This window comes from Streptomyces sp. NPDC051578, from assembly GCF_044454045.1.
Lineage (GTDB): Bacteria > Actinomycetota > Actinomycetes > Streptomycetales > Streptomycetaceae > Streptomyces.
Genome location: NZ_JBITDH010000001.1, coordinates 79783 through 130482, shown reverse-complemented (window position 1 = coordinate 130482; position 50700 = coordinate 79783). Strand labels below are relative to the sequence as shown.

Here is a 50700-nt window from a genome sequence, read left to right as displayed (position 1 = left end):
GCTGAGCGGCTCAGTCCCAGTCCCAGGCGATGCCCAGGATGCCGCGCCGGACCGACTCCTCCACGAGGTGCACCGCCCGGTGGCGTCCGCTCGGGGTCAGGTCCGTCAGTGCGGTGCGCGGCGCGCCCGGGCCGCTGCGGGTGAAGCGCCGGCAGCGCACCGGCAGGGCCGCCTCGTCGAAGCGGACCTGGAGCACGTACTGCCCGCCGGTGTAGGCGAACCCGCGTACGTACTCGGTGCACCGGCCGCCCGTGCCGTCTTCGAAGCCGTAGCCGAAGAGGTACGTGTCGCCGCTGCGCAGCCGGGCGTCGAAGAGCAGCTCCGCGACCACCACCCCGGCCTCGCGGTGCCACCGCACCCGCCCGGTCCGGCAGTTCTCGCCCGCGCGGACGCGGATCCGCTCCGGGTCGCAGCCCGGGTCGCCGTGGTGGACGGCGAGGTAGCGGTCGACACCGTCGCGGTGGGCCCGTACGACGTGCTGCGAGGTGCGGTCCAGCAGTTCACCGCGCGCGCCGACGCGCACCCGCTCGTGGTGGCCTACCGTGTGGAGGCCGCCGTCGGCGGGCAGTTCCAGGCCGGCCAGCAGCTCGTCCACCGCCGCGCCCGCACTGACCAGGGCCCGGTAGGAGCGGGCGGGCGGACGGCTGGGTGCGGACCGGGCGGCCTGGGGTGCGGGCAGCAGCCGCAGTAACGTTCCCTCGGGCAGTTCCAGGATCTGCTCCAGGGCCCGTACGGCCCTCAGCGACTCGGGGCGCTGAGGGCGCCGGGCGCCCTGCTGCCAGTAGCTGAGGCTGGTCACGCCGACCTTGATGCCCTGGGCCGCGAGCCGGTGCTGCACCCGGTGCAGGGGCAGGCCGCGGGCGGTCAGCGCGGCGCGCAGCGCGAGGTGGAAGGGGCCGCCGCGCAGCAGTCGCGGCAGGTCCGGGTTGCTGTCGGCGCTCGGCCGCACGGCGTGCTCCCTCCTGTGAACGTTCACGTGCGGCGGGGCGGCGGACCGCGCCGGTGACTTCTGTGGTCCAGGTGACAGGACGGCCGCCGTTCACACCGGCGACCCGCCGTTCACACCTCGATGTCACCGTGCATTGAAGCCTGTTGACCTGATCGCGACAACACCCTGATGCTCCCCTCAGCGTCCGGACGCGCTCCTCCATCCCCACTCCCCCCACGGGAGGAACGCGATGCGCAATCCCCACCGGCGGCTTTCCCTGGCCGCCTTCCTCACCGCCCTGCTGTTCGCACTGCCCGCCGGCACCGCCACCGCCGCCGATGCCGGCACGCAATCCGCCCTGTCCTACAACCGCCTCGACATCACGATGCAGGCGCAGCAGAAGACCAACTGGTGCTGGGCCGCCTCCGGCAACACCATCGCCACCTGGTTCGGCCGCAACTACAGCCAGAACCAGTTCTGCAACGCCGCCTTCAACCGCCAGCAGGGCACCGAATGCCCCAACAGCCAGGCCACCTTGGGCAACGTCCAGACCGCCCTGCGCTGGGCCGGCATCAGCTCCGGCTCGTACGTGACCGGCTGGCTCCAGTACTCGACCGTCCAGAGCGAGATCAACGCCGACCGGCCGATCGAGACCCGCATCCAGTGGTCCAACGGGGGCGGCCACATGCACGTGCTGTACGGGTACGACACCGCGAGCAGCTGGGTGTACTGGGGCGACCCCTGGCCCTCCAACAACCGCTACAACTGGGCCTCCCACGCCTGGTACGTCGACAACAGCACCTTCTCCTGGACCCACTCCCTCTACCGGATCGGAGCGTGACCGCGTGAACGCCGACCAGCTGCGTACCGCCGCCGTCGCGGTCCTCGCCACCGCCGCCTGCCTGGCGCTGGCACCGCAGGCGCAGGCGGCGCCCGTGCCCCAGCCGCAGTCCGCGACCGCCGAGGTCAAGGCGGCGGCGGGGCAGGCGGCCGCCGCGCCCGCAACGATGGCCACCCTGTCCCGGTTCTTCGCGCGGGAGGGCAAGGTGGCGGTGAGCGCCGCCCAGCCGCGGGTGGAGGGCGAGGCGATCCCGGTGAACTACCTCTCGCCGGACTTCGTGGCGGGCAAGGCCGGGGCGCCGGTCGCCCGGCTGGAGTTCCTCGCCAGCAAGGCGGTGTCCTCGGACGGTCAGCAGGCCGCGCTGTGGACGGCGCGGACGGAGTCCGGGTGGCAGGTGGTGAACATCGCCACCGGAGACGACGAGTTCCGCTACGCGCGGCTCGGCGCGGAGAAACTGCCCGGCGGGACGGTGTTCCGGGAGCCGCAGATCGACGCGTGGTACGTGGCCCAGGGCGTGAAGGTGCTGCCGCTGGACGAGGACGCGGAGCGGGCCGTCGGAGCCGGGGGCACGAGCCTGGCCGCGTATCGGGCGCGGGTCGCCCGGGCGTACGGGGACAAGCTGCCGGGGTCGGCGTACGCGAAGGCCGGCGAGGCCGGGGGCTACGCGGACGGCTCCGCCGGCAGCTCCCCGGACATACCGGTCGGCGCCGCCGCCGGAGGCCTGGCCCTGGCCGGCGCCGGTGCCGGACTGATCCTCCGCCGCCGCCGGCCCCTGCGCCGGCCCTAGCCCCCCGGGCCCTGCCGCCCCGAGGCGCCGCGGCACCGCACCCCGCCGCGTTGCCGGAGCTCCCCGCCCCCGCCGGACCCTGCCGCCCCGCCAGGCGGCAGGGCCCGCCGACGGGCCCATCCTGGGCCCCGCGCCTCTGTTCACCTGCCCGGCCGGGTCGCGTTCGCGACCTCGCGGGCTCCGGCGGGGAGCCCGCCGGGCCCCGTCCCGGGGGTCCGCTGCGCGGGGCCGTTCCCCCTCCCCGCCCCTTCCCGAAACCGGGGGCGGGCCCCCGGCCCCCCGGGCCGGGCTCTGCGCCCGCGCCTCAACCGCCGGGCGGCGGAGCCTCCCGGCGCTCCGCCCCCCCCGCCCCGGCCCCGGGGTGGGCACCCCCCGCCCCGGCCCGGGCGCTGACCCCGCCCCCCCCCGCGCCGGGCTCCGCCCCGTCACCGCCCTCGGGTGCGAGCCCCCGGCCCGGGGGCTCACCCCGTCCCCCCGCACCCGGCCCGGGCGCTCCGAGCTCGGGCCCTCGATCGCCGGGCGGGTTCGGTGACGGCCCGTTCCCGGCGCGGGCCGGCCACGGGATCCGGTTCACCACCCCCGGCCGGGGGAGAGGCGTGGGGTGGGTTGTCCGTGGGCGACAGTAGGGTGGTTGGCATGGCCGACCCTTCCAGCTACCGCCCCCAGCCGGGGCAGATCCCCGAGTCCCCGGGCGTCTACAAGTTCCGCGACGAGCACCGCCGGGTGATCTACGTCGGGAAGGCCAAGAGCCTGCGCCAACGCCTGGCCAGCTACTTCCAGGACGTCGCGAACCTGCACCCCCGTACCGCCACGATGGTGACGACCGCCGCCTCCGTCGAATGGACCGTCGTCTCCACCGAGGTCGAGGCGCTCCAGCTCGAATACTCCTGGATCAAGGAGTTCGACCCCCGGTTCAACGTCAAGTACCGGGACGACAAGAGCTACCCCTCCCTCGCCGTGACGATGAACGAGGAGTACCCCCGGGTCCAGGTCATGCGCGGCCCCAAGAAGAAGGGCGTGCGCTACTTCGGGCCCTACGGACACGCCTGGGCGATCCGCGAGACCGTCGACCTGATGCTCCGGGTGTTCCCCGTGCGGACTTGCTCCGCCGGCGTGTTCAAGCGCTCCGCCCAGATCGGCCGCCCCTGCCTGCTCGGCTACATCGGCAAGTGCTCCGCACCCTGCGTCGGCCGCGTCACCCCCGAGGAACACCGCGAACTCGCCGAGGATTTCTGCGACTTCATGGCGGGGCGGACGGGGACGTACCTCTCCCGGCTCGAAGCGCGGATGCACGAGGCCGCCGAGGACATGGAGTACGAGAAGGCCGCCCGGCTGCGCGACGACATAGGCGCACTGCGCCGGGCCATGGAGAAGAACGCCGTCGTGCTCGCCGACGCCACCGACGCCGACCTCATCGCCGTCGCCGAGGACGAGCTCGAAGCCGCCGTGCAGATCTTCCACGTACGCGGCGGCCGGGTCCGCGGCCAGCGCGGATGGGTCACCGACAAGGTGGAGGCCGTCGACACCGCGGGGCTGGTCGAGCACGCCCTCCAGCAGCTCTACGGCGAGGAGAAGGGCGAGGCCGTCCCCAAGGAGGTGCTGGTTCCCGCCCTGCCCGAGGACACGCCGGTGCTCGGCCAGTGGCTCGCCGAGCGGCGCGGCTCGCAGGTCAGCCTGCGCATCCCGCAGCGCGGGGACAAGAAGGCCCTCATGGAGACCGTCCACCGCAACGCGCAGCAGTCCCTCGCCCTGCACAAGACCAAGCGGGCCGCGGACCTCACCACCCGCTCCCGCGCCCTGGAGGAGATCGCCGAGGCCCTGGAGCTGGACGGCGCGCCGCTGCGCATCGAGTGTTTCGACATCTCGCACCTCCAGGGCGACGACGTCGTGGCCTCGATGGTCGTCTTCGAGGACGGGCTGGCCCGCAAGAGCGAATACCGGCGCTTCCAGATCAAGTCGTTCGAGGGCCAGGACGACGTCCGCTCCATGCACGAGGTGGTCTCCCGGCGTTTCCGGCGCTACCTCCAGGAGAAGTTGAAGACGGGCGAGTGGTCCCCCGAGGACGGGGAGGCGGACGGCCCGGAAGAGGACGACGGGCGCCCCAAGCGCTTCGCGTACCCGCCGCAGCTCGTCGTGGTCGACGGCGGCCGGCCGCAGGTCGCGGCCGCCAAGCGGGCCCTGGAGGAGCTGGGGATCGACGACGTGGCGGTGTGCGGCCTCGCCAAGCGGCTGGAGGAGGTGTGGCTGCCCGGCGAGGACGACCCGGTGGTGCTGCCCCGCACCAGCGAGGGCCTCTACCTGCTCCAGCGGGTCCGTGACGAAGCCCACCGCTTCGCCATCCAGTACCAGCGCAACAAGCGCGCAAAGCGGTTCAAGGCGGGCCCGCTGGACGAGGTGCCCGGCCTCGGCGAGAGCCGCAAGCAGGCCCTGATCAAGCACTTCGGTTCGGTGAAGAAGCTCAGAGCGGCGACAATCGACCAGATCTGCGAGGTCCCGGGCATAGGCCGCAAGACGGCCGAGACCGTGGCCGCCGCGCTCGCCCAGGCCGTCCCCGCCCGTCCTGCCGTCAACATGGCGACAGGAGAGATCATTGAAGACGAGTCCGAACGGGGGACAACGCCATGACCGAGCGACCGGCGAACGACCACGCTGTGAACGACCACGCGGTCGATGACCACGCGGCCGACGCGGCAGACCGGAACGACGCAGCAGACCGGAACGACACAGAGCACGACCGAGACGGAGCACAGGTGAGTACGGGCACGACAGTGGAGCCCGGCGATACCGCCGAGGCGGCCATCCCCGAGCTGGTGATCATCTCCGGGATGTCCGGGGCCGGCCGCAGTACCGCGGCCAAGTGCCTGGAGGACCTCGGCTGGTTCGTCGTGGACAACCTCCCGCCGGCGCTGATCCCCACCATGGTGGAGCTCGGCGCCCGCTCGCAGGGCAACGTGGCGCGCATCGCCGTCGTCGTGGACGTCCGCGGCCGCCAGTTCTTCGACGCGCTGCGCGAGTCCCTCGCCGACCTGGAGTCCCGCGGCGTCACCCGCCGCATCGTCTTCCTGGAGTCCTCCGACGACGCGCTGGTCCGCCGCTTCGAGTCGGTCCGCCGCCCGCACCCTCTCCAGGGCGACGGACGCATCGTCGACGGCATCGCCGCCGAGCGGGACCTGCTGCGCGAGCTGCGCGGTGACGCCGACCTCGTCATCGACACCTCCAGCCTGAACGTGCACGAGCTGCGCGCCAAGATGGACGCCCAGTTCGCGGGCGACGAGGAGCCCGAGCTGCGGGCCACCGTCATGTCCTTCGGCTACAAGTACGGCCTCCCCGTCGACGCCGACCTCGTCGTCGACTGCCGGTTCATCCCCAACCCGCACTGGGTCCCGGAGCTGCGCCCCTTCACCGGGCTCAACCCCGAGGTGTCGGGGTACGTGTTCAGCCAGCCCGGCGCCAAGGAGTTCCTGGACCGGTACACCGAGCTGCTCCAGCTCATCGCCACCGGCTACCGCCGCGAGGGCAAGCGGTACGTGACCATCGCGGTCGGCTGCACGGGCGGCAAGCACCGCAGCGTGGCCATGTCCGAGAAGCTCGCGGCCCGCCTCGCCTCCGAGGGAGTAGAGACCGTCGTCGTCCACCGGGACATGGGGCGCGAGTGACCGGACGCTCCCTGCGCCTGCGCCGCCTGCGCCGGCTCGCCCCCGGCCGGGGCGAGGACGGCGCGGGCCGCACCGGGCGCCGCGCCGCCGCCAAGGTGGTCGCGCCCAAGGTCGTCGCCCTCGGCGGGGGCATGGGCCTGTCGGCCTCCCTGGCCGCGCTGCGCCGGATCACCGGCGAGCTCACGGCCGTGGTCACCGTCGCCGACGACGGCGGTTCCAGCGGCCGGCTCCGCGAGGAGCTCGGCGTGCTGCCGCCCGGGGACCTGCGCAAGGCGCTGGCCGCGTTGTGCGGGGACGACGAGTGGGGCCAGACCTGGTCCCGCGTCATCCAGCACCGGTTCCAGTCGGCCGGGGACCTGCACGAGCACGCCGTCGGCAACCTGCTGATCGTCGCCCTGTGGGAGCAGCTCGGCGACCCCGTGCAGGCGCTCGACCTGGTCGGCAAGCTGCTCGGCGCGCAGGGCAGGGTGCTGCCCATGTCGGCGGTCCCGCTGGAGCTCCAGGCGCTGGTCAAGGGCCACGACCCGGCGCGCCCGGAGGACGTGGACACGGTACGGGGGCAGGCCACGGTGGCCCTGACCCCCGGCGAGGTGCTGTCCGTGCAGGTCGTCCCGGGTGATCCGCCGGCCGTGCCGGAGGCGGTCGCGGCCGTGCTCGACGCGGACTGGGTGGTGCTCGGGCCGGGGTCCTGGTTCTCGTCGGTGATCCCGCACCTGCTGGTGCCGGAACTGCTCGACGCGCTGATCGCGACGAAGGCCCGCAGGGTGCTCTCGCTGAACCTCGCGCCCCAGCCCGGCGAAACAGAGGGCTTCTCTCCGCAGCGTCATTTGGAGGTTTTGGCCCGACACGCCCCTAAACTCGCCCTGGACGTGGTGTTGGCCGACGAGGCCGCCGTGCCCGATCGCGAGTCCCTGGCCGATGCCGCAAAACGGTTCGGCGCCGCGGTCGAGCTGGCGCCCGTGGCCAGGCAGGACGGGGCTCCGAAGCACGACCCGGAGCTGCTGGCCGCCGCGTACGACCGTATTTTTCGGATGCATGGAAGGATCGGCCCATGGCGATGACGCCCGCGGTGAAGGATGAGATCTCCCGCCTCCCCGTCACCCGGACCTGCTGCAGGAAGGCGGAGGTCTCGGCGATCCTTCGGTTCGCGGGCGGGCTGCACCTGGTGAGCGGCCGCATCGTCATCGAGGCGGAGCTCGATACGGGCATCGCCGCCCGGCGCCTGCGCAAGGACATCCTGGAGATCTTCGGGCACTCCTCGGACCTGGTGGTGATGGCCCCGGGCGGGCTGCGCCGCGGCAGCCGCTTCGTCGTCCGCGTCGTGGCCGGCGGGGACCAGCTGGCCCGCCAGACCGGTCTGGTGGACGGGCGCGGGCGCCCCATCCGCGGCCTGCCCCCGCAGGTCGTCTCCGGGGCCACCTGTGACGCCGAGGCGGCCTGGCGCGGCGCCTTCCTGGCCCACGGCTCGCTGACCGAGCCGGGCCGGTCCTCCTCCCTGGAGGTCACCTGCCCGGGACCGGAGGCCGCCCTGGCCCTGGTGGGTGCCGCCCGCAGGCTCTCGATCGCCGCGAAGGCGCGCGAGGTGCGCGGCGTGGACCGGGTCGTGGTCCGCGACGGCGACGCGATCGGCGCGCTGCTGACCCGGCTGGGCGCCCACGAGTCGGTGCTGGCGTGGGAGGAGCGCCGGATGCGGCGCGAGGTGCGCGCCACCGCCAACCGTCTCGCGAACTTCGACGACGCCAACCTGCGCCGCTCGGCGCGGGCCGCGGTGGCCGCCGGAGCCCGTGTGCAGCGAGCGCTGGAGATCCTCGGCGAGGAGGTCCCCGAGCACCTCGCCGCAGCGGGCCGGCTGCGCATGGAGCACAAGCAGGCCTCCCTGGAGGAGCTGGGCGCGCTCGCCGACCCGCCGCTGACCAAGGACGCGGTCGCGGGCCGGATCCGGCGGCTGCTGGCGATGGCCGACAAGCGGGCGCAGGACCTGGGCATCCCGGGCACGGAGTCGAACCTCGACCTCAGTGAGGAACTGGCCGACAACATGGCCGGCTGATCCTCCCCGAGACTCCCCCTTCCCTGGCGGTCTGCGCCCCGAGCAGGGAGGACACGGGCCCGCACGGGTGATCGTGCGGGCCCCCCGTCGTACGCCCCATTGACATGGGCATGGACGATCGTGAGCCTGGCTCCCAACGCTTTCGTGGCAGACGACGCCCAGGGGGGCACATGAGGCACCGCGCGAGATCGATCCTCGCCGCAAGCGCACTCGTCATCGGAACCACACTCGCCGCATCACCCGTAGCGGCACACGCCCGGCCCGCGGCGGACGGCGGAGCCGGACCGGCCTCCGACGAGGTCCGGGTCTACGACGCCGACATCACCAAGGAACAGCTCCCGCTCGTCCTCGCCGCCGGCCAGGACGCCCACGAGCTGGCCGAGCACCCGCCCCAGACCGGTACGGCGAAGGTCGAACTGTTCCTCACCGCCGGGCAGGCCCGGGGGCTCGCCGCACAAGGCGTCAAGATCGCCGAGCGCAAGACCGCCGCGACCGCCCGCGCCGAAGCCCCCGGGGACGGCGTCTTCCGCCCCTACAGCGGCAAGGGCGGCCTCCAGGAGGAGATCCTCAAGACCGCCCGGGACAACCCGTCGCTCACCAAGGTCGTCTCCATCGGCAAGACCGGCCGGGGCAAGGACATCCTCGCCCTGAAGGTCACCAAGGACGCCAAGAAGACCAAGGACGGCTCCAAGCCCTCGGTGCTCTACATGTCCAACCAGCACGCCCGCGAGTGGATCACGCCCGAGATGACCCGGCGGCTGATGCACCGGACGCTGGACACCTACGGCAAGGACCAGCGGATCACCAAGCTGGTGGACTCCACCGAGCTCTGGTTCCTGCTCTCCGCCAACCCCGACGGCTACGACTACACGCACGCCCCCGACGGTCAGCGGCTGTGGCGCAAGAACCTGCGCGACAACGACGGCGACGGCAAGATCACCGCCGTCGACGGGGTCGACCCCAACCGGAACTTCGCCTATCGCTGGGGCTACGACGACGAGGGCTCCTCCGAGAACCCGTCGAGCGAGACCTACCGGGGCCCGGGCCCGAACTCCGAGCCCGAGACCGTCGCCCTCGACGCGTTCGAGAAGCGTGTCGGCTTCGCGTACGCGATCAACTACCACTCGGCCGCCGAGCTGCTGCTCTACGGAGTGGGCTGGCAGGTCGCCACGCCCACGCCCGACGACGTGGCCTACAAGGCGCTCGCCGGCACCCCCGGGCACTCGGCCATCCCCGGCTACTACCCCCAGGTGTCCTCGGAGCTCTACACCACCAACGGCGAGGCCGACGGCCACGCGGCCAACGTCAACGGCGTCATGATGTTCACGCCGGAGATGAGCACCTGCCAGACGGCCTCCGCAGTCGATCCGACCGACCGGTGGAAGCCCGAGGACTGCCCGTCCGTCTTCAACTTCCCGGACGACGAGAAGCTCATCCAGGCCGAGTTTGCCAAGAACGTCGCCTTCGCGCTGTCGGTCGCCGAGAGCGCCGCGCACCCGGACCGGCCGGTGTCCTCCGTCGGCCTGAGCGCCGCCGACTTCACCGTGGACCCCTTCACCACCTCCTACGTGCAGCGCGGCGAGGACCAGACCGTCTCCGTCACCGCCCGCAAGGCGCTGCAGGACAAGCAGCTCAAATTCCGCGTCAACGGCGGCCGCACGCACGACGACGGGCTCAAAGCCTGGAAGGGCGGTGACGTCTACGGCGGCGACGACAACAACTGGTTCGACGAGTACCGGGCCGAGGTGGACGGCACCAAGCCGGGTGACAAGGTCGAGGTCTGGTTCACCGGCCGCGACCGCGGCAGGGAGGTCTCCAGCGAGCACTTCACCTACACGGTCGCCGAGAGGCCCCGCGACGCCGACGTCCTCGTGATCGCCGAGGAAGGCGCCAAGGCCACCCACGCCCAGGAGTACGTCGACGCCCTGCGCGCCAACGGCAGGAAGGCGGCCGTCTGGGACGTCGCCACCCAGGGCGTCCCGCACCACCTCGGGGTGCTCTCCCACTTCCGCACGGTCGTCCACTACACCGGGGCCAAGAGCCCCGGCGGCGACACCCAGCTCGCGGTGCGCGACTTCCTCAACGAGGGCGGCAAACTGATCGAGGCCGGCGAGCTGGCGGGCGGCGACGCCCAGATCGGCCGCGCCGCCACCGACGACTTCAGCCAGTACTACCTCGGCGCCTACGGCCGGGCCGACGTCAGCGGGCCCACCGCCTTCACCGGCGCGGGCGCCCTCACCGGCGCCAAGGGCGCCCTCGGGAACGCGGCGGACAACCCGCTGGACCACCCCGCTTCCTACTCGGTGACCTCCGAGACCCTGCCACCGGCGCGCTTCCCGCAGTTCAAGAGCGCGCAGGCGGGTCAGTACGCCGGGATCGTGAACCCGTACGCCCCCTACGCGGGCACCGGGATGGCCGCGGCCACCCACGCGGACAACGAGTGGAAGCGGCTGACCCGCACCATCGACCTCACGGGTGTCACGGCCGCGGACAAGCCCCAGCTCAAGGCGGCCCTCAACTGGAACACCGAGCCGGGCTACGACCACGCCGTCCTGGAGGCGCACACCGTCGGGGCGGAGAACTGGACCACGCTGCCCGAGGCAGGAGGCCTCAGCAGCACCGCCGTCCCCGCCGAGTGCGAGGCCGGATTCTTCATCAACGGACACCCCTTCCTGCGCCATTACCTCGACCTGGGCGCCGGCGGCTGCGCGCCGCACGGCAGCAGCGGGGCGTGGAACAGCTTCACCGGCTCCTCGGGCGGCTGGAAGCAGGTCTCCTTCGACCTGAGCGCCTACGCCGGCAAGTCCGTCGAGCTGTCACTGTCGTACGTCACCGACGGCGGGGCGGGCGGCCGCGGCGTCTTCGCCGACGAGGCGAGGCTCAACGTCGCCGGGGCGGACCAGGCCGTCGAGGGCTTCGAGACCTCGCTGGGGGCGTGGACGGCGCAGGACGCACCGGCCGGCAGTCCCGTCGTCCCGGGCGACTGGTACAGGTCCGGGGAGCTGTTCAAGTCGTACGCCGCTGTCACTACGCGTGACACGGTCCTGCTCGGTTTCGGCCTGGAGCACCTCCCGACGGCGGCCGACCGCGCCGTACTCGTCGGTAAGGCACTCCGTTCACTGAACCACTGATTCCAGGCTTAGCGGGCCCTCACTCCGGGTAACGGGGACAAGGTCTCAGAGGTCCCGTACCGGCCCGTCCGGTACGGGGCCTCGCGGTGTCATTCCTGGGAAGCAGGGGAGTGTCAGCCGTCGGCCGATGTCACTCAGAAGCTCACGGAGAGGTAGGGTCGTAAGCGGTCGGGGACATCCCATACAGCTCGCCGGGGGACTTTTACCGGCGCACCAACGAGGAGATCGGTTCGTGACGATCCGCGTAGGCATCAATGGTTTTGGTCGTATTGGCCGCAACTACTTCCGGGCGCTCCTTGAGCAGGGAGCGGACATCGAGATCGTCGGTGTCAACGACCTGACTGACAACGCCACTCTGGTGCACCTGCTCAAGTACGACACCATCCTCGGCCGCCTCAAGGCCGAGGTCTCGCACACCGACGACACCATCACCGTCGACGGCAACACCTTCAAGACGTTCGCCGAGCGCGACCCCGCCAACCTGCCCTGGGGCGAGCTGGGCGCCGACATCGTCATCGAGTCGACCGGCATCTTCACCAAGAAGGCCGACGCCGCCAAGCACATCGCGGCCGGCGCGAAGAAGGTCCTCATCTCGGCCCCGGCCAAGGACGAGGACATCACGATCGTGATGGGCGTCAACCAGGACAAGTACGACGCGGCCAACCACCACGTCATCTCCAACGCCTCCTGCACCACCAACTGCGTGGCGCCGATGGCCAAGGTCCTCGACGAGAACTTCGGCATCGTCAAGGGCATGATGACGACGGTCCACGCGTACACCAACGACCAGCGCATCCTCGACTTCCCGCACTCGGACCTGCGCCGCGCCCGTGCCGCCGCCGAGAACATCATCCCGACCTCGACCGGTGCCGCCAAGGCCACCGCGCTGGTCCTCCCGCAGCTCAAGGGCAAGCTGGACGGCATGGCCATGCGCGTCCCGGTCCCGACCGGCTCGGTCACCGACCTCGTCCTGGAGCTCTCCCGCGAGACCACCAAGGAAGAGATCAACGCGGCGTTCCAGAAGGCCGCCGAGGGCCAGCTCAAGGGCATCCTCGACTACACCGAGGACGCGATCGTCTCCTCCGACATCGTGAACTGGCCCGCGTCCTGCACCTTCGACGCGTCCCTGACCATGGTTCAGGACGGCAACCAGGTCAAGGTCATCGGCTGGTACGACAACGAGTGGGGCTACTCCAACCGCCTCGTCGACCTGACGGTGTTCGTCGGCGGTCAGCTCTGATCGTCACCGCAGGCAGCAGCACGATGTGAGGCACAGGGTCCGAGTGGCGCAATGAGGCGCCGCACGGGCCCTGTGGCTTGTCTCGTACCCTCTCACCCAGGTCGGGACGGAAACCCCGCGTGGGGATAAGGAGTAGAAACACATGAAGACGATCGACGAACTTCTCGCCGAGGGCGTCGTGGGCAAGCGGGTCTTCGTCCGCGCGGACCTCAACGTGCCGCTCGCCGGCACCGAGATCACCGACGACGGGCGCATCCGCGCCGTCCAGCCGACCATCGCCAAGCTCGCCGAAGCCGGCGCACGCGTGATCGTCGCCTCGCACCTGGGCCGCCCCAAGGGCGCCCCGGACCCGGCGTTCTCGCTCGCCCCCGCCGCCAAGCGGCTCGGCGAGCTGCTCGGCGCGGACGTCGCGTTCGCCACCGACACCGTCGGCTCCTCCGCCAAGGAGACCGTCGCGGCCCTCGCCGACGGCCAGGTCGCCGTCATCGAGAACCTGCGCTTCAACGCCGGGGAGACCTCGAAGGACGACGCCGAGCGCGGCGCCTTCGCCGACCAGCTCGCCGAGCTGGCCGACCTCTACGTCGGCGACGGCTTCGGCGCCGTCCACCGCAAGCACGCGTCGGTCTTCGACCTGCCCGCGCGCCTGCCGCACGCGGCCGGCTACCTCATCGCCACCGAGGTCGGCGTCCTCAAGAAGCTGACCGCCAAGGTCAAGCGCCCGTACGTGGTCGTACTGGGCGGCGCCAAGGTCTCCGACAAGCTCGCCGTCATCGACCAGCTCCTCGGCAAGGCCGACCGCATCCTCATCGGCGGCGGCATGGCGTACACCTTCCTCTACGCCAAGGGCTTCGAGGTCGGCATCTCCCTGCTCCAGAAGGACCAGGTGGACGTCGTCAAGGAGTACATGGCCCGGGCCGAGAAGAACGGCGTCGAGCTGGTCCTGCCGGTTGACATCCTCGCGTCCGCGGACTTCCCCGACCTCAAGGGCAAGACCCCGGCCGACTTCATCACCGTCGACGCGGACGCGATCCCCGCCGACAAGGAGGGTCTGGACATCGGTCCCAAGACCCGTGAGCTGTACGCGTCGAAGATCGCCGACGCGGAGACCGTCTTCTGGAACGGTCCCGTGGGCGTCTTCGAGCACCCCGACTACGCCGGAGGCACCAGCGCGATCGCGCAGGCCCTCGTCGACAGCAACGCGTTCACCGTGGTCGGCGGCGGAGACTCCGCCGCCGCGGTGCGCACGCTCGGCTTCGACGAGAACGCTTTCGGCCACATCTCGACCGGTGGCGGCGCCTCCCTCGAATACCTCGAGGGCAAGACGCTCCCCGGCCTCGCCGCACTGGAGGTCTGACCCTAAATGACCACGCGCACCCCGCTCATGGCGGGCAACTGGAAGATGAACCTCAACCACCTCGAGGCCATCGCGCACGTCCAGAAGCTCGCCTTCGCGCTCGCCGACAAGGACTACGACGCCGTCGAGGTCGCGGTCCTGCCGCCCTTCGTCGACCTGCGCTCCGTCCAGACCCTGGTCGACTCCGACAAGCTGAAGATCAAGTACGGCGCCCAGGACATCTCGGCGCAGGACTCCGGTGCCTACACCGGCGAGATCTCCGGCCCGATGCTGGCCAAGCTGGGCTGCACCTTCGTGGCCGTCGGCCACAGCGAGCGCCGCCAGTACCACGGCGAGAGCGACGAGCTCTGCAACGCCAAGGTCAAGGCCGCCTACCGCCACGGGATCACCCCGATCCTGTGCGTCGGCGAGGGCCTGGACGTCCGCAAGGCCGGCCGGCAGGTCGAGCACACGCTCGCCCAGGTCGACGGCGGCCTGGCCGGGGTCCCGGCCGAACAGGTCGAGTCCATCGTGATCGCCTACGAGCCCGTCTGGGCCATCGGTACGGGCGAGGTCGCCACCCCCGAGGACGCCCAGGAGGTCTGCGGGGCGATCCGCGGCCGGCTGGCCGAGCTGTACTCGCAGGAGCTGGCCGACAAGGTCCGCATCCAGTACGGCGGCTCCGTCAAGTCCGGCAACATCGCCGCGATCATGGCCCAGCCCGACGTCGACGGCGCCCTGATCGGCGGCGCGGCACTGGACGTGGACGAGTTCGTCAAGATCGTCCGCTTCCGGGACCAGTAGGGCCCGGCCGTCCCCGCAGCGAGTATGCGCCAGGACGGATCCGTCGTACCCTTGCGGGGGCCAGGAGGCGGCACCACCAGCCACTGGCCCCCGCGCCCGGCACAATCGGATGGCCGGAACAGCCAGGAAAGTAGGAACCAGCCGTGATTCTGGGGTTCTCGATCGCCCTGATCGTCTTCAGCGCCCTGCTGATGCTGCTCGTGCTGATGCACAAGGGCAAGGGCGGTGGCCTTTCCGACATGTTCGGCGGCGGCATGCAGTCGTCGGTCGGCGGCTCCTCGGTCGCCGAGCGCAACCTGGACCGCATCACCGTCGTGATCGGCCTGCTGTGGTTCGCCTGCATCGTCGCGCTCGGCCTGCTGAGGAAGTAACCCGCAAGCCGACCGTTCCGGCCATAGTGCCGGTCCGCCGCGCCCCCTGCGGCCTATCATGGGCTCCTGCGGGGGCGCCCCCTGCAGTTGCTGGACGGCCGCCCGGCCTTACGTAGACTTGGGCGCCCGCAGCGGAAAACCCCTCACGCTCCGCGGCACCATCAGGCAGGGAGTTACGACCGTGGCAAGTGGCAACGCGATCCGTGGAAGTCGGGTCGGAGCGGGGCCGATGGGCGAGGCCGAGCGCGGCGAATCCGCGCCCCGCCTGCGCATCTCCTTCTGGTGCTCGAACGGGCACGAGACGCAGCCGAGCTTCGCCAGCGACGCACAGGTACCGGACACTTGGGACTGCCCGCGCTGCGGCTTCCCCGCCGGCCAGGACCGGGACAACCCGCCCGCGCCGCCGCGCACCGAACCGTACAAGACGCACCTGGCCTACGTGCGGGAGCGGCGTACCGACGCCGACGGCGAGGCGATCCTCGCCGAGGCGCTCGCCAAACTCCGGGGCGAGATCTGAAAGTCGGCCCTTGCAGGTCGCACTGGAGAGTGACTCGGGGCCCGGCCCGCGGGAGAGAACAATCCCGCGGGCCGGGCCCCTTTGTGCGCGTTGTCCCCCTTCTGATCCCTTAGGTTGGGGCGTGGCGGGGCACAACAGGACGGAAGAAGTGGGTTGATGTCCGAGATGAACGCAGACAGCCGTAAGACGAGGCTCAACCGGACGCCCGAGTGGCTGGCACTCGGCAAGCACCGGGAAGCGCTGGGGCAGACGCATCTGCGGGAGCTGTTCGAGACGAATCCCGGCCGGGGCGCCGGCTACACCCTGCGGGTCGGGGACCTGCACATCGACTATTCGAAGCACCTCGTCACCGACGAGACGCTCGCACTCCTGCGCGAACTGGCGTCGGCCACCGGCGTGGCCGAGCTGCGCGACGCGATGTTCCGCGGCGAGAAGATCAACACGACGGAGGACCGGGCGGTCCTGCACACCGCGCTGCGCGCGCCCCGGGACGCGGTGGTCGAGGTGGACGGCGAGAACGTCGTGCCCGCCGTGCACGCCGTGCTCGACAAGATGTCCGCCTTCTCCGAGCAGGTCAGGTCGGGGGAGTGGACCGGGTTCACCGGCAAGCGCATCAAGAACGTCGTCAACATCGGCATCGGCGGATCGGACCTCGGTCCGGCGATGGCCTACGAGGCGCTGCGCGCCTTCACCGACCGCGGGCTGACCCTGCGCTTCGTGTCCAACGTGGACGGCGCCGACCTGCACGAGGCGCTGCGGGGACTGGACCCCGCCGAGACGCTGTTCATCATCGCCTCCAAGACGTTCACGACCATCGAGACCATCACCAACGCCACTTCGGCGCGGACCTGGCTGCTGGCCGGCCTGGGCGGTGACGACGCGGCGGTCGCCCGGCACTTCGTGGCGCTGTCCACCAACACCGAGAAGGTCGGGGAGTTCGGCATCGACCCGGCCAACATGTTCGGGTTCTGGGACTGGGTCGGCGGCCGCTACTCCTTCGACTCGGCCATCGGACTCTCCCTGATGATCGCGATCGGCCCGGACGCCTTCCGGGAGATGCTGGGCGGTTTCCACACCGTGGACCAGCACTTCCGTACGGCGCCGCCGGAGCAGAACGCGCCGCTGCTGATGGGCATGCTGGGCGTCTGGTACGGGGGCTTCTTCGACGCGCAGTCCCACGCGGTGCTGCCCTACAGCCACTACCTCTCGCGGTTCACCGCGTACTTGCAGCAACTGGACATGGAGTCCAACGGCAAGTCCGTGGACCGCGACGGCGATCCGGTGGACTGGAACACCGGGCCGGTGGTCTGGGGCACGCCCGGCACCAACGGGCAGCACGCGTACTACCAGTTGATCCACCAGGGCACCCGGATGATCCCGGCCGACTTCATCGGCTTCGCCCGCCCGGTGGCGGAACTGGAACCCGAACTGGAGGCCCAGCACGACCTGCTGATGGCGAACTTCTTCGCGCAGACCCAGGCGCTGGCCTTCGGCAAGACGGAAGAGGAAGTGCGGGCGGAGGGCGTCCCCGAGGCGCTGGTGCCGCACAAGACGTTCCGCGGCAACCACCCGACCACGACGATCCTCGCGCAGGAGCTGACGCCGGCGGTACTGGGCCAGCTGATCGCCCTGTACGAGCACAAGGTGTTCGTCCAGGGCGCGGTGTGGAACATCGACTCGTTCGACCAGTGGGGCGTCGAACTGGGCAAGGTGCTGGCCAAGCAGGTCGAGCCGGCCCTGGTCGACGGCTCCCACGTCGAGGACCTCGACCCGTCCACCCGGGAGCTGGTGTCCACCTACCGCAAGCTGCGCGGCCGCTCCTGATCCGGCGGGCGGGTGCGGGGGCCGCGGCAGGCCCCCGCACCCGCCCGGACCCGGTCTAGGCCGGCGGGTAGAGGCCCGGGGGCAGCTTCGCCGCCGCCGGGCGGTCCAGCAGCCACAGGGTGCGGCTGCGCCCGTACGCGGCCGCCGCCGGCGCCTGGACATCGCCCGCGCCGCCGAGCGCGATGGCCACCGCGCCCGCCTTGTCCTCGCCCGCGGCCAGCAGCCAGACCTCGCGCGCCGCCCGGATCGCCGGGAGGGTCAGCGAGACCCGGGTCGGCGGCGGCTTGGGCGCCCCGTGCACCCCGACCACCGTGCGGTCGGCCTCGCGCGCCGCCGGGTGCTCCGGGAACAGGGACGCGACGTGCGTGTCCGGGCCGACACCCAGCATCAGCACGTCGAAGGTGGGGACCGGGCCGTGGTCCTCGGGCCCCGAGGCCTTGCGGAGCTCCTCGGCGTAGGCCGCCGCCGCGGCGTCCACGTCCGCCCCGTACGGGCCGTCCGAGGCCGGCATCACGTGGACGCGCGCCGGGTCGACGGGGACGGCGTCCAGCAGCGCCTCCCGGGCCTGGACGTGGTTGCGCTCGGGGTCGTCGGCGGGGACGTAGCGCTCGTCGCCCCACCACAGGTCCAGCCGGGCCCAGTCGATCGCGTCCCGGGCCGGGGCCGCGGCGAGCGCGGCCAGCAGGCCGTTGCCGTTGCGGCCACCGGTCAGCACCACCGAGGCGCTGCCGCGGGCCGCCTGCGCGTCCACGACCTTCGTGATGAGCCGGGCCGCGGTGGCCTGGGCCATCAGTTCCTTGTCCCGGTGGACGACGACCTGGGGAGTCGTCATACCCATGTGCGTGCCGCCTTCTTGCTCGTGCGGAAAGGGAGCGGCCGCCGGCCGGATCCCCCTCGCGAGGGGGATCCGGCCGGCGGCCGTGGAAACGTCACTGCTTGGCCGTGGCCTTCTTCGCCGCGGTCTTGGCGGCCGGCTTGGCCGCGGGGGCCTTCGCCGGGGCTTCCGCCGGGGGTTCCGCGGCAGCGGGGGCCGGGGCCCCGGGCGCCTCCAGCCGGTCCACGCCGAACTTCAGCGAGGCCTCGTACGTGTTGTCCGGGTCCAGCCGGCGCAGCTCCTCCGCGAGCAGTTCGGCCGTCTCCCGGCGCTTGAGGGCCACCGCGCGGTCGGGCTGACCGGGCATGCACAGCGTCGCCAGGGCGCCGTCCGCGCGGTCCAGGACGATCTGGCCGTCCTTGGTCTCCATGCGCACGGCGGTCAGGCCCGGGCCCTGGGACAGTGCGCGCGTCACCGGCACGCCGAGGCGGTCCGCCAGCCACATGGCCAGCAGCTCGCAGCTGGGGTTCTCGTCCTCGCCCTCGACGGTGGCGGAGACGACCGACACCCTCTGCTGGTCCAGCGCGGCGGCCAGCATCGAGCGCCAGGGCGTGATCCGGGTCCACGACAGGTCCGTGTCGCCCGGTGCGTACGCCTCGGCCCGGGCGCCGAGCGCGCCGATGGGCTCCTCCGAGGAGTACGTGTCCGCGATCCGGCGCTGACCGAGCGCACCCAGCGGGTCGCCCGCCAGGTCCGTCGGAGCCCCCTCCGGCCACCAGACGACCACGGGGGCGTCGGGCAGGAGGAGCGGGAGAACCACCGACTGGGCGTGGTGGACCAGTTCACCGTGCAGGCGCAGCACCACCGTCTCGCCGGTGCCGGCGTCCGTCCCGACGCGGATCTCCGCGTCGAGCCGGGCGTCGCGACGGCTGCGGGGGGAGCGGCTGACCCGCCTGACCACGACGATGATCCGCGAAGGGTGTTCGTGGGACGCGTCGTTAGCCGATTTGAGCGCGTCGTACGCGTTCTCCTCGTCGGTCACGATCACCAGCGTGAGGACCATACCGATGGCGGGCGTGCCGATGTCCCGGCGCGCCTGCACCAACGCGGCGTTGATCTTGCTGGAGGTGGTCTCCGTAAGGTCGATCTTCATGGCCGGCGCCAGCTCCGTCCGTCTCGTGCGAGCATCTCGTCCGCCTCGACCGGCCCCCAGGTGCCCGCCGGGTACTGCGCGGGCTTCCCGTGCTTGTCCCAGTACTCCTCGATCGGGTCGAGGATGTTCCAGGACAGTTCGACCTCCTGGTGGCGCGGGAAGAGGTTCGCGTCACCCAGCAGGACATCGAGGATCAGCCGCTCGTACGCCTCGGGGCTGGACTCGGTGAAGGACTCGCCGTAGGCGAAGTCCATCGTCACGTCGCGGACCTCCATGGAGGTGCCCGGAACCTTCGAGCCGAAACGCACCGTCACGCCCTCGTCCGGCTGGACCCGGATGACCAGGGCGTTCTGCCCCAGCTCCTCGGTCGCGCCCGACTCGAACGGCAGGTACGGGGCCCGCTTGAAGACGACCGCGATCTCGGTCACCCGGCGGCCCAGGCGCTTGCCGGTCCGCAGGTAGAACGGGACGCCGGCCCAGCGGCGGTTGTTGATCTCCAGCCGGATGGCCGCGTAGGTGTCGGTCTTCGACTTGGGGTCGATGCCGTCCTCTTCGAGGTACCCGACGACCTTCTCGCCGCCCTGCCACGCCGCCGAGTACTGGCCGCGCACGGTGTGCTTGCCCAGGTCCTCCGGCAGCTCCACGGCGGTCAGCACCTTGAGCTTCTCCGCCACCAGCGCCTTGGGGTGGAAGGAGCCGGGCTCCTCCATCGCGGTCAGCGCCAGCAGCTGGAGCAGGTGGTTCTGGATGACGTCACGGGCCGCGCCGATGCCGTCGTAGTAACCGGCCCGGCCGCCGATGCCGATGTCCTCGGCCATCGTGATCTGCACGTGGTCGACGTACGACCGGTTCCAGATCGGCTCGAACATGGTGTTGGCGAAGCGGAGCGCCAGGATGTTCTGGACGGTCTCCTTGCCGAGGTAGTGGTCGATCCGGAAGACCTCGTCACGCGGGAAGACCTCGTGGACGACCTTGTTGAGTTCCTCGGCGCTCTTGAGGTCGTGGCCGAAGGGCTTCTCGATGACGGCGCGCCGCCAGGACCCCTCCTTCTGCGCCAGACCGTGGTCCTTGAGCTGCTGGACCACCTTGGGGAAGAACTTGGGCGGGACCGACAGGTAGAAGGCGAAGTTGCCGCCCGTGCCCTGCGCCTTGTCGAGCTCCTCGATCGTGGCCTTGAGGGTCTCGAAGGCCGCGTCGTCGTCGAACTCGCCCTGGACGAAGCGGCAGCCCTGGACCAGCTGCTGCCAGACCTCCTCGCGGAAGGGGGTGCGCGAGTGCTGCTTGACGGCCTCGTACACCTCCTGGGCGAAGTCCTCGTCGTGCCACTCGCGGCGGGCGAACCCGATGAGCGAGAAGCCCGGGGGCAGCAGGCCGCGGTTGGCGAGGTCGTAGACGGCGGGCATGAGCTTCTTGCGCGACAGGTCACCCGTAACGCCGAAAATGACCAGGCCGGACGGCCCCGCGATGCGCGGGAGCCGCCGGTCCTGTGCGTCACGAAGCGGGTTCGCTCCGTTCACCGACAAAATACTCAGTCCTCCGCGGGGGCGAGGCGCTCAAGCTCCGCCTGGGTCGACTTCAGCAGGTCGTTCCACGACGCCTCGAACTTCTCGACGCCTTCGTCCTCCAGCAGCTGGACCACCTCGTCGTACGAGATGCCCAGCTTCGCCACCGCGTCCAGCTCGGCGCGCGCCTGCGCGTAGGTGCCGCGGATGGTGTCGCCGCTGACCTCACCGTGGTCGGCGGTGGCGTCCAGGGTGGCTTCCGGCATGGTGTTGACCGTGCCGGGGGCGACCAGGTCCACCACGTACAGGGTGTCCTTGTACGCCGGGTCCTTCACGCCGGTCGAGGCCCACAGCGGGCGCTGCTTGTTGGCGTGCGCCTTGTCCAGGGCGGCCCAGCGCTCGGAGGAGAAGACCTCCTCGTACGCCTCGTAGGCGAGGCGGGCGTTGGCGAGCGCCGCCTTGCCCTTGAGGGCCTTGGCCTCGTCGGTGCCGATGCCGTCCAGGCGCTTGTCGATCTCGGTGTCCACGCGGGACACGAAGAAGGAGGCCACCGAGTGGATCTTGGAGAGGTCCAGGCCCGCGGCCTTGGCCTTCTCCAGACCCGCCAGGTAGGCGTCCATGACCTGGCGGTAGCGCTCCAGCGAGAAGATCAGGGTCACGTTGACGCTGATGCCCCGGCCGATGACCTCGGTGATCGCGGGCAGGCCGCCCATGGTCGCCGGGATCTTGATCAGCGTGTTCGGGCGGTCCACCAGCCAGGCCAGCTGCTTGGCCTCGGCGACGGTCGCCTTGGTGTTGTGGGCGAGGCGCGGGTCGACCTCGATCGAAACCCGACCGTCCTGGCCCTCGGTCGCGTCGAAGACCGGCCGCAGGATGTCGGCGGCGTCGCGGACGTCCGCCGTGGTGATCATGCGGATGGCCTCCTCGACGGTCACCTTGCGGGCGGCGAGGTCCGAGAGCTGCCCGTCGTAGCCGTCTCCCTGGCTGATGGCCTTCTGGAAGATCGACGGGTTGGTGGTGACACCGACCACGTGCTGCTGGTCGATCAGCTCGGCGAGGTTGCCGGACGTGATGCGCTTGCGGGACAGGTCGTCCAGCCAGATCGCCACGCCCTCGTCGGAGAGGCGCTTGAGTGCGTCTGTCATGGGAATTGCATCTCCTACTGGTCGTGTAAGGGCGTCAGCGCGCGGCGGCGGCGAGCCAGCGGGTTTCATCGAGGGAGGCCCGGGCGGCTTCGGCAACGGCCTCGGGGGTGAAGCCGAACTCGCGGAACAGCACCTTCGCGTCGGCCGAGGCACCGAAGTGCTCCAGCGACACGATGCGGCCCGCGTCGCCGACGTAGCGGTGCCAGGTCAGGCCGATGCCCGCCTCGACCGCGACGCGCGCACGCACGGACGGCGGCAGGACGCTGTCCTTGTACGCCTGGTCCTGCTCCTCGAACCACTCGACGGACGGCATCGACACGACGCGGGTCGCGATGCCCTCGGCCTGCAGCGCCTCACGCGCGGCGACGGCCAGCTGGACCTCGGAACCGGTGCCGATGATGACGACCTGCGGCTCGGCCTTCCCGCCGTCGGCGCCGGCCGCCTCGAACAGCACGTACCCGCCCTTGGCGGCGTCGTCGTTGCGCTCGTAGGTCGGCACGCCCTGGCGGGTCAGCGCCAGACCGTGCGGGGCGCCCTTGCCGAACACCTTGGTGTGGCGGCGCAGGATCTCGCGCCAGGCGACGACGGTCTCGTTCGCGTCGGCCGGCCGGACCACGTTCAGGCCCGGGATGGCGCGCAGCGAGGCGAGGTGCTCGACCGGCTGGTGGGTCGGGCCGTCCTCGCCGAGGCCGATGGAGTCGTGCGTCCACACGTAGGTGACCGGCACGTGCATCAGGGCCGACAGGCGCACGGCGTTGCGCATGTAGTCGGAGAACACCAGGAAGGTGCCGCCGTAGATGCGGGTGTGGCCGTGGAGCGCGATGCCGTTCATGGACGCGGCCATGGAGTGCTCGCGGATGCCGAAGTGGATCGTGCGGCCGTACGGGTCGGCCTCCGGCAGCGGGTTGCCCGCGGGCAGGAACGAGGAGTTCTTGTCGATGGTGGTGTTGTTGGAGCCGGCGAGGTCGGCCGAGCCGCCCCACAGCTCCGGGATGACCGGGCCGAGCGCCTGGAGGACCTTGCCGGAGGCCGCGCGGGTCGCGACGGCCTTGCCGGGCTCGAAGACGGGGAGCTTGTCCTCCCAGCCCTCGGGCAGCTCGTTGGCCTCGATGCGGTCGAACTCGGCGGCGCGCTCCGGGTTGGCGGTGCGCCAGGCGGAGAAGTCCTTCTCCCAGGCGGCCTTGGCCTCGCGGCCGCGGTCCAGCGCCTTGCGGGTGTGCGCGATGACCTCGTCGGAGACGTCGAAGGTCTTCTCCGGGTCGAAGCCGAGGACGAGCTTGGTGGCGGCGACCTCGTCGTCACCGAGCGCCGAGCCGTGCGCGGCCTCGGTGCCCTGGGCGTCCGGGGCCGGCCAGGCGATGATCGAGCGCATGGCGATGAAGGACGGACGCCCGGTCTCGGCCTTCGCGGCCTCGAGCGCCTCGAACAGCGCCTTCGGGTCGAGGTCGCCGTTCTCCTTCGGGGCGACGCGCTGGACGTGCCAGCCGTACGCCTCGTACCGCTTGAGGGTGTCCTCGGAGACGGCCGTCTCCGTGTCGCCCTCGATGGAGATGTGGTTGTCGTCCCACAGGAGCACCAGGTTGCCGAGCTTCTGGTGGCCGGCCAGCGAGGACGCCTCGGCGGAGATGCCCTCCTGGAGGCAGCCGTCACCGGCGATCGCGTAGACCATGTGGTCGAACGGGGAGGTGCCCGGGGCGGCGTCCGGGTCGAACAGGCCGCGCTCGTAGCGGGCGGCCATGGCCATGCCCACCGCGTTGGCGACGCCCTGGCCGAGCGGGCCGGTCGTGGTCTCGACACCGGCCGTGTGGCCGTACTCCGGGTGGCCGGGGGTCTTCGAACCCCAGGTGCGGAACGCCTTGAGGTCGTCCAGCTCCAGGCCGAAGCCGCCGAAGTAGAGCTGGGTGTAGAGGGTGAGGGACGAGTGGCCCGCGGAGAGCACGAAACGGTCGCGGCCGACCCACTGGGGGTCCGCCGGGTCGTGGCGCATGACCTTCTGGAACAAGGTGTACGCGGCTGGGGCCAGGCTCATCGCCGTTCCGGGGTGGCCGTTCCCGACCTTCTGGACCGCGTCCGCGGCCAGGATGCGGGCGGTGTCGACGGCCCGCTGGTCCAGTTCGGTCCACTCGAGCTCTGTGGTGGTCGGCTTGGTGCTCACCGTGAGTCAGGGCTCCTCTCCACATGTTGTTTCCCGGTGACGAACGGTGCACCGGCGCGATTCCGAGCCTACCCCCGAGACGGCGCGCCACTATTCGAGAGCCGGTAGTGCGTCGCCGGGTTGCCGACCGGTGTTCACCTGCGCACGGACCGATCGGCCCAACACGGGGCGACCCCGGGGCCGGGCGGGGTGAGGGCAACGTCTAGAGTGGCGTAGTACGTGCAAGCCTTCCGGGCCTCCTGCCCACGGCTTGCTGAATTCTCTGTCAGGGGTGTGCGTGACGGCCGTCGAATCCCGTCCAGCGGGGGTGCTGGGGACCCCTCCCGGTCATCGGCCGTTCGGGGCCAGGGTCATGGCTTTCGTGGCTTTGACCAAGCCGCGGATCATCGAACTTCTGCTGATCACCACAGTGCCGGTGATGTTCCTCGCCGAACAGGGCGTGCCGTCCCTGTGGCTGGTTCTCGCGACCTGTTTCGGCGGATACCTGTCGGCGGGCGGCGCCAACGCGCTGAACATGTACATCGACCGGGACATCGACGCGCTGATGGACCGTACGTCGCAGCGCCCGCTGGTGACCGGCATGGTGAGCCCGCGCGAGTGCCTGGCCTTCGGCATCACCCTCGGGGTCGTGTCGACCCTGTTCTTCGGTCTGCTGATCAACTGGCTGTCCGCGGCCCTCTCGCTCGGCGCCCTCCTCTTCTACGTCGTCGTCTACACGATGCTGTTGAAGCGGCGCACCGCCCAGAACATCGTCTGGGGCGGCATCGCGGGCTGCATGCCGGTGCTCATCGGCTGGTCGGCGGTGAAGAACGAGGTCTCCTGGGCCGCGGTCATCCTCTTCCTCGTCATCTTCTTCTGGACGCCGCCGCACTACTGGCCGCTGTCGATGAAGGTCAAGGACGACTACGCCCGGGTCGGCGTGCCGATGCTGCCGGTCGTCGCCGGCAACAAGGTCGTGGCCCGTCAGATCGTCCTCTACAGCTGGGTGATGGTCGCCGTCTCGCTGCTGCTGACCCCGCTGGGCTACACCGGCTGGTTCTACACCTCGGTCGCCCTGCTGGCGGGCGGCTGGTGGCTGTGGGAGGCGCACGCGCTGAACGCGCGGGCCAAGGCGGGGGTGACGGGCGCGAAGCTTAAGGAGATGCGGCTGTTCCACTGGTCGATCACCTACGTGTCGCTGCTCTTCGTCGCCGTGGCCGTGGATCCCTTCCTCCGCTGATACGTCCGCAACTGGTGCTTCCTCCGCTGATACGTCCGCCACTGGTGCTTCCACCGTTCATTACCCGCCGGTAGCATGCCGTCCATGGCAGACACCACCGCAGACACGAAGAAGCAGGACCGGACGGCCTCGAAGCTGGCCAGGCAGATCGGCGCGTTCGCCAAGCGGCACGGCGGCGCCGAGGGACAGCTCGCGCACATCGGCCAGGCCGGCACCCGGATCGTGCTCGTCGGCGCGGACGGCGGCTGGGGTGACCTGGTGGCCCCGACGTACGCGGCGGCCGAGAAGGCAGCCGAGAAGGCCGGGCTGACCCTCCACGAGGAGTTCGACGGCGAGTTCGCCGCCCGCGTCAAGACCGGCCCCTACGAGTGGTCGCGCATGGCCGGGATCCAGCTCTGACCGGGGCTCGGTTCGCCCGTGCCGGCTCCGGACGGGCAAGGGGGGTGCCCCCGCGGACGGCGAGGGGGGCGGCTCGGTCAACAGCGCGAGCAACACCTGTCACGCCGCTCACCCGTTAGGACGTGTGGAAGCCGCTTCCTCACGTCCGCAACGGGATGCCCGGATGATCGAAACGCCGCCCCTGGTGGACCAGTACTGCCAGGGAGTGCTCCGCACCGAGCTCGGCCTCGGCACCTTCGAGGCCGAGCTGGTCCGCTCGGCCGGCCCGCCCGCCGGGGGCACCACCTTCTTCGACACGCAGACCGGCTTCGCCGTGCGCCGCTGGTGCCCGCCGCTGCTCGGGCTGGAACCCCACTGCCCGCCCGTCCGCTACCTCGCCCGGCGCCGCGAGCTCGGCGTCACCGAGGTGGGGCGGCTGCTGCTGCGGGGCGCGGGAGTCGGCGCCTACCTCGTCGACACGGGGGCGCCCGGCGACCTCACCGCCCCCAAGGAGCTGGCCCGCGCCGGTGACGCCGAGGCGTTCGAGACCGTCCGGCTGGAGCCGCTGGCCGAGCAGGTCGCCGACACCTCCGGGACCGTCGCCGCCTTCCTCGCCAACCTCGCCGAGGCCGTCCACCACGCCGCCACCGCGGCCGTCGCCTTCACCTGCGGGGCGGGCGCCCGCTACCCCGCGGTCCTGGCCCAGGCGCCCGAACCGCCCGGACCGGGCGAGGTGCGGGGGGCAGCCGGGCGGTGGCTGGCCGGCCGCGCCAAGGGCGGGGCCGTACGCGACCCCGTCCTGCTGCGGCACCTGCTGTGGAGCGCCGTCGCGACCGGGCTGCCGATCCAGCTGCACACCGGCGCCGCGGAGCCCGGGCAGCGGCCCGAGCATGCCGACCCCGCGCTGCTGACCGGCTTCGTACGGGCCACCCAGGGCATGGGCGTCCCGCTGGTGCTCCTCGGCGGCTACCCGCACCACCGCGCCGCCGCCGGGCTGGCCGAGGCGTTCCCCCACGTGTACGCCGACCTGGGGCCGCTCCTCGCGCGGACCGGTGCGGGGGCGGCCGCCGTACTGGCCGAGCTCCTGGAACTCGCGCCGTTCGGGAAGCTGCTCTACTCCAGCGGGGGCCGGCGGCTGCCCGAGCTGCACGCGGTGGGCGCCCTGGTGTTCCGCGAGGCGCTGGGCCGGGTGCTGCTCGGCTGGGTGGGCGACGGGGCCTGGTCCTGGCGGGACGCGGACCGCGTCGCGGCGATGATCGCGGCGGGCAACGCCCGCCGCGTCTACCGGCTGGACGAGCGGGCCTGAGCGCTCGCGGGGACGGGCGGGCCCGACCGCGCGCTGGGCCGGGGGCCGGCTCAGACGGAGGACAGCTGGCTGTCGCCCTGGGCGGGGATGTCCGCCCGGTCCACCGGACGCTCGCGCAGGCTCAGCACCACGCGCACGACGGAGATCCACACCAGGCAGGAGCCGAGCATGTGCACGGCGACCAGCACCTCGGGCACATGGGTGAAGTACTGGACGTAGCCGACGGCGCCCTGGGCGAGCAGCACGACCAGCAGGTCGCGGGCGCGCGCCCGGGTGTCGGCGGGGGCGTCCGCCACCCGCAGCACCAGCCACACCGCCAGCGCGAGCGCGCACACCACCCAGGCGGTCACGGCGTGGACGTGCGCGGTCGCCGCCCAGTCGAACGGCATCCGCTTGATCTCGCTGCTGTCACCCGCGTGCGGGCCGGAACCGGTGACGACGGTGCCCGCCGCGATCAGGACCAGGGTGGCCGCTACCAGCGCCCACGCGAGCCTGTGCACGGGGCCGGGCACCCGGGGCCGGGGCGCGCAGTCGCCCTCGGCGGTGCGCTGCCAGGTGACGGTGGTGACCGTGATCAGGGAGGTGGCGAGCAGGAAGTGCCCGGCCACGCTGTACGGGTTCAGCCCGGTCAGGACGGTGATGCCGCCGAGGACCGCGTTGCCCATCACCAGGGCGAACTGGAGCCAGCCGAGCCGGGTCAGCGAGCGGCGCCACGGCTTGGCGGAGCGGGCGGCCAGGATGGACCAGCCGACGGCCGCGCAGAGCACGTACGTCAGCATGCGGTTGCCGAACTCGACGGCACCGTGGAATCCCTGTTCCCGGGTGACGATGAGGCTGTCGCCGGTGCACTTGGGCCAGGTGTCGCAGCCGAGACCGGATCCGGTCAGCCGCACCGCGCCGCCGGTGACGACGATGGCCACGCTCATGAGGAGCGCGGCGAACGCGGCCCGCCGGACGGTCCGGGATGACGGGGTCCAGCGGCTGGCGAGGAAGGCGAGGGGGTTCAACACGGCCCCTATCGTAGGCCGCGCCTTGTGCAAACTTTCACGAGGGGGTGCCCACGGGTGCGTCGGGGCCGACGACCAGGCGGAACTTCGCGCCCGCCGGGTCGCCCTCCTCGTGCCACCACACCCGGATGCGCCAGAAGCCCTCGTCGCCCGGGTACTGGGCGGACTCCATGAACCCGTGGATCAGCTCGGCCGCCACCTCCTCGGCGGTCCGGTCGCGGACCTCGGACGCGCCCTGCCACGGGCGGCCCGGTACGGTCCACAGCCCATCGGCGCCGCGCACCTCCACGCGCCACACCGCGAGTCAGGGCGTGACCTTCAGCATCGTGGCGACCTGCTCCGGCTCCAGGCCCAGCCGGGCCGCGATCTCCGCTTCCGGGGCGCCCTGGATCCGGGCGGCCACCACGGCCCGGGGCAGCAGCCGCCCGGGCAGCAGGCCCTGGGCGCGCAGCCCGGCGAGGGAGTCGAAGGACAGGTGGCGCAGCCGCAGTTCCAGCTGGTGGCCTATGTGGTCGAGGGCGGCCTCGGCCTCCTGCGCCTCCTCCTGGTCCGGCCCGGACAGCAGGATCCGGCGGAACCCGGCCTCCGCGTCCACCGCCCAGGCCACCGCGTCCTCGGCGAGGCCCAGCTCGGCGAGACGGTCCCCGAGGAAGACCTTGGCCTGCGCGAGCCCCCGCCGGTTGACCGGATCGTGCTGGTCGAGGCCGGCCCAGACCTCGACGGCGGCCCGCGTCACGTCACGCGCTCGCTCGCCGGCCGCCCGCTCCATGGCGCTCGGGCCGCTCTCCCCGGCCGCGCCGAGCGGGTAGCGGGGCAGCCGGTCGGCGTCGCTCAGCGGCCAGGACAGCCAGACGCCCTGGTTGATCAGTGAGCGGGCGTACCAGCGGGCGTACTCGGGGTCGTGCCCGGCCGCCTGCCCGGCGTGCCGGAGCGCTTCCTCGACGGCGGACAGCGCCCCCGCCCGGTCCCCGGCGGCGAAGCGGCGGGCGGCGAGGTCACCCAGGCGCAGGCCCAGCCGCGCGGCGCACTCGGCGTCGGTACGGGCGGGCTCGCGCAGCGCGCCGATCAGCTCGGCCAGGAGCCGGTCGGCCTCCCCGGGCCCGGCCTGCGCCGATCCCGAACGGACCCTCGCCCACTGCTGGTCCAGCCGTAGAACGGCTTCCCGCTGCCCCATGCCGCGCCCCCGCTGTCCTGGTGTGCGTCGCCGATGTGTGGCGGCGCCCATCCTCGTGCCCGGACAACGAACGGGGGAAGGGATTCACTCCCAGCGGAAGTACCGGGTCGCGGCGCCGAGCCCGAGGACCGACCAGCCGGCGAGGACGGCCGCGTCGCCCCAGGGCAGCGCCGCCCCGTCGCGGAGCACCTCGCGCAGCCCGTCCGAGAGCGCCGATATGGGCAGCAGTTCCAGTGCGGAGCGCACCGCCTCCGGGAACCTGTCCAGCGGCACGATCACCCCGCCGCCGACCAGCAGCAGCAGGAACACCAGGTTTGCGGCGGCCAGGGTCGCCTCGGCCTTGAGCGTGCCCGCCATCAGCAGCCCGAGCCCGGAGAAGGCAGCGGTGCCCAGCAGGAGGAGGGCGGCGACCGCGAGCGGGTTCCCGTGCGGCGACCAGCCCAGCGCCAGGGCGATCACCGTGAGCAGGGCGACCTGGAGCACCTCGGTGACCAGCACCGACAGGGTCTTGGCGGCCATCAGGGCGCGGCGCGGCAGCGGAGAGGCGCCGAGCCGCTTGAGCACCCCGTAGCGCCGGTCGAAGCCGGTGGCGATGGCCTGGCCGGTGAAGGCGGTGGACATCACGGCGAGCGCGAGGACGCCGGGCGCGAGGAAGTCGACGGACTTCCCGGCGCCGGTGTCCACGACGTCCACCGACGAGAACAGCACGAGCAGCAGGGCCGGGATGATCACGGTCAGCAGCAGCTGTTCGCCGTTGCGCAGCAGCATCCGCGTCTCCAGCGCGGTCTGCGCCCGGATCATCCGGGCCACGGGCGCCGCCGCGGGCCGGGGGGTGAACGTACCGGCGCTCATGCGCGCAGCTCCTTGCCCGTGAGTTCCAGGAAGACGTCTTCGAGGGTGTGCCGCTCCACCGTGAGGCTGTCCGGCATCACGCCGTTCTGCGCGCACCAGGACGCGACGGTCGCCAGCAGCTGCGGGTCGACGTCCCCGGTGACCCGGTAGACGCCCGCGCTGAGCTCGGCAGCTTGGGTGCCGTCGGGCAGCGCCTTGAGCAGCGAGGCCAGGTCCAGGGAGGGGCGGCCGGTGAAGCGCAGGGTGTTCTCGGCGCCGCCGCGGCACAGCATCTCGGGGCTGCCGTGGGCGATGACCTTGCCGGCGTCCACGATGGCGACCTCGTCGGCGAGCTGTTCGGCCTCGTCCATGTGGTGGGTGGTCAGGACGACGCTGACGCCGTCGGTGCGCAGTTCCCGTACGAGGTCCCAGGTCGCACGGCGGGCCTGGGGGTCGAGGCCGGCGGTCGGCTCGTCCAGGAAGACCAGCTCGGGGCGGCCCACGACGGCCATGGCCAGGGCGAGGCGCTGCTGCTGGCCGCCGGAGAGCCGGCGGTAGGGGGTGCGCCCGCAGCTGCCGAGGCCGAGGCGTTCCACCAGGGTGGGAACGTCGAGCGGGTCGGCGTAGAGGCCGGCCATGTGGCGCAGCATCTCCACGGCGCGGGCGCCGGAGTAGACGCCGCCGGACTGGAGCATCACGCCGATCCGCGGCCGCAGGGCCGGGCCCTGGGCGATCGGGTCGAGACCGAGGACGCGTACGGTGCCGGCGTCGGGGCGCAGGTAGCCCTCGCAGGTCTCCACCGTGGTGGTCTTGCCCGCGCCGTTGGGGCCGAGGACGGCGGTGACCGAGGCCTTGCGGACGGTGAGGTCGAGGCCGTCCACCGCGGTTTTCGGGCCGTACCGCTTCACCAGTCCGCGGATCTCCACGGCGGGGTCGTTACTCATGCGGGTGAGTCTACGGAGGGCCGGACGGCCGTCCGGGCCGTGGGGTACGGGGGGCCGGAACTCGCTCTCACGTGCGGCTTTGAGTGATCTTTTGACAAGATTAGGTAACCCTTAGTGACGGAGGACACCAGGAGTGGCGTCCGTCACCGCTTGTCCGGGCCGGAGTAATTACGCAACAATGGCGTTGTGAAATACGGCGCACGGATGATCGAGACCCCCCAGGGGGAGCTCGCAACCGGGGAGCGGTCAACCCGCGACCGGGTCGCGCGCTCCATCCTGGACCACGGTCCGTCCACCGTCGCCGACCTGGCGCAGCGCCTCGGCCTCACCCAGGCCGCCGTACGCCGTCACCTCGACGCACTCGTCGCCGACGACGTGGTCGCACCCCGCGAGCAGCGCGTCTACGGAGCCCGTACCCGGGGCCGGCCCGCCAAGGTCTTCGCGCTCACCGACTGCGGCCGCGACGCCTTCGACCAGTCCTACGACTCGCTCGCCGTGGACGCCATGCGCTGGATCGCGCAGGCCGCCGGCGGGGGCGAGCAGGGAGAGGCGGCCGTCGCCGCCTTCGCGAGGGCGCGCATGGCCGCACAGGCGGAGGCCTACCGGGAATCCGTCGAGGCGGCCGCCCCCGCGGAGCGCACCGAGGCGCTGGCCAAGGCGTTGACCGCGGACGGGTACGCTGCTACGGCGAAGAGCGCTCCCGGTCCGCACAGCGGTGAACAGCTCTGCCAGCACCACTGCCCGGTGGCACACGTAGCCGAGCAGTTCCCGCAGCTCTGCGAGGCGGAGACCGAGGTCTTCTCCCGCCTGCTCGGGACACACGTGCAGCGACTCGCCACGATCGCCCACGGCGACGGGGTGTGCACGACGTTCATTCCGCGAAGCGGAAGCGCCGGCCCCACAGGCGCCGCACAGACCGACACATCAGTATCTGCAAGCACGGCCGGGAGGAACCCCGCATGACCACGGAGACTGCTCACCCTGAGCTCGATGGCCTGGGCACCTACGAATACGGCTGGGCCGACTCCGACGCGGCCGGTGCCGCTGCCAAGCGGGGTCTGTCCGAAGAAGTCGTCCGCGACATCTCCGCCAAGAAGTCCGAGCCGGAGTGGATGCTGAACCTCCGCCTCAAGGGCCTCAAGCTGTTCGACAAGAAGCCCATGCCGAACTGGGGCTCCGACCTCTCCGGCATCGACTTCGACAACATCAAGTACTTCGTGCGCTCCACCGAGAAGCAGGCCGCTTCCTGGGAGGACCTGCCGCAGGACATCAAGAACACGTACGACAAGCTCGGCATCCCCGAGGCGGAGAAGCAGCGCCTCGTCGCCGGTGTCGCGGCCCAGTACGAGTCCGAGGTCGTCTACCACCAGATCCGCGAGGACCTGGAGGAGCAGGGCGTCATCTTCCTCGACACGGACACCGCGCTCAAGGAGCACCCGGAGCTCTTCCAGGAGTACTTCGGCACGGTCATCCCGGTCGGTGACAACAAGTTCGCCTCGCTGAACACCGCCGTGTGGTCGGGCGGCTCGTTCATCTACGTCCCCAAGGGCGTCAAGGTCGACATCCCGCTCCAGGCCTACTTCCGCATCAACACGGAGAACATGGGCCAGTTCGAGCGGACGCTGATCATCGTCGACGAGGACGCGTACGTCCACTACGTCGAGGGCTGCACCGCCCCGATCTACTCCTCGGACTCGCTGCACAGCGCCGTGGTCGAGATCATCGTCAAGAAGGGCGGCCGCTGCCGCTACACGACCATCCAGAACTGGTCGAACAACGTCTACAACCTGGTCACCAAGCGCGCCGTGGCGTACGAGGGCGCGACCATGGAGTGGATCGACGGCAACATCGGCTCCAAGGTCACCATGAAGTACCCGGCCGTCTACCTGATGGGCGAGCACGCCAAGGGCGAGACCCTGTCCATCGCCTTCGCGGGCGAGGGCCAGCACCAGGACGCCGGCTCCAAGATGGTCCACATGGCGCCGCACACCTCCTCCAACATCGTCTCCAAGTCGGTGGCGCGGGGCGGCGGCCGCACCTCCTACCGCGGCCTGGTCGAGATCGGCGAGGGCGCGCACGGCTCCAAGTCCAACGTGCTGTGCGACGCGCTGCTGGTCGACACGATCTCCCGCTCGGACACGTACCCCTACGTGGACGTGCGCGAGGACGACGTCTCCATGGGCCACGAGGCCACCGTCTCCAAGGTCTCCGACGACCAGCTCTTCTACCTGATGAGCCGCGGCCTGACGGAGTTCGAGGCCATGGCCATGATCGTGCGCGGCTTCGTCGAGCCCATCGCGCGTGAACTGCCCATGGAGTACGCGCTGGAGCTGAACCGGCTGATCGAGCTGCAGATGGAGGGCTCGGTCGGATAGTCCCGACCGGCCGTCCGGCCATCCCAGCACAATCCACGACCAGGCAGCGCTTCAAAAGAGAGTGAGCAACACGACAGCCATGGCTGAGGCTCAGAACATCCCGGCGGGCTCGACCACCGCCGGCGCGATCGCGGTGGCCGCAGAGTCCACCGTCGCCACCCGGATGAGTGCACCCCCGTCCTTCGACGTGGCGGACTTCCCCGTCCCCCACGGACGCGAGGAGGAGTGGCGCTTCACCCCGCTGGCGCGTCTGCGCGGTCTGCACGACGGCACCGCGGTCGCAGAAGGCACGATGAAGGCCCAGATCGACGCCCCCGACGTCGTCACGATCGAGTCGGTCGAGCGCGATGACGCCCGCATCGGCAAGGCGGGCGCCCCCGTGGACCGCGTCGCCGCCCAGGCGTTCTCCTCCTTCACCAAGGCCACGGTCGTCACCGTGCCCAAGGAAGCCGTCCTGGACGAGCCCGTGCGCGTCTCGCTGCACGGCGAGGGCGGCACCACCTTCGGCCACACCGTCTTCGACGTGCAGGCCTTCGCCGAGGCCGTCATCGTCATCGACCACACCGGCGACGGCGTGCGCGCCGCCAACGTCGAGTTCCTCGTCGGCGACGGCGCGAAGCTCACCGTCGTGTCGGTGCAGGACTGGGACGACACCGCCGTCCACTGCTCGCAGCACAACACGCTGGTCGGCCGGGACGCGACCTACAAGTCGATCGTCGTCACCTTCGGCGGCGACGTCGTGCGCCTGCACCCGCGGGTCAGCTACGCGGGCCCCGGCGGCGAGGCCGAGCTGTTCGGCCTGTACTTCACGGACGCCGGCCAGCACCAGGAGCACCGCCTGCTGGTCACGCACGACGCCCCGCACTGCAAGTCGAACGTGGTCTACAAGGGCGCCCTCCAGGGCGACGACGCCCACGCCGTCTGGATCGGTGACGTGCTCATCCAGAAGAGCGCCGAGGGCACCGACACCTACGAGATGAACCGCAACCTCGTCCTCACGGACGGCGCCCGGGTGGACTCGGTGCCGAACCTGGAGATCGAGACCGGCGAGATCGTCGGCGCCGGACACGCCTCCGCGACCGGCCGGTTCGACGACGAGCAGCTCTTCTACCTCCAGGCCCGGGGCATCCCGGCCGACGAGGCACGGCGCCTGGTCGTGCGCGGCTTCTTCGCCGAGCTCGTCCAGCAGATCGGTGTCCCCGACATCGAGGAGCGCCTGCTCGCCAAGATCGAGGCCGAGCTCCAGGGTTCCGTCTGATGAACTACGTCAAGGCCTGCGCCCTGAGCGAGCTGGAGGACAACACCCCGAAGCGGGTGGAGCTCGACGGCACGCCGGTGTCCATCGTCCGCGCCGAAGGGGAGGTGTTCGCGATCAACGACATCTGCTCGCACGCGAACGTCTCGCTCTCGGAGGGCGAGGTCGAGGACTGCATGATCGAGTGCTGGCTGCACGGCTCGTCCTTCGACCTGCGCACCGGAAAGCCGTCCGGCCTGCCCGCGACGCGCCCCGTCCCCGTATACCCCGTAAAGATCGAAGGGGACGATGTGCTCGTCTCCCTCACCCAGGAGTCCTGAGGTATCCATGGCAACGCTTGAAATCCACGACCTGCACGTCTCCGTCGAGGCCGAAAACGGCGCCCGCGAGATCCTCAAGGGCGTCGACCTCACCGTCAAGCAGGGTGAGACGCACGCCATCATGGGTCCCAACGGCTCCGGCAAGTCCACGCTGGCGTACTCGCTGGCCGGTCACCCGAAGTACACCATCACCGGTGGCACCGTGACCCTCGACGGCGAAGACGTCCTGGAGATGTCCGTCGACGAGCGCGCCCGCGCCGGCGTCTTCCTCGCCATGCAGTACCCGGTCGAGGTCCCCGGCGTCTCGGTCTCCAACTTCCTGCGCACCTCGGCCACCGCGATCCGCGGCGAGGCGCCGAAGCTGCGCACCTGGGTGAAGGAGGTCAAGTCCGCCATGGAGCAGCTCCAGATGGACCCCGCCTTCGCCGAGCGCAACGTCAACGAGGGCTTCTCCGGCGGTGAGAAGAAGCGCCACGAGATCCTCCAGCTGGAGCTCCTCAAGCCGAAGATCGCGATCCTCGACGAGACCGACTCCGGCCTCGACGTCGACGCCCTGCGCCAGGTCTCCGAGGGCGTCAACCGCGTCCGTTCGACCGGTGAGGTCGGCACGCTGCTGATCACGCACTACACGCGGATCCTGCGCTACATCAAGCCCGACTTCGTCCACGTCTTCTCGGAAGGCCGCATCGTCGAGTCCGGCGGCGCCGAGCTCGCCGACAAGCTGGAGGCGGAAGGCTACGAGGCGTACAGCACGAAGGGTGGCGCGACCGCGTGACACAGCTGCCTGGCCTCCTCGACACCGAGGCGATCCGCAAGGACTTCCCCCTGCTGGATCGTGTGGTCCACGACGGGAAGAAGATCGTTTACCTGGACAACGCGGCGACCTCGCAGAAGCCGCGCCAGGTGCTCGATGCGCTGAACGAGTACTACGAGCAGCACAACGCCAACGTCCACCGTGGCGTGCACGTGCTCGCCGAGGAGGCCACGGCGCTGTACGAGGGCGCCCGCGACAAGGTCGCCGCCTTCATCAACGCACCGAGCCGCGACGAGGTGATCTTCACCAAGAACGCCTCCGAGTCGCTCAACCTGGTCGCGAACATGCTCGGCTGGGCCGACGAGCCCTACCGGGTCGACCGCGAGACCGAGATCGCCATCACGGAGATGGAGCACCACTCCAACATCGTGCCGTGGCAGCTGCTGTCGCAGCGCACCGGTGCGAAGCTCAAGTGGTTCGGCCTCACCGACGACGGACGGCTCGACCTGTCCAACATCGAAGAGGTCATCACGGAGAAGACGAAGATCGTCTCCTTCACGCTGGTCTCCAACATCATGGGCACGGTCAACCCGGTCGAGGCGATCGTCCGGCGCGCCCAGGACGTCGGCGCCCTCGTGCTGATCGACGCCTCGCAGGCCGCCCCGCACATGCCGCTGGACGTGCAGGCGCTCGGCGCCGACTTCGTGGCCTTCACCGGCCACAAGATGTGCGGCCCGACCGGCATCGGCGTCCTGTGGGGCCGCCAGGAGCTCCTGGAGGACCTGCCCCCGTTCCTCGGCGGCGGCGAGATGATCGAGACCGTGTCGATGCACGCCTCGACGTACGCTCCCGCGCCGCACAAGTTCGAGGCGGGTACGCCCCCGATCGCCCAGGCCGTCGGCCTCGGCGCGGCCGTGGACTACCTGACCGCGATCGGCATGGACAAGATCGCCGCTCATGAGCACGCGATCACCGAGTACGCGGTCAAGCGCCTCGCCGAGGTCCCCGACCTGCGGATCATCGGCCCCACCACGGCCGAGGACCGCGGCGCCGCGATTTCCTTCGTCCTCGGGGACATCCACCCGCACGATGTCGGGCAGGTGCTGGACGAGCAGGGCATCGCCGTCCGCGTGGGCCACCACTGCGCGCGCCCGGTTTGCCTGCGCTACGGAATTCCCGCGACGACGCGAGCGTCTTTCTACCTGTACTCCACTCCCGCCGACGTCGACGCGCTGATCGACGGGCTGGAGCACGTACGGAACTTCTTCGGGTGACGAGAAGTCGGACGACGAAGAGGCGGACGACGATGAGGCGGACGAGGACGCTGTGAAGCTGGATTCGATGTACCAGGAACTGATCCTGGACCACTACAAGCACCCGCACGGGCGTGGCCTGCGCGACGGCGACGCCGAGGTGCACCACGTCAATCCCACCTGTGGTGACGAGATCACGCTGCGTGTGAAGTACGACGGCGAGACGCTCACCGACGTCTCGTACGAGGGCCAGGGCTGTTCGATCAGCCAGGCCAGCGCGTCCGTACTGAACGAGCTGCTCGTCGGCAAGGAACTGGCCGAGGCGCGGAAGATCCAGGAAGTGTTCCTGGAGATGATGCAGTCCAAGGGCAAGACCGAGCCCGACGAGGCCATGGAGGAGGTGCTGGAGGACGCGGTCGCGTTCGTCGGCGTCTCCAAGTATCCGGCGCGGGTGAAGTGTGCTCTGCTGAGCTGGATGGCGTGGAAGGACGCGACCGCCCAGGCCCTGGGCGACGCCGAGAGGAAGACGGCATGACCGAGAACGCGACGCCCGAGGCGTCGATCAAGCCGGCCACCGAGGAAGAGGTCCGCGAGGCCCTCTACGACGTGGTCGACCCCGAGCTGGGCATCGATGTCGTCAACCTGGGCCTGATCTACGGCATCCACGTCGACGACGCGAACATCGCCACCCTCGACATGACGCTGACGTCGGCGGCCTGCCCGCTGACGGACGTCATCGAGGACCAGGCGAAGTCGGCGACGGACGGCATCGTCAACGAGCTCCGGATCAACTGGGTCTGGATGCCGCCGTGGGGCCCGGACAAGATCACCGACGACGGTCGCGAGCAGCTGCGCGCGCTCGGCTTCAACGTCTGACCGCTCCGTGCGTGTGAGGGCCCCCGGCACCATCGTGCCGGGGGCCTTCGCCGTCCCGGGGCCCGGCGCCGCCGCGGGCCCGCGCTGTTCTTCCGGCGGACGGGCGCAGTGCACCGGAAGTTGGCCACGGTGGCCGAATCTTCAAGGCGGCTGCCGCACGAGGCAGCCACCGGTTCCGGTCGTGGGGGTCTTTCGATGAAGAAGCAGCTCGGTATCGCAGGGATCGCGGCGCTCGTCGTCGCCGGGACGGTCACCGTCGTGCCGGCCCAGGCGGTCACCTACGGCACGCCGACCATCGCGCTGTCCGCCTCGTACCTCTCGGGCGCCGTCGGCGGCGTCGGCGACCAGACCGTCGCCGTGACCGTCGCACAGAGCGGCGCGGACGTCTCCGCGCTGACCGTCAGCGCTTCCGCGTCCAGCAAGGCCTCCGTAGCCGGCACCGGCGACGTCACGGTCACCGGGGCCGGCGCGGTACGGCAGCTCGCCGTCACCGCACGCGGCCGCGGCTACACCGACCTGACCGTCAAGGTGACCGGACTCGGCGGCAAGACCGCCACCAGGACGCTGTCCTACGCGGCCTCCGCGGCGGTGCAGAACCCGTCCGACGCCCGCTACCTCAGCGGCGCCTCGGATTCCTCGGCCGCCGTGGACGTCGGCGGCGGCTACACCGTCGTCGCCGACGACGAGAGCAACGTGCTGCGCCTCTACGACCGTGCGCGCTCCGCCGCTCCCGTCAGGACCTGGGACTTCAGCTCGCAGCTCGGTGTCACCAAGGAGGTCGACATCGAGGGGGCGACCCGGATCGGCGACACCGTCTACTGGACCGGCTCGCTCGGCAACAACAAGGACGGCGAGTACAAGGCGCCCCGCAACACGGTGTTCACCACCACCCTCAGCGGCTCCGGGGCGAGTACGCAGCTCGCGTACGGGCGCTCGTACAAGCAGCTCCGCGACGACCTGGTGGCCTGGGACAAGGCGAACGGCAACCGGTACGGCTTCGCCGCCGGGACTGCGGCCGGCGAGGCGCCCAAGCAGATCGACGGGTTCAACGTCGAGGGGCTGGAGTTCGCGCCCGGCTCCACGACCACCGCCTACCTGGGGTTCCGGGCCCCGCTGGCGCCCGCCGTGCCGGGCGGCAAGGCGCTGCTCGTGCCGGTGGCCAACTTCGACAAGGTGCTCTCCAGTGGCGCCAAGGCGGTCTTCGGCAGCGGCGTCGAGCTCGACCTGGGCGGGCTCGCCGTCCGGGACATCCGCAAGAACGCGGCGGACCAGTACCTGATCCTGGCCGGCTCCTGGGCCGCCGACGACAACTCCGACCCCTACGCCCTCTACCAGTGGGACGGGGTCCCCGGCCACGCCCCCGTCAAGCGGGCCGACCTGCCGACGACCGACCCGGGCGGCTGGGAGGCCATCGTGGAGGTGCCGGACCTCTCGCTCCCGGGTGCGCGGGTGCAGCTGATCACCGACAACGGATCGGCGGACCTGTACGGCGACGGGGTCGAGGCCAAGGACCTCACGCACCCGGAGTGGAAGAAGTCGCGCGCGGCCTGGTTCACGCTGAACTGACGCCGCCGCTGTGTACGCCGGGTGTACGCAAGGCGTGCGTACAGTTGTACGCATGCCTTACGTACTGCTCGCGGCGGCCATCGCCTCCGAGGTGGCCGGGACCACCGCCATGAAGTACAGCGACGGTTTCACCCGGCTGTGGCCCTCGCTGGGCACGCTGCTGGGGTACCTCATCGCCTTCACCCTGCTCGCGCAGACGTTGAAGTCGATGTCGGTGGGGACGGCCTACGCGATATGGGCCGGGGTCGGCACGGCCGCCATCGCCGCCATCGGGATGGTGTTCATGGGGGAGGCCGCCACCGCCGCGAAGATCGCCGGGATAGGGCTGATCATCTGCGGGGTGGTCCTCCTCAACCTGGGCGGGGCGGCCCACTGATGGGCCGCCGCTACGACCCCGACCGGCGGCAGCGGATCATCGACGCGGCGATCCGGCTGGTCGGCGCCCAGGGCATCGCGGGCCTGAGCCACCGGAGCGTGGCCGCGGAGGCCGATGTGCCGCTGGGGTCGACCACGTACCACTTCGCGACGCTGGACGAGCTGCTGGTGGCCGCGCTGCGGCAGGCCGGCGAAGGCCTCGCGGTGGCGCTGTCCGACCTCGGCGACGGCGACCTGGCGGCCGCGCTGGCCCGCCGGCTGGGGGAGTTCCTGACGGCGGACCGGGCGCGGGCGCAGCTGGAGTACGAGCTGTACCTGGCCGCCCTGCGCAAGCCGGCGCTGCGGCCGGTGGCGGCCGAGTGGCGCCGGGCGGTGGTGGCGGCGCTCGGCGGGCGGGTGGACGCGGCGACGGCCCGGGCGGTGGCGGCGGTGATGGACGGCATCAGCCTCCAGGTGCTGCTGACGGAGGCCGAGTACGACGAGCCCGGCGCGCACGAGCTGCTGTCGCGGGTGCTGCGTCCCTAGGGCGGGCCGGGCGCGGCAGGGGCCGCCCCGGTCGGGGCTGCGCCGGCGCTACGCGGGGACGGTGGTGGGGCCGCCCGGTCGGGGCTGCGCGGGCGCTACGCCGGGCCGGGCGCGCGGACCGCGCCGAGGGCCGCCCGGACGCTCGCCTCGATGTCCCGGATCGGATAGAACACCTCGCGCACCGTCCGCTCCCGGTCCACCACCAGGGTCAGCCGCTTGATCCGGCTCACCCCCGCCGCCCGGAAGGTCGGCAGCCGAAGGGCCGCCACCAGCTCCAGGCCCGCGTCCGAGAGGAGCGGGAACCGCAGCTGCTCCGCCTCCGCGAACTCCCGCTGTTCATCGGGACGTTGGGTGGACACGCCGTGGACCGTCGCCCCCGCCGCGGTGAACCCCGCCAGCTGGTCGCGGTACGTGCACGACTCCAGCGTGCAGCCCTTCGCCCCCGGGATCCCCGCCCAGCCCGGAGGGTAGGACTCCGCGCGGGCGTACGCGCCCGGGAAGCAGTACAGGACGGTGAACGGCGTGTCGGCCACCGGGTCGCGCAGCTCCCCGAAGCGGTCGGGCAGCAACAGCTCCGGCAGTCGCGTGCCGCGCAGCGCGTGCACCCGTACCGCCTCGCGCGAGGCTTCTTCGGTCGTCGCCGTCATCTCTCCCTCTCCGAGGATCCAGGTGTCGCCCCAGTCCTGGAGGGCGACCAGCACCGGCAGCAGGCCCCGCCCGCGCGGGGTCAGCCGGTACTCGTGCCGCACCGGGCGTTCCTGGTACGGCGTGCGCGCCAGCACCCCGGCTTCCACGAGCAGTTTCAGCCGCTCGGCGAGCACCTTGCGGGACATCCCCAACTCGCGCTGGAACTCCTCGAAGCGGCGCACGCCGCGCGCGGCGTCACGCACGATCAGCAGCGTCCACCAGTCCCCGACGACGTCGAGGGCCTGGGCGACGGAGCAGTCGGCGTCGCCGAGGGCGGTGCGCTGGGCCATGGGAACTCCTTTGTCCGTTGACCCGAGGCTGTCATGCTGACATGGTAAGTTCCCAAAAGGAACTGACCCGGGGGGATCGCGGTGCCGCAAGGGTTCAAGGACGTACCGAGAGTGGTGTGGCTGCTGGCCGCGGGGGTGTTCGCCAACGCCGTCGTCAGCTTCACGTTCGTCTTCGTCTTCCTGTACCTGTCCGGCCCGCGCGGCCTGGGTGCGGCCCAGGCGGGTGTCGCCGTCGGCATCGGAGGGGTCGGCATGGTCGCCGGCAACTTCACCGGAGGCTGGTACGGCGACCGCTTCGGCCACCGCCGGGTCCTCCTCGCCGCGGCCTGCCTCGGCGGCCTCACCCTCACGGCCTTCCCGCTGCTGTCCACGCCACTGCTGTACGCCGCCCTGCCGGTGGCCCAGTACGCCTCCGGGGTGATCCGCGCCGCGAACTCCGCCCTGGTCGCCGCCACCGTGCCCGAAGGGGCCCGCCGGCAGGCCTTCGCCGTGGTGCGCTGCGTCTCCAACGGCGGCTTCACCCTCGGGCCGCCGCTGGGGGCCCTGGTCGCGAGCGCCTTCTCCTACGACTGGCTCTTCGTCGCCGACGGGATCGGCACCCTCCTCTTCGCCGTCTGGACCGCCCGCGTCGTCCCGGCCCGCGGCGCCTCCAAGGCCGCCGCGGCCCCGCACGGGGGTGGGGGCCGCGGCATCCGGGCCGAGCTGAGGGCGCGCCCGGCCGTCGTCGTCCTCCTCGCGGCGATCCTCGTCACCGACCTCGTCTACCGCCAGCAGTACGGGACCTTCCCGGTCTTCCTCGCCGACCACGGCCTCGACGTCAGCGCCTTCGGGCTGGTCATCGCGCTCAACGGCGGCGTCATCCTGCTGCTGGAGCTGCCCGCCGCGCTCGCCCTGCGCAACCGGCCGCCGCTGCCCGTCATCGCCGCCGGGCTCCTGCTCGTAGCGGCCGGGTACGCGGCACTCCTGGCCGGGGCGGGCGCGGCGAGCGCCGTCACCATGATGGTGCTGCTGAGCCTCGGGGAGATCCTCTACAAGACCACCGCCACCGCCTACGTCGCCGACCAGGCGCCGGAACACGCGGCCGGGCGCTTCCAGAGCCTGTACGCCGGGGTCTCGGTCAGCGGGGTCGTCCTCGGCGCGCCGCTGGGCGGAGCGCTGTACTCCGCCGCGCCCGGGCTGCTCTGGCCCCTGTGCGCGGCGCTGGCGGCCGGCGCCGGCGGGGCGGTGTACTGGGCATCGGCGCGGCAGGCGCGACTGCGGGGCGCGGGCGGGGGCGAAGGCCGCGGCGCCGGGGAGGACACACCGCGCCCGGCACATGAGACCGGTTCGCAACCGCAGGCCCTGGCCGGTTAGGTTTCGGATATGACTGCTACGCGTACCACCGGCGCCGTCGCCGCCGGACTTGCCACCCTCGCCGCCGACGGCACCGTCCTCGACACCTGGTTCCCCGCCCCCGAGCTGGTCGCCGAGCCCGGCCCGGCCGGCACCGAGCGCCTCACCGCCGAGCAGGCCGCGGAGCTCCTGGGCGAGGCCGCGCCCAAGGCCGTCGGGCCGGACGCGCGCCGCGGCGTCGAGGTCGTAGCCGTCCGCACCGTGATCGCCTCGCTCGACGACAAGCCGCTCGACGCGCACGACGCGTACCTGCGCCTGCACCTGCTCAGCCACCGCCTGGTCAAGCCGCACGGCCAGAACCTGGACGGCATCTTCGGCCTGCTGGCCAACGTCGCCTGGACCTCCCTCGGCCCGGTCGCCGTCGACCAGGTGGAGACCGTCCGGCTGAACGCCCGCGCCGAGGGCCTGCACCTCCAGGTCACCTCGATCGACAAGTTCCCGCGGATGACGGACTACGTCGCCCCCAAGGGCGTGCGCATCGCCGACGCCGACCGCGTCCGCCTCGGCGCGCACCTCGCCGAGGGCACCACCGTCATGCACGAGGGCTTCGTCAACTTCAACGCCGGCACCCTCGGCACCTCCATGATCGAGGGCCGCATCTCGGCGGGCGTCGTGATCGGCGACGGCTCCGACATCGGCGGCGGCGCCTCCACCATGGGTACCCTCTCGGGCGGCGGCAAGCAGATCATCTCGATCGGCGAGCGCTGCCTGGTCGGCGCGGAAGCCGGCGTCGGCATCGCGCTGGGCGACGAGTGCATCGTCGAGGCCGGCCTCTACGTGACCGCGGGCACCCGGGTCACCCTGCCGGACGGCCAGATCGTCAAGGCGCTGGAGCTCTCGGGCGCGAGCAACATCCTCTTCCGCCGCAACTCGGTCACCGGCGCCGTCGAGGCCCGCCCGAACAACGCGGTCTGGGGCGGCCTGAACGAGGTCCTGCACAGCCACAACTGACCCGGTTTCCGGGCCGTACGCGCGAACGCCCTCCCACACCCCCGAGCGGGGTGGGAGGGCGTTCGCGCGTGACGGAACGGTCAGTCGCGGTCGGGGCGGTCAGTGGAGGGCGATGGTGCGGATCAGGCCCGCGAAGGCCTGTTCCTCCTCCTCGGTCAGCTCGACCGTCTCCAGCGGATGGCCGGCCGGGCCGCGCTGGCCCGGGATGGCCGCGAGACCCTCGCGCACGACCGGCTCCGGCGGATGGAACCGGCTGTCCCACAGCAGGCGGCCGAGGCTCATGACCCAGACCAGCGCGGCCACGAGGAGTACGGCCAGGCCGATTTCCTGGGCGAGGGAGATGGAGGGGAACACGCGGTCCTCCGGGAGTGCGGCGGGACGGGACCGGGCGCGGGCCCGGGTGGTCAGGCGTGGGGATACTCAACACCACAACCCGGCCCGAATGGGTACGGATGTGGCCAGCGTCACGCCAGGGGCGAAAGTCCCCATCTCGCCCCCGCCGCCCTCCCGGTCCCCCCGGCCGGGAGAACGCGCAGGCCGGACCCGACGCGCCGGGTCCGGCCCCGCGGTGGGACAGGCGGTCCGGGCGGGAGAGCGCACCGGGCCGCCCGCGGTCCGCGGTCACGGGCGGAAGCGCAGCACCTGCGGGTCGTGGTCGCTGTTCTGGGCGGAGAACTCGGCGTTGATGTGCACGCTGTCGTAGGAGAAGTTCTTGACCGCCGGGCTCGTCAGGATCTGGTCCAGCACCTGGGCGTTGCCCTGGTAGACGTAGGAGTAACGTTCCGCCTTCGGCAGTGACTTGATCGCCGAGTACAGCGCGCCGCCGTCCTCCAGGGCCTTCGCCGTCCCCGAGAACTCGAAGTCGTTGATGTCACCGACCGCGAGGACGTCGGCGTTCTTCTCCGTCGCCAGGATCTCCTTGACGAAGCCGTTGACGGCCTGCGCCTGGAGCAGCCGCTTGGCCTCCGAGGAACGCACCGGCGGCTGGTGCACCGAGGTCAGGCCCTCGTCGCCGCCCTTGGAGGTGAAGTGGTTGGCGATCACGAAGACGGTCCGGCCGCGGAAGACGAACTCGCCCGCCAGCGGCTTGCGGCTGTCCGCCCACGCCGGGTTCGCCGGGTCGATCCGGCCGGGGGAGTGCGTGAGGGCCGCGTGGCCCTTCTCCGTCATCACACCGGTCGCGGTCGTGGAGTCGCCCGCCGCACGGTCGGTGAAGGAGACGCGGGCCGGGTTGAACAGGAACACCTGGCGGATGTTGCCGCCTGGTTCGCCGCCGTCCTTGTTGTTCTCGGGGTTGATGGTCCGCCACTGGTAGGCGGGGCCGCCCGCCGCCGCGATGGCCGCGGTGAACTTGGTCAGCGTCTGCTCCGCCGAGACGGTGCCGTCGTTCTTGGCGCCGTTGTCGTCCTGGATCTCCTCCAGGGCCACGATGTCGGGGGAGGCGAGGTTCTCGACGACCGCCTTCGCCAGGTTGTCGAACTTCGACTGCGGGTCGGTCGGGTCGAGGTTCTCGACGTTGTACGTCGCCACCGCCAGCTCGCCCGGCGCCTGCGCCTTGGTCTTCTCGGGGGCCAGCGTGCCCGCCTGCACCTGCCCGAGGGTGCGCGCGACCAGGGTGTAGCCGCCGAACTGGTTGAAGTCGAGCGGGCCTTCGGTGGTGCCGGTCAGCTTGTCGCCGACGTTCGCCACCGGGAAGGGCTGCTGCGCGAGGGGCGCCAGCTGCTGGATCTGGAGCCGGCCGGTGTTCTGGGACTCGTAGGAGCCGTAGACCGTGCCGCCGCGCTTGGCGGTGTTCTCCCAGCCCTTCACCGTGACCCACAGCTCCGCGTACGGGTCGGTGGCGCCGACGACGCGGGAGGTGCCGATGCGGACGTTCATGCCCTCCAGGGACTCGTAGTAGTCCAGGGCGTACCGCGAGGGGTCCAGCGTCAGGCCGTTGATGCTGCCGCCGGCGGCCGCGTCACCGGCCGGGGCGTACTCGGCGGGGACGCTGTACTCGTTGATCGCGACGGCCTCGGGCAGCGCGTTGCCGGAGGACACCACGGTGACGGCCGGCTTGGAGATCTGGGTGACCGACTGGTTGCCGGAGGAGAGACCGCCCGGGACGTACTCGCCGACCGTGCCGTTCACCTTGACGGCGTCGCCGACCGCGACGGTGGGCGCCGAGCTCGTGAAGACGAAGATGCCCTCGCTGGTGGCGGCGTCGTCGTCGGCGTCCGGGTCCTGCATCCAGAAGCCGCGCGAGCCGTACGTGCGCACGCCGGTGACGATGCCCTCGACGCCGGTGACCTGCTTGCCGTTGAGCGGGGATATCCGGGTGGTGCCCTGGATGTCGTGGATGCGTACCGGATCGGCGGACGCGGCGCCCTCGGCCGCGTCGGCGGAGCCCGCGAGCAGGCCGGTGGCCAGGGCCGTGGCGACGAGGGCCGCGATGGCGGCGGAACGGGGATGCGTGGAGCGCATGGGCAGGAACTCCGGTGTGTGGAGGAGGGGGAACCGGGGGGCTCGGGGGTTCCCGGAATCGTGTGGAGGGGTGGTGCTCAGGTCTTCGCTACATCTACGCGCGTCAATTTCCTGTGTGAGGCGTGAAGTTGTCAAGGTCTCCAGGGAAGACGGCAGCTGACTGTGGGATGAACCAAAGGCGTTGGCCCCCTGGCCGTGCCCGATATGCGTCTACGCTGGGCGTCGCCGTCCGGCCCGAAGGCCCCACCGCGTCCACGAGGAGAACCGCCCCATGTCCGCAGAGCCGCACCCCACGCTGCCGCCGGTACGGCTGCACTCCGATGCGGAGCTGGCCCGCGACGCCCTCGTCGCACCTCTGTTCGCCCGGGCCGTGCGCCTCGCCCGCTGGGCCGGGCCCGACACGCGAGTCGAGGTCGGCGGCGAACTGGCCGCCGAGCAGCTGCCGCAGGCCGCGGTCGCACTCGGACTCGACGCGGCCGACCCGGACGGCCCGGTGCACGCGAGCCAGGCCTGGCGGGTCGCCGTGGACACCGGACTGGTCGACGTGACCGAACCCGAGGAAGGCGGGGACCGGCCGGAGCACGGGACCGCCCGGCCCGGCGAGGACCTCGCGCTGATCACCGGGGGCGCCCCCGGCGACGTGCTGGACCTGTGGCTGGCCGCCCTGGAGACCGTCCTCGCGGACGCGGCCGTACCCGACCTGGACGACCTGGTCGACGCGCTGGACGACGGCGCGGCCATCGACTTCGACCGCCTCGACTGGAACCCGGCGCGCGAGGCGGACTTCCTCGACGGGGTCCTCGCCAACCTCTACCTGCTCACCGTCACCGAGGGCGGCGCGGGGGAGGGACCGGTGCCGCTTCCCGTCCTGGCCGCTTCGATGGTCGTCCCGGACGACATGGGCGAGCCCACCGACGCCGTACTGGAACAGGTCTCCGACGCGATGATGCGCCTGGACGACCAGTTCCGGCAGCTGGAGCCCATCGGGCTGGTCGAGTTCCGGCCCGTGGACGAGGAGCTGATGGCGGAGGCGGACGACGACGAACTGCTCCCGGACCCGGCCGGAGCCGACGAGGAGGACATCGCCCGGTACGGGATGGTACGGCTGACCGCCCTCGGTCTGTACGGCGTCCGCGCCCGCATGCTCGAAGCCGGGGTCGAGGCGCCCGCCATCGGTGAACTGGCCGACAAGGGCGCGGACGCGCTGCTGGCCGCCGTCTCCCACTACCCGGAGCACGCGGCGCAGGCGGAGATCGAACAGTGGCTGGCCGGCCGCGAGCTGCCGTCGGCGGTGGCCGAACTGCTGGACGCGGCCCGGGGCGACGACGAAGGGGCGCCGCTGCGCCGGCTGCGCTGCCAGCAGGCTCTCGCCCCGGCCGGACCGGAGGCGGAACCCGCGGTCCGGGCGGTGCTGGACGACCCGCGTCTGGGCGGGCTGGCGCGGGTGTGGCTGGCCGAGCGCGGGGCGAAGGACGTACCGGCGCCGGACGGGGCGATGGTGTTCTGGCTGACGGTGGACACGATCGCGGCGCAGCTCGCCGCGGACGGGGAGGCGGAGGAACTGCCGCTGCTGATGCAGAGCCTGACGGGTCACCACGCCGGGTTCTTCGACGCGGTGTGGCGGGTGGAGCACCCGGCGACGGCGGAGGTCCTGGAGGCGATGGGGCGGCTGCACCCCGACAAGAAGGCGGCCAAGGAAGCGCGGAAGGCGGCCTTCAAGGCTCGTTCCCGCCGCCGTTGACGCGCCGCGCGGCCGAGGGGGCCCGCTGCTGAGGGGACCCGCGGCCGAGGGGGCCCGCTGCTGAGGGGACCCGCGGCCTGGGGGCCCGCCGCTGACGCGCCGCGGGCCCCGACCCGGACGGGTCACGCGGCCGAGGGCCCCGATCGCGATCGGGCCCCTTCCCGCGTCCGGGGCCGGGCCTGCCCCCTTCACCGCCGCCGAGGGCGTACAACGCGCCGATCAACGGCCGGAGTTCGCCATGGTGGGCCGGGGCCGAGGGTCAGTCGGTTTTCGGGGGTAATTCAGCCGCCGTTCACGTGCGGGCGGGAGCGTGTGCGCCGACGACCGTACGACCGGCGCACCGCCCACCCCCTGGAGCCACGATGCCCCTCAGCCGTAGAGACTTCACCGCCCGCACCGTCATCGCCGGCGCGGGAGTCGCACTCACCGGGACCGTCGGCGCCCTCGCCACCGCGCCCGGGGCGCTGGCGGCCGACGACACCACCCGGCGCGACGAGCACGGCCGCCCGCACGAGCCCGGCTACGGCCCGCTCGTCTCCGACCCGGCCGGAATCCTCGCCCTCCCGGCCGGGTTCACCTACCGCGTCATCACCCACAGCGGCGTGACGAAGCTCGACTCCGGCGAGAGCACCCCCTCCAACCACGACGGCACGGCCGCCTTCGAGGGGCACCGCGGGGTCACCCTCCTCGTCAACAACCACGAGTTGAAGGGCCCCCGCTCCGGCTGGGCCCACCCGGTCCCCCTCACCGAGGGACTGGTCTACGACCCGGCGGCCTCCGGCGGCTGCACGGTCGTCGAGGTCCGCCGCGGCGGCGAGGTCGCCGAGTGGGTCGGCATCGCCGGCACGTCCACCAACTGCGCGGGCGGCGCCACCCCCTGGGACACCTGGCTGACCTGCGAGGAGACCGAGGACCTGGCCGGCAAGAACGGGATGACCAAGGACCACGGCTACGTCTTCGAGGTCGACCCGCACGACCGCCGGGCCAACCGCGACCCCGAGCCGATCAAGGCGTTCGGCCGGTACGCCCACGAGGCGGTCGTCATCGACCCCCGCCAGGGGCACGCCTACCTGACCGAGGACGCCTCCGGCCCCAACGGGCTGCTCTACCGCTGGACCCCGCCGAAGGGCTTCCACCACGGGCGCGGCAAGCTCCGTACGCTCGCCCCCGACGCGGGCGTGCTCGCGGCGGCCAAGTGCTTCGACAGCACCGGGCGGTTCGTGGACGACCTCTCGCGGGCGACGCAGACCGGCACCGTCTACGGGGTCGACTGGGTGGAGGTCCCGGACCGCGACGCGCGCACGACGCCGGTCCGCAAGCAGTTCGGGGCGGACGCCGTGACCCGGGCGCGCAAGCTGGAGGGCATGTGGTGGGCCGACGGGGGCGCCTACTTCGTCTCCTCCTACGCCCGCTCCGAGAGCCCGGGCGCCGCGCACGACGGGCAGGTGTGGTTCTACGACCCGAAGCGGCGCACGATCCGGCTGATGGTCCTGCTCGGGGTGAACGCGGACCCGTCCAAGGACGGTGCCTTCGACGGGCCCGACAACATCACGGTGTCCCCGTACGGCGGTCTGGTCATCGCGGAGGACGGCGAGGGCGTCCAGCACCTGCTCGGTGCGACGGAGTCGGGGCGCACCTACCCGCTCGCCCGCAACGAGATGAACATGGGGACGGCCGAGAGCCCCGAATACTCGGAGTTCACCGGCGTCTGCTTCTCACCGGACGGGCGCACCCTGTACGCCAACATCCAGGAACCGGGGATCATGCTGGCCATCACCGGGCCCTGGCGGCGCGCCCACTGAGGACGCGCCCCGGAGGTCGGCCGGCGACGCCGGCGGACGGGGCGGCCGGGCCGCTGAGGCCCGGCCGGCCACCGGCCCTACTGGGCCGGGGAGGCCTCCGCGCGGGAGGCCGCGGCCCACTCCTCAAGCAGGAATTCGTATGCCTCGGAGGGCCACTCGTCGTCCACCCGGGTCTCGACGAGGTGCCGGATCGCCGCGTTCGCCTCTGCGGCGGACGGGCGGGCCGGACCCGCGGGCTCAAGTGTCTTCTGCATGAGTACAAGGCTACGGGCGGCCACTGACAGTCACCTCCGAATTAGGGGTGGCATCGCTCACCCGGCGCGGCAGCCGGTTGCGCAAAGTGGCCGCCCACCTGCTCAGAGTGCCTCAGAGGCCGGCTTGACCATGCCCCGCACTGTGCGCGACTTCACAAAGTCGCCCATGGCCGTCATCTCCCACTCGCCGCTGAACTGTCTGATCAGCTTCGCCATCATGACGCCCGTCTGCGGCTCCGCGCCGGTGAGGTCGAAGCGGACCAGCTCCTCGTCGGTCGCCGCGTCGATCAGGCGGCAGTAGGCCTTCGCCACCTCGGTGAACTTCTGGCCGGAGAAGGAATTGACCGTGAAGACCAGGCCGGTGGCCTCGGCGGGCAGTCGGCCGAGGTCCACGACGATGACCTCGTCGTCCCCGGCGCCCTCGCCGGTCAGATTGTCACCCGAGTGCTTGACGGCGCCGCCGAGGATCGACAGCTTGCCGAAGTAGCAGCTGTCGATGTGGTTGCGCTGCGGGCCGTAGGCGATGACGGACGCGTCGAGGTCGATGGCCCGGCCGCCGAACGCCGGCTCCCAGCCGAGGCCCATCTTGACCTGGGAGAGCAGCGGGTGGCCGCCCTTGACGAGGGAGACGGTCTGGTTCTTCCGGAGGTTGACCCGCCCCTTGTCGAGGTTGATCTTCCCGGTGCCGGCGGGTGCGGGTGCGGGCGCCGGCGG

General features: G+C 71.6%; 47 protein-coding genes (1 of these 47 only partly in view). 31 read left to right on the top strand and 16 right to left on the bottom strand.

The window, feature by feature from the left end; translation table 11 throughout:
* Positions 1-10 precede the first annotated feature (10 nt).
* Positions 11-949, bottom strand: a complete 939-nt coding sequence (locus ACIA6C_RS00620; RefSeq protein ID WP_399271890.1) for a hypothetical protein — start codon at positions 947-949, stop codon at positions 11-13.
* A gap of 229 nt (positions 950-1178) precedes the next feature.
* On the opposite strand from ACIA6C_RS00620, the gene ACIA6C_RS00615 reads away from it, so the two are divergent.
* The 13 genes from ACIA6C_RS00615 (at position 1179) to pgi (ending at position 17479) form a co-directional block, all read left to right on the top strand.
* Entirely contained in the window at positions 1179-1769 is a 591-nt protein-coding gene (locus tag ACIA6C_RS00615) for a papain-like cysteine protease family protein (protein WP_399271888.1), read from the top strand.
* Between the two features lie 4 nt (positions 1770-1773).
* On the top strand, positions 1774-2556 hold the full coding sequence (locus ACIA6C_RS00610) for a hypothetical protein (protein WP_399271886.1): 783 nt from the start codon (positions 1774-1776) through the stop codon (positions 2554-2556).
* 636 nt (positions 2557-3192) lie between these two features.
* A complete protein-coding gene (uvrC, locus tag ACIA6C_RS00605; RefSeq protein WP_399271884.1) occupies positions 3193-5181 on the top strand; it encodes an excinuclease ABC subunit UvrC in 1989 nt (662 codons plus the stop codon).
* On the top strand, positions 5178-6212 hold the full coding sequence (gene rapZ, locus ACIA6C_RS00600; protein WP_361136185.1) for an RNase adapter RapZ: 1035 nt from the start codon (positions 5178-5180) through the stop codon (positions 6210-6212). The genes uvrC and rapZ overlap by 4 nt, the downstream gene beginning before the upstream one ends.
* A complete protein-coding gene (gene yvcK, locus ACIA6C_RS00595) occupies positions 6209-7273 on the top strand; it encodes a uridine diphosphate-N-acetylglucosamine-binding protein YvcK (protein ID WP_361136187.1) in 1065 nt (354 codons plus the stop codon). The genes rapZ and yvcK overlap by 4 nt, the downstream gene beginning before the upstream one ends.
* Positions 7264-8259, top strand: a complete 996-nt coding sequence (gene whiA / locus ACIA6C_RS00590) for a DNA-binding protein WhiA (protein ID WP_030237199.1) — start codon at positions 7264-7266, stop codon at positions 8257-8259. The genes yvcK and whiA overlap by 10 nt, the downstream gene beginning before the upstream one ends.
* Positions 8260-8429: 170 nt before the next feature.
* Positions 8430-11390 (top strand): M14 family zinc carboxypeptidase, encoded by a 2961-nt coding sequence (locus ACIA6C_RS00585; protein WP_399271880.1) that lies wholly within the window; start codon positions 8430-8432, stop codon positions 11388-11390.
* Positions 11391-11622: 232 nt separating this feature from the next.
* Positions 11623-12630 carry a type I glyceraldehyde-3-phosphate dehydrogenase gene (gap, locus tag ACIA6C_RS00580; protein ID WP_361136190.1) on the top strand — a complete coding sequence of 336 codons (1008 nt, stop codon included), beginning with the start codon at positions 11623-11625 and terminating at the stop codon, positions 12628-12630.
* 142 nt (positions 12631-12772) lie between these two features.
* Positions 12773-13984, top strand: coding sequence for a phosphoglycerate kinase (locus ACIA6C_RS00575; RefSeq protein ID WP_399271878.1), 1212 nt, complete (start codon positions 12773-12775; stop codon positions 13982-13984).
* A 6-nt stretch (positions 13985-13990) separates the two neighbouring features.
* Positions 13991-14767: a triose-phosphate isomerase gene (gene tpiA / locus ACIA6C_RS00570; protein WP_361136193.1), complete on the top strand. Its 777-nt coding sequence runs from the start codon at positions 13991-13993 to the stop codon at positions 14765-14767.
* Positions 14768-14916: 149 nt separating this feature from the next.
* Entirely contained in the window at positions 14917-15138 is a 222-nt protein-coding gene (gene secG / locus ACIA6C_RS00565) for a preprotein translocase subunit SecG (protein WP_190182709.1), read from the top strand.
* 181 nt (positions 15139-15319) lie between these two features.
* Positions 15320-15655, top strand: a complete 336-nt coding sequence (locus ACIA6C_RS00560; RefSeq protein WP_007263454.1) for an RNA polymerase-binding protein RbpA — start codon at positions 15320-15322, stop codon at positions 15653-15655.
* A 165-nt stretch (positions 15656-15820) separates the two neighbouring features.
* Positions 15821-17479 carry a glucose-6-phosphate isomerase gene (gene pgi, locus ACIA6C_RS00555; RefSeq protein ID WP_399274407.1) on the top strand — a complete coding sequence of 553 codons (1659 nt, stop codon included), beginning with the start codon at positions 15821-15823 and terminating at the stop codon, positions 17477-17479.
* A gap of 55 nt (positions 17480-17534) precedes the next feature.
* On the opposite strand, the gene pgl is transcribed toward pgi, so the two are convergent.
* From pgl to tkt, 5 genes are all read right to left on the bottom strand, one after another.
* On the bottom strand, positions 17535-18311 hold the full coding sequence (gene pgl, locus ACIA6C_RS00550; protein ID WP_361136228.1) for a 6-phosphogluconolactonase: 777 nt from the start codon (positions 18309-18311) through the stop codon (positions 17535-17537).
* 97 nt (positions 18312-18408) lie between these two features.
* Positions 18409-19446 carry a glucose-6-phosphate dehydrogenase assembly protein OpcA gene (opcA, locus tag ACIA6C_RS00545; protein WP_399271873.1) on the bottom strand — a complete coding sequence of 346 codons (1038 nt, stop codon included), beginning with the start codon at positions 19444-19446 and terminating at the stop codon, positions 18409-18411.
* Positions 19443-20972, bottom strand: a complete 1530-nt coding sequence (gene zwf / locus ACIA6C_RS00540; protein ID WP_361138048.1) for a glucose-6-phosphate dehydrogenase — start codon at positions 20970-20972, stop codon at positions 19443-19445. The genes opcA and zwf overlap by 4 nt, the downstream gene beginning before the upstream one ends.
* Before the next feature lie 2 nt (positions 20973-20974).
* Positions 20975-22093 (bottom strand): transaldolase, encoded by a 1119-nt coding sequence (gene tal, locus ACIA6C_RS00535; protein WP_361137925.1) that lies wholly within the window; start codon positions 22091-22093, stop codon positions 20975-20977.
* A gap of 34 nt (positions 22094-22127) precedes the next feature.
* Complete coding sequence (gene tkt, locus ACIA6C_RS00530) at positions 22128-24248, bottom strand: transketolase (protein WP_399271871.1); 2121 nt, start codon at positions 24246-24248, stop codon at positions 22128-22130.
* A gap of 271 nt (positions 24249-24519) precedes the next feature.
* On the opposite strand from tkt, the gene ACIA6C_RS00525 reads away from it, so the two are divergent.
* From ACIA6C_RS00525 to ACIA6C_RS00515, 3 genes are all read left to right on the top strand, one after another.
* A complete protein-coding gene (locus ACIA6C_RS00525) occupies positions 24520-25467 on the top strand; it encodes a heme o synthase (RefSeq protein WP_399271869.1) in 948 nt (315 codons plus the stop codon).
* 84 nt (positions 25468-25551) lie between these two features.
* Positions 25552-25866: a hypothetical protein gene (locus tag ACIA6C_RS00520; RefSeq protein WP_366080379.1), complete on the top strand. Its 315-nt coding sequence runs from the start codon at positions 25552-25554 to the stop codon at positions 25864-25866.
* A 163-nt stretch (positions 25867-26029) separates the two neighbouring features.
* Entirely contained in the window at positions 26030-27151 is a 1122-nt protein-coding gene (locus ACIA6C_RS00515) for an amidohydrolase family protein (RefSeq protein WP_399271867.1), read from the top strand.
* Positions 27152-27201: 50 nt separating this feature from the next.
* On the opposite strand, the gene ACIA6C_RS00510 is transcribed toward ACIA6C_RS00515, so the two are convergent.
* The 5 genes from ACIA6C_RS00510 to ACIA6C_RS00490 form a co-directional block, all read right to left on the bottom strand.
* The gene (locus tag ACIA6C_RS00510) at positions 27202-28191 is read right to left on the bottom strand and encodes a heme A synthase (protein WP_399271865.1); all 990 of its coding nucleotides are present in this window, start codon (positions 28189-28191) and stop codon (positions 27202-27204) included.
* Between the two features lie 4 nt (positions 28192-28195).
* Positions 28196-28447, bottom strand: coding sequence for a hypothetical protein (locus tag ACIA6C_RS00505; RefSeq protein WP_399271863.1), 252 nt, complete (start codon positions 28445-28447; stop codon positions 28196-28198).
* Positions 28448-28462: 15 nt separating this feature from the next.
* On the bottom strand, positions 28463-29332 hold the full coding sequence (locus ACIA6C_RS00500) for a hypothetical protein (RefSeq protein ID WP_399271861.1): 870 nt from the start codon (positions 29330-29332) through the stop codon (positions 28463-28465).
* Between the two features lie 84 nt (positions 29333-29416).
* Positions 29417-30184: an ABC transporter permease gene (locus ACIA6C_RS00495; protein ID WP_361137932.1), complete on the bottom strand. Its 768-nt coding sequence runs from the start codon at positions 30182-30184 to the stop codon at positions 29417-29419.
* A complete protein-coding gene (locus ACIA6C_RS00490; RefSeq protein WP_399271859.1) occupies positions 30181-31107 on the bottom strand; it encodes an ABC transporter ATP-binding protein in 927 nt (308 codons plus the stop codon). The genes ACIA6C_RS00495 and ACIA6C_RS00490 overlap by 4 nt, the downstream gene beginning before the upstream one ends.
* A gap of 204 nt (positions 31108-31311) precedes the next feature.
* Here ACIA6C_RS00490 and ACIA6C_RS00485 point away from each other — a divergent pair, with 204 nt between their 5' ends.
* The 11 genes from ACIA6C_RS00485 to ACIA6C_RS00435 all read left to right on the top strand — a co-directional run bounded on the left by ACIA6C_RS00485 (position 31312) and on the right by ACIA6C_RS00435 (position 40406).
* Positions 31312-32070, top strand: coding sequence for a winged helix-turn-helix transcriptional regulator (locus ACIA6C_RS00485; protein ID WP_366080385.1), 759 nt, complete (start codon positions 31312-31314; stop codon positions 32068-32070).
* The gene (gene sufB / locus ACIA6C_RS00480; RefSeq protein ID WP_361137935.1) at positions 32067-33482 is read left to right on the top strand and encodes a Fe-S cluster assembly protein SufB; all 1416 of its coding nucleotides are present in this window, start codon (positions 32067-32069) and stop codon (positions 33480-33482) included. Before ACIA6C_RS00485 ends, sufB begins: the two co-directional genes overlap by 4 nt.
* Before the next feature lie 79 nt (positions 33483-33561).
* On the top strand, positions 33562-34740 hold the full coding sequence (gene sufD / locus ACIA6C_RS00475; protein WP_361137936.1) for a Fe-S cluster assembly protein SufD: 1179 nt from the start codon (positions 33562-33564) through the stop codon (positions 34738-34740).
* Positions 34740-35057 (top strand): bifunctional 3-phenylpropionate/cinnamic acid dioxygenase ferredoxin subunit, encoded by a 318-nt coding sequence (locus tag ACIA6C_RS00470; RefSeq protein WP_361137937.1) that lies wholly within the window; start codon positions 34740-34742, stop codon positions 35055-35057. Before sufD ends, ACIA6C_RS00470 begins: the two co-directional genes overlap by 1 nt.
* Positions 35058-35064: 7 nt before the next feature.
* A complete protein-coding gene (gene sufC / locus ACIA6C_RS00465) occupies positions 35065-35832 on the top strand; it encodes a Fe-S cluster assembly ATPase SufC (protein ID WP_361137938.1) in 768 nt (255 codons plus the stop codon).
* Positions 35829-37085: a cysteine desulfurase gene (locus ACIA6C_RS00460; RefSeq protein ID WP_361137939.1), complete on the top strand. Its 1257-nt coding sequence runs from the start codon at positions 35829-35831 to the stop codon at positions 37083-37085. Before sufC ends, ACIA6C_RS00460 begins: the two co-directional genes overlap by 4 nt.
* A 52-nt stretch (positions 37086-37137) precedes the next feature.
* The gene (gene sufU / locus ACIA6C_RS00455; RefSeq protein WP_361137940.1) at positions 37138-37599 is read left to right on the top strand and encodes a Fe-S cluster assembly sulfur transfer protein SufU; all 462 of its coding nucleotides are present in this window, start codon (positions 37138-37140) and stop codon (positions 37597-37599) included.
* The gene (locus ACIA6C_RS00450; protein ID WP_215020285.1) at positions 37596-37940 is read left to right on the top strand and encodes a metal-sulfur cluster assembly factor; all 345 of its coding nucleotides are present in this window, start codon (positions 37596-37598) and stop codon (positions 37938-37940) included. Before sufU ends, ACIA6C_RS00450 begins: the two co-directional genes overlap by 4 nt.
* A gap of 195 nt (positions 37941-38135) precedes the next feature.
* Entirely contained in the window at positions 38136-39506 is a 1371-nt protein-coding gene (locus tag ACIA6C_RS00445) for a hypothetical protein (protein ID WP_399271855.1), read from the top strand.
* Positions 39507-39558: 52 nt separating this feature from the next.
* Positions 39559-39882, top strand: a complete 324-nt coding sequence (locus ACIA6C_RS00440; protein ID WP_399271853.1) for a DMT family transporter — start codon at positions 39559-39561, stop codon at positions 39880-39882.
* Complete coding sequence (locus ACIA6C_RS00435) at positions 39882-40406, top strand: TetR/AcrR family transcriptional regulator (RefSeq protein WP_399271851.1); 525 nt, start codon at positions 39882-39884, stop codon at positions 40404-40406. The genes ACIA6C_RS00440 and ACIA6C_RS00435 overlap by 1 nt, the downstream gene beginning before the upstream one ends.
* 95 nt (positions 40407-40501) lie before the next feature.
* On the opposite strand, the gene ACIA6C_RS00430 is transcribed toward ACIA6C_RS00435, so the two are convergent.
* Positions 40502-41383, bottom strand: coding sequence for a winged helix-turn-helix transcriptional regulator (locus ACIA6C_RS00430; RefSeq protein ID WP_399271849.1), 882 nt, complete (start codon positions 41381-41383; stop codon positions 40502-40504).
* 81 nt (positions 41384-41464) lie between these two features.
* Here ACIA6C_RS00430 and ACIA6C_RS00425 point away from each other — a divergent pair, with 81 nt between their 5' ends.
* Both ACIA6C_RS00425 and dapD read left to right on the top strand, forming a co-directional pair.
* Entirely contained in the window at positions 41465-42736 is a 1272-nt protein-coding gene (locus ACIA6C_RS00425; RefSeq protein ID WP_399271847.1) for an MFS transporter, read from the top strand.
* A 9-nt stretch (positions 42737-42745) separates the two neighbouring features.
* Positions 42746-43726, top strand: a complete 981-nt coding sequence (gene dapD, locus ACIA6C_RS00420; RefSeq protein ID WP_366083465.1) for a 2,3,4,5-tetrahydropyridine-2,6-dicarboxylate N-succinyltransferase — start codon at positions 42746-42748, stop codon at positions 43724-43726.
* 99 nt (positions 43727-43825) lie between these two features.
* Here the strand turns inward: dapD and ACIA6C_RS00415 are convergent, their stop codons facing one another.
* Complete coding sequence (locus ACIA6C_RS00415; protein WP_399271845.1) at positions 43826-44080, bottom strand: hypothetical protein; 255 nt, start codon at positions 44078-44080, stop codon at positions 43826-43828.
* Positions 44081-44347: 267 nt separating this feature from the next.
* A complete protein-coding gene (locus tag ACIA6C_RS00410; RefSeq protein ID WP_399271843.1) occupies positions 44348-46189 on the bottom strand; it encodes an endonuclease/exonuclease/phosphatase family protein in 1842 nt (613 codons plus the stop codon).
* Between the two features lie 271 nt (positions 46190-46460).
* Between ACIA6C_RS00410 and ACIA6C_RS00405 the strand changes: the two genes are divergently transcribed.
* Positions 46461-47930, top strand: a complete 1470-nt coding sequence (locus ACIA6C_RS00405) for a hypothetical protein (RefSeq protein ID WP_399271841.1) — start codon at positions 46461-46463, stop codon at positions 47928-47930.
* Between the two features lie 362 nt (positions 47931-48292).
* Positions 48293-49732, top strand: coding sequence for an alkaline phosphatase PhoX (locus ACIA6C_RS00400; RefSeq protein WP_361137950.1), 1440 nt, complete (start codon positions 48293-48295; stop codon positions 49730-49732).
* Positions 49733-49809: 77 nt separating this feature from the next.
* On the opposite strand, the gene ACIA6C_RS00395 is transcribed toward ACIA6C_RS00400, so the two are convergent.
* Together ACIA6C_RS00395 and ACIA6C_RS00390 are read right to left on the bottom strand one after the other, a co-directional pair.
* Complete coding sequence (locus tag ACIA6C_RS00395; protein WP_361137951.1) at positions 49810-49986, bottom strand: hypothetical protein; 177 nt, start codon at positions 49984-49986, stop codon at positions 49810-49812.
* A gap of 102 nt (positions 49987-50088) precedes the next feature.
* A protein-coding gene (locus ACIA6C_RS00390; RefSeq protein WP_399271838.1) for a TerD family protein crosses the window boundary here: on the bottom strand, positions 50089-50700 show its 3' portion. Its footprint extends 600 nt past the window's final position; the window shows 612 of its 1212 coding nt (coding positions 601-1212); its start codon lies off the right edge, out of view; the stop codon is at positions 50089-50091.

Coding starts and splice junctions, on each gene's coding strand:
- ACIA6C_RS00615 (WP_399271888.1), top strand. CDS start 1,179: ATGCGCAATCCCCACCGGCGGCTTTCCCTGGCCGCCTTCCTCACCGCC.
- uvrC (WP_399271884.1), top strand. CDS start 3,193: ATGGCCGACCCTTCCAGCTACCGCCCCCAGCCGGGGCAGATCCCCGAG.
- rapZ (WP_361136185.1), top strand. CDS start 5,178: ATGACCGAGCGACCGGCGAACGACCACGCTGTGAACGACCACGCGGTC.
- whiA (WP_030237199.1), top strand. CDS start 7,264: ATGGCGATGACGCCCGCGGTGAAGGATGAGATCTCCCGCCTCCCCGTC.
- ACIA6C_RS00585 (WP_399271880.1), top strand. CDS start 8,430: ATGAGGCACCGCGCGAGATCGATCCTCGCCGCAAGCGCACTCGTCATC.
- ACIA6C_RS00575 (WP_399271878.1), top strand. CDS start 12,773: ATGAAGACGATCGACGAACTTCTCGCCGAGGGCGTCGTGGGCAAGCGG.
- tpiA (WP_361136193.1), top strand. CDS start 13,991: ATGACCACGCGCACCCCGCTCATGGCGGGCAACTGGAAGATGAACCTC.
- pgi (WP_399274407.1), top strand. CDS start 15,821: ATGAACGCAGACAGCCGTAAGACGAGGCTCAACCGGACGCCCGAGTGG.
- pgl (WP_361136228.1), bottom strand. CDS start 18,311: ATGACGACTCCCCAGGTCGTCGTCCACCGGGACAAGGAACTGATGGCC.
- opcA (WP_399271873.1), bottom strand. CDS start 19,446: ATGAAGATCGACCTTACGGAGACCACCTCCAGCAAGATCAACGCCGCG.
- tal (WP_361137925.1), bottom strand. CDS start 22,093: ATGACAGACGCACTCAAGCGCCTCTCCGACGAGGGCGTGGCGATCTGG.
- ACIA6C_RS00520 (WP_366080379.1), top strand. CDS start 25,552: ATGGCAGACACCACCGCAGACACGAAGAAGCAGGACCGGACGGCCTCG.
- ACIA6C_RS00515 (WP_399271867.1), top strand. CDS start 26,030: ATGATCGAAACGCCGCCCCTGGTGGACCAGTACTGCCAGGGAGTGCTC.
- ACIA6C_RS00500 (WP_399271861.1), bottom strand. CDS start 29,332: ATGGGGCAGCGGGAAGCCGTTCTACGGCTGGACCAGCAGTGGGCGAGG.
- ACIA6C_RS00495 (WP_361137932.1), bottom strand. CDS start 30,184: ATGAGCGCCGGTACGTTCACCCCCCGGCCCGCGGCGGCGCCCGTGGCC.
- ACIA6C_RS00490 (WP_399271859.1), bottom strand. CDS start 31,107: ATGAGTAACGACCCCGCCGTGGAGATCCGCGGACTGGTGAAGCGGTAC.
- ACIA6C_RS00485 (WP_366080385.1), top strand. CDS start 31,312: ATGATCGAGACCCCCCAGGGGGAGCTCGCAACCGGGGAGCGGTCAACC.
- sufB (WP_361137935.1), top strand. CDS start 32,067: ATGACCACGGAGACTGCTCACCCTGAGCTCGATGGCCTGGGCACCTAC.
- sufD (WP_361137936.1), top strand. CDS start 33,562: ATGGCTGAGGCTCAGAACATCCCGGCGGGCTCGACCACCGCCGGCGCG.
- ACIA6C_RS00470 (WP_361137937.1), top strand. CDS start 34,740: ATGAACTACGTCAAGGCCTGCGCCCTGAGCGAGCTGGAGGACAACACC.
- sufC (WP_361137938.1), top strand. CDS start 35,065: ATGGCAACGCTTGAAATCCACGACCTGCACGTCTCCGTCGAGGCCGAA.
- ACIA6C_RS00450 (WP_215020285.1), top strand. CDS start 37,596: ATGACCGAGAACGCGACGCCCGAGGCGTCGATCAAGCCGGCCACCGAG.
- ACIA6C_RS00445 (WP_399271855.1), top strand. CDS start 38,136: ATGAAGAAGCAGCTCGGTATCGCAGGGATCGCGGCGCTCGTCGTCGCC.
- ACIA6C_RS00440 (WP_399271853.1), top strand. CDS start 39,559: ATGCCTTACGTACTGCTCGCGGCGGCCATCGCCTCCGAGGTGGCCGGG.
- ACIA6C_RS00435 (WP_399271851.1), top strand. CDS start 39,882: ATGGGCCGCCGCTACGACCCCGACCGGCGGCAGCGGATCATCGACGCG.
- ACIA6C_RS00430 (WP_399271849.1), bottom strand. CDS start 41,383: ATGGCCCAGCGCACCGCCCTCGGCGACGCCGACTGCTCCGTCGCCCAG.
- dapD (WP_366083465.1), top strand. CDS start 42,746: ATGACTGCTACGCGTACCACCGGCGCCGTCGCCGCCGGACTTGCCACC.
- ACIA6C_RS00410 (WP_399271843.1), bottom strand. CDS start 46,189: ATGCGCTCCACGCATCCCCGTTCCGCCGCCATCGCGGCCCTCGTCGCC.
- ACIA6C_RS00405 (WP_399271841.1), top strand. CDS start 46,461: ATGTCCGCAGAGCCGCACCCCACGCTGCCGCCGGTACGGCTGCACTCC.
- ACIA6C_RS00400 (WP_361137950.1), top strand. CDS start 48,293: ATGCCCCTCAGCCGTAGAGACTTCACCGCCCGCACCGTCATCGCCGGC.
- ACIA6C_RS00395 (WP_361137951.1), bottom strand. CDS start 49,986: ATGCAGAAGACACTTGAGCCCGCGGGTCCGGCCCGCCCGTCCGCCGCA.